Annotated in this window: 50 protein-coding genes, 1 pseudogene and 1 riboswitch (2 of these 52 cut by a window edge); of the genes and pseudogenes, 21 read left to right on the forward strand and 30 right to left on the reverse strand. The window is 42.4% G+C overall.

What is annotated here, in order from left to right; translation table 11 throughout:
- Positions 1-98, forward strand: the final stretch of a protein-coding gene (locus HWQ42_RS11155) for a hypothetical protein (protein WP_292811919.1). Its footprint begins 112 nt before the window's first position; 98 of the gene's 210 nt are visible here — the last part of the coding sequence; its start codon lies beyond the left edge, outside the window; the stop codon is at positions 96-98.
- A 59-nt stretch (positions 99-157) separates the two neighbouring features.
- Here the strand turns inward: HWQ42_RS11155 and HWQ42_RS11160 are convergent, their stop codons facing one another.
- The 7 genes from HWQ42_RS11160 to purC form a co-directional block, all read right to left on the reverse strand.
- Entirely contained in the window at positions 158-1,423 is a 1,266-nt protein-coding gene (locus tag HWQ42_RS11160) for a DNA cytosine methyltransferase (RefSeq protein ID WP_292811921.1), read from the reverse strand.
- On the reverse strand, positions 1,413-2,594 hold the full coding sequence (gene lpxB, locus HWQ42_RS11165; RefSeq protein ID WP_292811924.1) for a lipid-A-disaccharide synthase: 1,182 nt from the start codon (positions 2,592-2,594) through the stop codon (positions 1,413-1,415). Before lpxB ends, HWQ42_RS11160 begins: the two co-directional genes overlap by 11 nt.
- A 133-nt stretch (positions 2,595-2,727) precedes the next feature.
- A complete protein-coding gene (gene lpxA / locus HWQ42_RS11170) occupies positions 2,728-3,546 on the reverse strand; it encodes an acyl-ACP--UDP-N-acetylglucosamine O-acyltransferase (RefSeq protein WP_194046773.1) in 819 nt (272 codons plus the stop codon).
- A 311-nt stretch (positions 3,547-3,857) separates the two neighbouring features.
- Positions 3,858-4,388, reverse strand: a complete 531-nt coding sequence (fabZ, locus tag HWQ42_RS11175) for a 3-hydroxyacyl-ACP dehydratase FabZ (RefSeq protein ID WP_292811926.1) — start codon at positions 4,386-4,388, stop codon at positions 3,858-3,860.
- A gap of 91 nt (positions 4,389-4,479) precedes the next feature.
- Positions 4,480-5,328: a UDP-3-O-acyl-N-acetylglucosamine deacetylase gene (gene lpxC / locus HWQ42_RS11180; protein WP_292811928.1), complete on the reverse strand. Its 849-nt coding sequence runs from the start codon at positions 5,326-5,328 to the stop codon at positions 4,480-4,482.
- 217 nt (positions 5,329-5,545) lie between these two features.
- On the reverse strand, positions 5,546-8,086 hold the full coding sequence (locus HWQ42_RS11185; RefSeq protein ID WP_292811930.1) for a BamA/TamA family outer membrane protein: 2,541 nt from the start codon (positions 8,084-8,086) through the stop codon (positions 5,546-5,548).
- 176 nt (positions 8,087-8,262) lie between these two features.
- Positions 8,263-9,000, reverse strand: coding sequence for a phosphoribosylaminoimidazolesuccinocarboxamide synthase (purC, locus tag HWQ42_RS11190; RefSeq protein WP_292812008.1), 738 nt, complete (start codon positions 8,998-9,000; stop codon positions 8,263-8,265).
- Between the two features lie 643 nt (positions 9,001-9,643).
- Here purC and HWQ42_RS11195 point away from each other — a divergent pair.
- Complete coding sequence (locus tag HWQ42_RS11195) at positions 9,644-9,919, forward strand: hypothetical protein (RefSeq protein WP_292731577.1); 276 nt, start codon at positions 9,644-9,646, stop codon at positions 9,917-9,919.
- A 47-nt stretch (positions 9,920-9,966) separates the two neighbouring features.
- On the opposite strand, the gene HWQ42_RS11200 is transcribed toward HWQ42_RS11195, so the two are convergent.
- From HWQ42_RS11200 to HWQ42_RS11215, 4 genes are all read right to left on the reverse strand, one after another.
- Positions 9,967-12,567 (reverse strand): adenylate/guanylate cyclase domain-containing protein, encoded by a 2,601-nt coding sequence (locus HWQ42_RS11200; protein ID WP_292811932.1) that lies wholly within the window; start codon positions 12,565-12,567, stop codon positions 9,967-9,969.
- 193 nt (positions 12,568-12,760) lie between these two features.
- On the reverse strand, positions 12,761-13,897 hold the full coding sequence (locus HWQ42_RS11205; protein WP_292811934.1) for a glycosyltransferase family 1 protein: 1,137 nt from the start codon (positions 13,895-13,897) through the stop codon (positions 12,761-12,763).
- A gap of 234 nt (positions 13,898-14,131) precedes the next feature.
- Complete coding sequence (locus HWQ42_RS11210; protein WP_292731743.1) at positions 14,132-15,286, reverse strand: NAD-dependent epimerase/dehydratase family protein; 1,155 nt, start codon at positions 15,284-15,286, stop codon at positions 14,132-14,134.
- Positions 15,287-15,421: 135 nt separating this feature from the next.
- Complete coding sequence (locus HWQ42_RS11215) at positions 15,422-15,940, reverse strand: hypothetical protein (RefSeq protein ID WP_292811936.1); 519 nt, start codon at positions 15,938-15,940, stop codon at positions 15,422-15,424.
- 314 nt (positions 15,941-16,254) lie between these two features.
- Here HWQ42_RS11215 and HWQ42_RS11220 point away from each other — a divergent pair, with 314 nt between their 5' ends.
- From HWQ42_RS11220 to HWQ42_RS11245, 6 genes are all read left to right on the forward strand, one after another.
- Positions 16,255-16,608, forward strand: coding sequence for a hypothetical protein (locus tag HWQ42_RS11220; protein ID WP_292731569.1), 354 nt, complete (start codon positions 16,255-16,257; stop codon positions 16,606-16,608).
- Positions 16,609-16,686: 78 nt separating this feature from the next.
- Positions 16,687-18,198: an AAA family ATPase gene (locus HWQ42_RS11225; protein ID WP_104906609.1), complete on the forward strand. Its 1,512-nt coding sequence runs from the start codon at positions 16,687-16,689 to the stop codon at positions 18,196-18,198.
- 141 nt (positions 18,199-18,339) lie between these two features.
- Positions 18,340-18,690 (forward strand): DUF1257 domain-containing protein, encoded by a 351-nt coding sequence (locus HWQ42_RS11230; RefSeq protein WP_094350625.1) that lies wholly within the window; start codon positions 18,340-18,342, stop codon positions 18,688-18,690.
- A gap of 166 nt (positions 18,691-18,856) precedes the next feature.
- A complete protein-coding gene (locus HWQ42_RS11235; protein ID WP_292812011.1) occupies positions 18,857-20,134 on the forward strand; it encodes a DNA methyltransferase in 1,278 nt (425 codons plus the stop codon).
- A 3-nt stretch (positions 20,135-20,137) separates the two neighbouring features.
- Positions 20,138-21,016: a hypothetical protein gene (locus tag HWQ42_RS11240; protein ID WP_292811939.1), complete on the forward strand. Its 879-nt coding sequence runs from the start codon at positions 20,138-20,140 to the stop codon at positions 21,014-21,016.
- A 40-nt stretch (positions 21,017-21,056) separates the two neighbouring features.
- A complete protein-coding gene (locus HWQ42_RS11245) occupies positions 21,057-21,248 on the forward strand; it encodes a hypothetical protein (RefSeq protein ID WP_292811941.1) in 192 nt (63 codons plus the stop codon).
- Here HWQ42_RS11245 and HWQ42_RS11250 read toward each other — a convergent pair.
- On the reverse strand, positions 21,218-21,502 hold the full coding sequence (locus HWQ42_RS11250) for a DUF5678 domain-containing protein (RefSeq protein ID WP_292811943.1): 285 nt from the start codon (positions 21,500-21,502) through the stop codon (positions 21,218-21,220). The genes HWQ42_RS11245 and HWQ42_RS11250 overlap by 31 nt on opposite strands.
- A 221-nt stretch (positions 21,503-21,723) precedes the next feature.
- Here HWQ42_RS11250 and HWQ42_RS11255 point away from each other — a divergent pair, with 221 nt between their 5' ends.
- Entirely contained in the window at positions 21,724-22,908 is a 1,185-nt protein-coding gene (locus HWQ42_RS11255; protein WP_292811945.1) for an AbrB family transcriptional regulator, read from the forward strand.
- A 584-nt stretch (positions 22,909-23,492) separates the two neighbouring features.
- Positions 23,493-24,308 (forward strand): DUF1838 domain-containing protein, encoded by an 816-nt coding sequence (locus tag HWQ42_RS11260; RefSeq protein ID WP_292811948.1) that lies wholly within the window; start codon positions 23,493-23,495, stop codon positions 24,306-24,308.
- A 98-nt stretch (positions 24,309-24,406) separates the two neighbouring features.
- On the opposite strand, the gene glsA is transcribed toward HWQ42_RS11260, so the two are convergent.
- Positions 24,407-25,378: a glutaminase A gene (glsA, locus tag HWQ42_RS11265; RefSeq protein WP_292731557.1), complete on the reverse strand. Its 972-nt coding sequence runs from the start codon at positions 25,376-25,378 to the stop codon at positions 24,407-24,409.
- Between the two features lie 899 nt (positions 25,379-26,277).
- Between glsA and HWQ42_RS11270 the strand changes: the two genes are divergently transcribed.
- Positions 26,278-27,381: a septal ring lytic transglycosylase RlpA family protein gene (locus HWQ42_RS11270; RefSeq protein ID WP_292811950.1), complete on the forward strand. Its 1,104-nt coding sequence runs from the start codon at positions 26,278-26,280 to the stop codon at positions 27,379-27,381.
- Between the two features lie 171 nt (positions 27,382-27,552).
- Positions 27,553-29,157, forward strand: coding sequence for a bifunctional pantoate--beta-alanine ligase/(d)CMP kinase (locus HWQ42_RS11275; RefSeq protein WP_292811952.1), 1,605 nt, complete (start codon positions 27,553-27,555; stop codon positions 29,155-29,157).
- 431 nt (positions 29,158-29,588) lie between these two features.
- On the opposite strand, the gene HWQ42_RS11280 is transcribed toward HWQ42_RS11275, so the two are convergent.
- Positions 29,589-29,984, reverse strand: coding sequence for a hypothetical protein (locus HWQ42_RS11280; RefSeq protein ID WP_292811954.1), 396 nt, complete (start codon positions 29,982-29,984; stop codon positions 29,589-29,591).
- A 962-nt stretch (positions 29,985-30,946) separates the two neighbouring features.
- Between HWQ42_RS11280 and HWQ42_RS11285 the strand changes: the two genes are divergently transcribed.
- From HWQ42_RS11285 to HWQ42_RS11300, 4 genes are all read left to right on the forward strand, one after another.
- Entirely contained in the window at positions 30,947-31,549 is a 603-nt protein-coding gene (locus HWQ42_RS11285; RefSeq protein ID WP_292811956.1) for a superoxide dismutase, read from the forward strand.
- A gap of 302 nt (positions 31,550-31,851) precedes the next feature.
- Positions 31,852-32,058, forward strand: coding sequence for a hypothetical protein (locus tag HWQ42_RS11290; RefSeq protein ID WP_099099470.1), 207 nt, complete (start codon positions 31,852-31,854; stop codon positions 32,056-32,058).
- Positions 32,059-32,134: 76 nt separating this feature from the next.
- Entirely contained in the window at positions 32,135-33,271 is a 1,137-nt protein-coding gene (locus HWQ42_RS11295) for an AIR synthase related protein (protein ID WP_292811958.1), read from the forward strand.
- Between the two features lie 460 nt (positions 33,272-33,731).
- A complete protein-coding gene (locus HWQ42_RS11300; RefSeq protein ID WP_292811960.1) occupies positions 33,732-34,418 on the forward strand; it encodes a PHP domain-containing protein in 687 nt (228 codons plus the stop codon).
- Positions 34,419-34,490: 72 nt separating this feature from the next.
- Here the strand turns inward: HWQ42_RS11300 and arsH are convergent.
- From arsH to HWQ42_RS11350, 10 genes and pseudogenes are all read right to left on the reverse strand, one after another.
- Positions 34,491-35,159: pseudogene (gene arsH, locus HWQ42_RS11305) on the reverse strand (arsenical resistance protein ArsH).
- Positions 35,160-35,288: 129 nt separating this feature from the next.
- Positions 35,289-35,699, reverse strand: coding sequence for an arsenate reductase, glutathione/glutaredoxin type (gene arsC, locus HWQ42_RS11310; protein ID WP_292811962.1), 411 nt, complete (start codon positions 35,697-35,699; stop codon positions 35,289-35,291).
- A 31-nt stretch (positions 35,700-35,730) separates the two neighbouring features.
- Positions 35,731-36,795 carry an ACR3 family arsenite efflux transporter gene (arsB, locus tag HWQ42_RS11315; protein ID WP_292811964.1) on the reverse strand — a complete coding sequence of 355 codons (1,065 nt, stop codon included), beginning with the start codon at positions 36,793-36,795 and terminating at the stop codon, positions 35,731-35,733.
- A gap of 195 nt (positions 36,796-36,990) precedes the next feature.
- The gene (locus HWQ42_RS11320) at positions 36,991-37,317 is read right to left on the reverse strand and encodes a helix-turn-helix transcriptional regulator (RefSeq protein ID WP_292731538.1); all 327 of its coding nucleotides are present in this window, start codon (positions 37,315-37,317) and stop codon (positions 36,991-36,993) included.
- 315 nt (positions 37,318-37,632) lie between these two features.
- On the reverse strand, positions 37,633-38,337 hold the full coding sequence (locus HWQ42_RS11325) for a precorrin-2 C(20)-methyltransferase (RefSeq protein ID WP_292812013.1): 705 nt from the start codon (positions 38,335-38,337) through the stop codon (positions 37,633-37,635).
- 2 nt (positions 38,338-38,339) lie between these two features.
- Positions 38,340-38,966 (reverse strand): precorrin-8X methylmutase, encoded by a 627-nt coding sequence (locus HWQ42_RS11330; protein ID WP_292811967.1) that lies wholly within the window; start codon positions 38,964-38,966, stop codon positions 38,340-38,342.
- Between the two features lie 138 nt (positions 38,967-39,104).
- A complete protein-coding gene (gene cobG / locus HWQ42_RS11335; RefSeq protein ID WP_292812015.1) occupies positions 39,105-40,727 on the reverse strand; it encodes a precorrin-3B synthase in 1,623 nt (540 codons plus the stop codon).
- Positions 40,701-40,810: riboswitch (cobalamin riboswitch) on the reverse strand. It overlaps the preceding gene by 27 nt.
- Before the next feature lie 270 nt (positions 40,811-41,080).
- Positions 41,081-42,100 carry a tRNA-dihydrouridine synthase family protein gene (locus tag HWQ42_RS11340; RefSeq protein WP_292811969.1) on the reverse strand — a complete coding sequence of 340 codons (1,020 nt, stop codon included), beginning with the start codon at positions 42,098-42,100 and terminating at the stop codon, positions 41,081-41,083.
- 334 nt (positions 42,101-42,434) lie between these two features.
- Positions 42,435-43,787 (reverse strand): serine/threonine-protein kinase, encoded by a 1,353-nt coding sequence (locus HWQ42_RS11345; RefSeq protein WP_292811971.1) that lies wholly within the window; start codon positions 43,785-43,787, stop codon positions 42,435-42,437.
- Between the two features lie 237 nt (positions 43,788-44,024).
- Positions 44,025-44,615 (reverse strand): flavodoxin family protein, encoded by a 591-nt coding sequence (locus HWQ42_RS11350; RefSeq protein ID WP_292731529.1) that lies wholly within the window; start codon positions 44,613-44,615, stop codon positions 44,025-44,027.
- Between the two features lie 158 nt (positions 44,616-44,773).
- Between HWQ42_RS11350 and HWQ42_RS11355 the strand changes: the two genes are divergently transcribed.
- Both HWQ42_RS11355 and HWQ42_RS11360 read left to right on the forward strand, forming a co-directional pair.
- Positions 44,774-45,271, forward strand: coding sequence for a GNAT family N-acetyltransferase (locus tag HWQ42_RS11355; RefSeq protein ID WP_292811973.1), 498 nt, complete (start codon positions 44,774-44,776; stop codon positions 45,269-45,271).
- Positions 45,272-45,476: 205 nt separating this feature from the next.
- A complete protein-coding gene (locus tag HWQ42_RS11360; protein WP_292811975.1) occupies positions 45,477-46,211 on the forward strand; it encodes a chromophore lyase CpcT/CpeT in 735 nt (244 codons plus the stop codon).
- A gap of 56 nt (positions 46,212-46,267) precedes the next feature.
- Here the strand turns inward: HWQ42_RS11360 and HWQ42_RS11365 are convergent, their stop codons facing one another.
- The 3 genes from HWQ42_RS11365 to HWQ42_RS11375 form a co-directional block, all read right to left on the reverse strand.
- Positions 46,268-46,828 (reverse strand): hypothetical protein, encoded by a 561-nt coding sequence (locus HWQ42_RS11365; RefSeq protein ID WP_292811977.1) that lies wholly within the window; start codon positions 46,826-46,828, stop codon positions 46,268-46,270.
- Positions 46,829-47,084: 256 nt separating this feature from the next.
- On the reverse strand, positions 47,085-48,434 hold the full coding sequence (locus HWQ42_RS11370; RefSeq protein ID WP_292811980.1) for a cytochrome P450: 1,350 nt from the start codon (positions 48,432-48,434) through the stop codon (positions 47,085-47,087).
- Positions 48,435-48,478: 44 nt separating this feature from the next.
- The gene (locus HWQ42_RS11375; protein WP_292811982.1) at positions 48,479-50,371 is read right to left on the reverse strand and encodes a lipoxygenase family protein; all 1,893 of its coding nucleotides are present in this window, start codon (positions 50,369-50,371) and stop codon (positions 48,479-48,481) included.
- Positions 50,372-51,008: 637 nt separating this feature from the next.
- Between HWQ42_RS11375 and HWQ42_RS11380 the strand changes: the two genes are divergently transcribed.
- The 3 genes from HWQ42_RS11380 (at position 51,009) to recR (ending at position 52,833) form a co-directional block, all read left to right on the forward strand.
- Positions 51,009-52,046: an aldo/keto reductase gene (locus HWQ42_RS11380; protein ID WP_099100979.1), complete on the forward strand. Its 1,038-nt coding sequence runs from the start codon at positions 51,009-51,011 to the stop codon at positions 52,044-52,046.
- A 31-nt stretch (positions 52,047-52,077) separates the two neighbouring features.
- Complete coding sequence (locus HWQ42_RS11385; protein WP_292811986.1) at positions 52,078-52,206, forward strand: hypothetical protein; 129 nt, start codon at positions 52,078-52,080, stop codon at positions 52,204-52,206.
- A 69-nt stretch (positions 52,207-52,275) separates the two neighbouring features.
- Positions 52,276-52,833, forward strand: coding sequence for a recombination mediator RecR (gene recR / locus HWQ42_RS11390; RefSeq protein WP_262984297.1), 558 nt, complete (start codon positions 52,276-52,278; stop codon positions 52,831-52,833).
- 35 nt (positions 52,834-52,868) lie between these two features.
- On the opposite strand, the gene HWQ42_RS11395 is transcribed toward recR, so the two are convergent.
- From HWQ42_RS11395 to HWQ42_RS11405, 3 genes are all read right to left on the reverse strand, one after another.
- Positions 52,869-53,441 carry a 2OG-Fe(II) oxygenase gene (locus HWQ42_RS11395; RefSeq protein ID WP_292811989.1) on the reverse strand — a complete coding sequence of 191 codons (573 nt, stop codon included), beginning with the start codon at positions 53,439-53,441 and terminating at the stop codon, positions 52,869-52,871.
- Positions 53,442-53,538: 97 nt separating this feature from the next.
- Positions 53,539-56,781: a PAS domain-containing protein gene (locus HWQ42_RS11400; protein WP_292811992.1), complete on the reverse strand. Its 3,243-nt coding sequence runs from the start codon at positions 56,779-56,781 to the stop codon at positions 53,539-53,541.
- A gap of 257 nt (positions 56,782-57,038) precedes the next feature.
- Positions 57,039-57,671: the 3' end of an amino acid transporter gene (locus HWQ42_RS11405; protein WP_292811994.1), read on the reverse strand. The gene runs 1,314 nt beyond the window's last position; the window shows 633 of its 1,947 coding nt (coding positions 1,315-1,947); the start codon falls outside the window, past its right edge — the gene reads right to left on this strand; its stop codon occupies positions 57,039-57,041.

Consider the following 57,671-nt stretch of genomic DNA (forward strand, 5'->3'; position numbering starts at 1 on the left):
ATAGTCCAACATATCCATTCCCTGAGACTAAGGAGGATTTGAGGGCAATGGAAGAGATACTCAAGAAAAAACTGGGTAGTAGTGGAGAGGCTGTTTAATTAGTTGAAAGGTTTAACGATGGGTTTAGATAGTGAAATCTTGCAGATATTACAACTTACTAATCACACTGATAATATTGTGCCGCTTGCGACATATTAAATTGTAATAGCTTCTCCTCTGGCAACTTGTATCCCAAACTTGGTTTAAAAGGCGAAATATTCAAACTGCGAATAATTTCTGACGCCACAGCCTTTGCTAGTAACGGTGGTACAGAGTTACCAACTTGTCGAAATCCATGCCATTTGGTTACATGAAATCTAAACCAATCGGGGTAAGAATGCAATCTTGCTGCTTCCCTGACAGTGATACAGCGCGGTGTAGATGGATGAATCGGTCTAGGAGATGTGAAAGAACCCCTGTACTTATCCGTTCCGGCTCTTAAAGTATTACAGACACCAGCAGGATGTAGCTTATGAAAACGACTAATTTTTTCTCTCTCGCCTTGTTGAGTCTCCTGAAAACGTTTAATAGTTTCCGCAGAATGTTTGGTTCTTAAACTTGAAGAAAGTATTCGCAAATCATATTCTCGTTTGTAAGAATAATCATCATCTAGGCACTTCATACCGCGAAGTACAAGAGCATAGTTACTAGGCTTTTCGTATTCTGCAACAACCCAATCTCTTGTTAGTAATTCTGGATATTTTTCTATTTCAGGTAAATCTCCAATTGCATCCCATACTGTAGGACTCGATGGAATGCCAGCTATTTTTTTAGAATTTAAATTATTTAGTAAAGCTTGTTTCGTAATCGGCTGAGGATATTTCGGTAACTTTATATCCTCCCTTGCACCTATCAGAAATAATCTCTCACGGGACTGTGGTACTCCATAATTTGCCGCGTTGAGAATTTTATAGTCTTCTTCTACTTTATAGCCGTGAATTCTAAACTCACTAATTAATGTTTGGAGGATTTGTTTATGTTCACCAACTGTAATCCCCCGGACGTTTTCCATCACAAAAAATTTTGGTTTTAGCTCAAAAACCAGTCGATGAAAGTGAAACACCAAAGAGTTTCGGGGATCGTTAACAGCCCGTTTACCAATTAAGGAAAATCCTTGACATGGTGAGCCACAAATAACCACATCAATTTCGCGATCGCCAATCTCAGACCGATTCCTAATTTCTTCCCCGGTTGTATCCACAACACTTTTACATAACACTGAGCAATAAGGGAAGTTAAACTCATGTATTGCACAATGGATCGGGTCGATTTCCACAGACGCTAGCACATCAAAACCAGCTTGCTCAAAGCCAAGAGTCATACCGCCCGCGCCAGCGAATAAGTCAACTGCGATCGCTCTTTGTTTTTTCATCTCATAAGCCATGACACCTCAATATATTTGGTCGCATTTGCAAAATTTCTTGAGCAGCGCGATCGCAAACCCCAACTTCTCCTAAACTTTGCCGCATTTCTTCATAATCTAGCAAAGTTTGCTCTCTGCGACTGGGATTGAGTAGCAGTTCCATCGCTGCTTGGGTAATATTTTCTACTGTGGCTTGCTCTTGTAAAAATTCTGGCACAATCGGCTTCATCACGACTAAATTAGGTGGCGAAGCGAAGGTTATTGAACCTTTAAGGATTTTACGAGCTATCCACGCAGTCAAACGACTGAGGCGATAAACTACAACCTGTGGCACATTTAACAGAGCAAGTTCTAAATTGACAGTACCAGATTTACTAATAGCTAAATCAGCCGCAGCAAAAACTTCTATTTGTTGACCTGATATAACTGTCGCCCGCAAACCGTAACGCTCAATAGCCTCCTCAATTGGCTGTCTATAAACTTCCAGCGACAGGGGAATCCAGAAACTAACTTCAGGTAATTTCGCTTGAATAGTTTGGGCAGCTTGAAAAATTACTGGTAAAAGATATTTTAGTTCTTGGCGGCGAGAGGCGGGGAGGAGTGCGATCGCAATTTCTTCTGGAGCAATTCCCAGTGTTGCACGAGCTGCTTCCCTACTAGGAGCATCTTGCATTCGGTCAACCAAAGGATGTCCTACCCAACTAACATTTGCGCCTTTCTCGCGAAAGTAACGGGCTTCTTGGGGGAAGATTGCCAACAGCTTATCTGTAAAACCAACAATCCGGTTAGTTCTACGCAAACTTATTGACCAAGCCCACTCTTGGGGAGCAATGTAATACACCACAGGTACATCTGGTAGATACTGTTTCATATAAGTCCCAATTTCCAGATTGGGAGTCATATAATCGATCAGCACTACCAAGTCAGGTGGATTTTGCTTTAAGGAAGCGATCGCCTGACGTTGCACCTGAAGAGTCGGTAAAATATAAGGCAGCCCTTCTAGAATACCCATTGAGCCAATACTACTGGTATTTCCCAACAGAATTGCCCCAGCCTCTACCATTTTGTCGCCACCCAGCGCCACAATCTCTAATTGCAACCCAATCGCCACAGCTTGACGCTTCAGCGCTGAAATTAGTAGCGACCCTTGTAAATCGCCAGATACTTCGCCAGTGCTGATAAATATCCGCATTTGATAATTAAAGTTAGGAGTTAGGAATTAAAAGTGAGGAATTAAAAGTGAAGAGTTAGGAATGAGGAGTGAAGAGTTAAAAAATGTAATTTATCAACTCATAACTCATAACTCCTAACTCCTAACTCCTAACTCACGATTCATCACTTGCGCCTTTTTTCCCTTTACTGGGAATCAAGCCACGTCTTCCAGGCATCTGAGAAAGTAGAAGGAAGCGTCGCAGATGCTGCAATTCTTCGCTATCCCCTAACAATTCCAACTGTTCCAAAGCATCCTTAAAAGACAAATCAGAACGGTAGAGAATGCGGAAGGCTTTTTTCAGCATTTGTAAATCTGCTGAGTCCATACCAGACCGTTTGAGTCCCACAAGATTGAGAGTTCGTACCCGTGCTGGATTTCCCTCCACCAGCATATATGGGGCCACATCCCGGTCAATACGTGCCATACCTCCCACCATTGCCTGTCTACCAATATGCACAAATTGATGGACACCTAAAACTCCACTGAGCCTAGCGCGTGACTCTATATGGACATGACCAGCCAACGCCACAGAGTTAGCAATCACTACTTGGTCTTCAATGACGCAGTTATGAGCCACATGGACATAAGCCATTAACAGATTACCATCACCAATCACTGTCGCTTCACCGGCACCGGTAGCGCGGTTAATGGTAACGTACTCACGAATCAAGTTGTTATCACCAATTTTGACCCAGGTTGGTTCTCCTACAAACTTCAGATCCTGGGGTTCCATGCCGATGGCTGCACCTGTAAAAATCTGATTTTGCGCCCCAATTTCACAAGGCCCCTCTAGCACTGCATGAGCACCGATTATTGTTTCAGGGCCCACTTTGACATGCGCTCCAATCACAGCATAGGCACCGACTTGCACTGTATGGTGGAGTTCCGATTTCGGATGAATTACAGCAGTTGGATGAATTAGCGTTTTCAAGGGTGAATCTCCAGAACTGTCTTAATAATCCAGCGCCAGGCGGGGTTTTTGAGGCAGCGCGTTACTCTGATTAAGAGAGTTGTACCGACTACCGCCCCATTGAGGCGACTGGCGTTGTTGAGTGTGAAATATTTCAGTGAACGAAAGTGTCGGGCAAAGCAAGTTAAGTGTGTTTGTGAGTGCGTCTCGTAGAGAGGGCGGCGAAAATCAAGAAATTATTCAGATGCTGTTGTGGATTTTTTTACTGTTATCCTGAAACAGGATTCAGTAGGGGCATTTCACGGCTATACCCATACCACGAAAGCAAACTTTTAGCTAACTAAAGAAAACATTAATTCCCCTTCACAAGCAAGTTGACCATCAACTTCGGCACGACCTTGCATCTTACCGAAACGACGTTGTTTTACCCATAACAGTTCCACCGTCATGACTAGTTGATCCCCCGGCACGACCTGGCGACGAAAGCGAACTTTATCGATACCAGCGAAGACGAACAGCCCGCCTTCTACCGAAGACATTTGAGTTAGCACAATGCCTCCAACTTGTGCCATTGATTCAACAATTAGCACCCCTGGCATCAGTGGACGTTCAGGGAAATGTCCTTGAAAATGGGGTTCGTTGATAGTGACATTTTTAACCCCAACAGCTTTTTTACCTGGCACGTAGTCAATTATTTTGTCTACAAGTAAAAATGGGTAGCGATGGGGTAGCAATTTTTGAATTTCTTCAGATGTGAAAGTTGTTTTAATCTCAGAACTAATTGTAATCTCATTTATACCCTGTGGTTCGGTAGATGTAGGTGTAGTCGTATCGATGCTATTCACTTCAGTGAGGATTGACATTGGCCGTGTAGTTGATTTTTTATCTAAAAGTTGAGTAGGCAGGCGTATATCCAAAGCCTTAATAATCTTGGATGGAAACTTTAGATCGAATCTAAAATCCAAAATCTAAAATTTTCTGAGCCAGTTGAATGTGTAAATTATGACTGGCTTTATACGCTAAAAAATGAGCACGAGGAAAAGTTCCTAGTAAACTCAAATCTCCTACTAAATCCAAGATTTTATGACGGACTGGCTCATTTGCAAATCTCAACGGTGGATTTAGCCAGCCTTCTGGGCCACAAACGAGTGCATTGTCCAAACTGCCACCTTTAATTAACCCTGTTTTTTGTAAGTGTTCAATTTGATGCAGTAACCCAAAAGTACGCGCAGGAGCAATTTCCGTAGCAAAGCTAGCAGAAGCTTTTCCTTGTTCAGCGGTTAGTGACCAACTATACCATTGATTACCAATGGCGGGTAGGTCAAAATCAATACCGTAACTAAAGCGGGTTTCTGGTGCTGGCAGGGCACATACAAAGGCATCCCCTTGATAGACCCATATTGGTTCTGTAATAGCCAAGGGAACTTGGTTGTTAACGGGTTGTGAGACTAAGCCAACTTGGGAAATATTGGCTGTCCACACACTTGCTGAACCATCTAAAAGTGGGACTTCTGGGCCATCAATTTCAATCCGGGCATTATCCACGCCCATACTCGAAAGTGCTGCCAACAAATGCTCTACCGTGCGAACATATACCTCACCCTTACCCAACTGAGTTGAGAGAACAGTGTGATTCACTGCTGCAACTTGGGCTGGAATGATCGGCAAATCCGGTAAATCCACTCGCACAAAGTAGCGTCCACTACCAGCCTCGGCTGGTAATATCCGCACCTGGGTATTCACACCGCTATGCAGTCCCACCCCTATTTGGGTGATTTGGGCAGCTAGAGTGTGCTGTCGCATAGCCGAAAAGTCAATATATTTCCTTTAGTATTGTTCATCGTCTGTTTTGGTAAAACCCTGATATTCCCTGAAAAATGTCATTAATCCCTTTATCGGAACAGTATTGAGGTAAATGTAACAATTAGCAAGCTAATCCAGAAAAGTTAATTGTCATTTGTCCTTTGTCAGTTGTCCTTCGTGATTCACTAATGACCAATGACCAATGACTAATGACAAATTAAAATCTTTCGCCAATCCCGAAATTAATCCGGCTATCACCATCATCGTTGATACCGTAATCAATCCGAATTGGCCCCAGTGGAGACTGGACGCGAACGCCAAGACCATAACCATAGCCACTGCCATTTTTGTTCAACACTTCAGCAGCCCTAGTACTAGTTCCCAGGTCGCTGCCGAGATCAAAAAATAGTGCGCCGCTGACTACTGAAAAAACTGGAAACCGATACTCAACTGATGCTTGCACATAAGAGCGTCCACTACCTAATGCTCCTTCTTCATAACCCCGAACGGAGTTGCTACCCCCAAGAGTAAAAGCTTCGTAGGGAGGCAAGTCACCGAGGATTGTTCCTGCTTGCAAGTTAAATGCTAAAGTTTGTGCCCCTTTGCTGAGGCTAATCAGCTTAATGGGTAAATATTGGCTGTAGCTACCCCGAAATCTGGTGAGAAGAATGTTTCCTAGTCCCACAGGTACTGATTGATCGACTCCAAAGCGGAGATAAGAACCACTAGTGGGTTGCAGGGGGTTATTACGGAGATCGCGCTGTGCCCCCACTTGCAACAGTAGTAAATCGTCTTGCCCGTTGCTAGAGAGGGTCAGCGGAATTTCATCACTGAGGCGGTTTCCAGTATCATCATCAAATACCGCTCCTGTTTTTCTCAGATTGCCATCACTATCACGGGCGGAAACTCGTTGATACTGTAAACCCGCTGAGGCAGTCCAGACAGAAGTTTTATAAGGATTGGCAGACAAGGGACGGGTAAAGGTGACACCGCCACCTAGACGGAGAATCCGGGGGCGATCCTGAGAATCGACATCAGTGGGATTACCTGGATTAAACGTCCTAATGTCTTCATCTTGACCATCGAAAATCAACGAAATAGAACTGCGACGGAAAATATTGGTTGTGTAGGAAGTCCGGTAAGGATCTCCTGCGATCCAGGGGTCAGTATACCGCACGTCAAACAGCAGTTCCCGTTCTCCTACCTGTATTTCTGTTCCCAGTTTTTGGTTCCTACCGTTCAGGTTTTGTTGTTGATAGCTAACTGTTCCAAAAAGTCCGCTAGCAGAACTAATCCCTGCCCCAGCCGCAATAGAACCGCTGCTGCGTTCAGCTACATTCACTACTACATCCACCTTGCTGGGGTCAGTACCAGGGTCAAGGGACACATTCACATCTTCAAACAGTCCCAGTCCATACACGCGCTGTAGGTCTTTTTGCACTGTGTTGCGATTGAATACTTGTCCTGGCTTCAACTCCACTTCTCGGGTAATGATGTACTCCTGTGTCCGTCCGCGAATTGGTTGTCCCTTTTCGTCTGTTTCCTGACCATCTTTATTGCGGAACCGGACTCTAATGTTTTCTACTACTCCTTCTGCTACTTGTAAGGTAACAACTCCGCTTTCAGAGACTTGTGGCGCTCCAATCACGTTGGCTAGGACGTAACCTTGGTCTTGATACCGCTTGTTTAACTGCTTGATACCCTCTTGCAAGTCACGCAAATTGAGAATTTTGCCATACTGCTCCCGAAAGACTTCATCCACAGTGTTAGCTGGTAGTACAGAAGCGACACCAGTGCCAGGATTGGCTTGCACTTCTACTTTACTGAGGACGGGGTTAGGCTGGACAACAAAGCTCACCCGCACTCCCAAGGGGGTATCTTCTGGCGCTGCTTGGACGTTGGAGAAAAAGCCAGTACCAAAGATGGCGTTAATATCTTCTTGCAGTTGGCTGCGGGTGGTTGTTTGTCCTGGTTGGGTACGAATTACTCTGTAAACTTGGCTTTCCAGTTCTGGTGATAGTTGGCCTCCCTGGGATCTAACTACTACTTCCGATACCAGTACGCGGGGATCATTGGCTTCTGGGGCTGTGTTGGGTTGAGTATTGCCCGGAGTTGTCGGTGGGTTAACATTCTGGGGGCTGGGAGTAGTGCCTGGGAGCGGATTAACATTTTGGGGGCTGGGAGTAGTGCCTGGGAATGGCGCAGGTGTTCTTTGTTGATTAGCTGGGAGAGGAATGTCTGGAGCGGTTGATGGTTCTGGAGTTGTGGGTAATAAAGGTTCCGTTGTCGGTGGATTAACATTTTCTGGAACTGGAGTGGTCTCAGGAGTTGGAGAAGGCGTTGGTTGTTGAATTTCTGGCGGTGGAATATCTGGAGCCGGAGATGGCTGTTGAGTAGGGCTGGGATTGATTTCAGGGGTTTGTGCAGTTATTGGCGTTGTGGAGGTTGGCACAATTACCTTTGGGGTCGCGTAGGCGTAGCCCGCCGCAGGCATCGCTGCTGGGTTGGCAGGGTAAATTGCGACGACGCGGGATTGGGGATGCTCCGCCTCTATAACTCCTGTGGATTTAGGTCGAGATTCTAGACTTTTACTAGAGTGAACCTGACCAGTGTCCTTTTCTGGCTGCTGATTTGTTTCTAGTGTCAAAACTTCTGTTGTCTGTTTTGAACTGTTGGCGGTTTCTGCATTTGCACTCAATGAACCACCCAACGGGGCTGCAATTGCTACTGCTGCCAGCAATACGGGAGATAAACGCATTTTACTTATATTCCTCTTCACGACCACACACACACCATCACAAGGCAATAATGCCCTTATGCCAAAGGTAAAACTCAAAACATAATTTTTTTTCTTTTGCTTTTTTACTTTACAAGGCAAAAGGCAAAAGGCAAAAGTTAAATATAATTCCTTCTGACCTTTTGGTTTTTACCTGGTTAACTTATAGTTTCTACTGCTTTTAGCACTCTTTGTAAGACCTCCTGGTAGGCATCCTCTACATTTCCTAAGTCTCGGCGAAAGCGATCTTTGTCCATTACCCGGCGGTTTGAGTCCTTTTCTGCGGTATCCCACAAACGGCAGGTGTCGGGGCTAATTTCATCTGCCAAGAGCAACTGCTGTTGTGAGTCCAAACCAAACTCTAGTTTGAAGTCTACTAGGGTAATGCCACACCGCTGCCAAAAGTTATTGAGAAATTCATTGATTTTCAATGCTAGATGTGTAATTGCGTCTACTTGTTCCGCAGTCGCTAGTTCTAGGAGGTACAGGCGATCGCGTGTAAGCAAAGGATCTCCTAATTGATCGTTTTTGTAATAAAACTCAACCAAAGGCTGTTTCAGAATTGTACCCACTGGTAAACCTGTTTGCTGACACAAACTGCCAGCAGCAATATTTCTGATCACTACTTCTAAGGGTAAAATCTTTACTGCCCTCACCCGCATTTGATTCGGGGCAGGACTATCGAGAAAGTGAGTCTTTATACCATAAGCCTCCAACTGTTTAAAAAGCTGGCTGGAAATGCTACAATTAATTTCTCCTTTACCTTCGATGCTGCCACGCTTTTGGGCGTTAAACGCCGTGGCATCGTCCTTAAAATCAGCCAACAAGACTTCTGGATCGTCTGTTGTATAAAGAATTTTTGCTTTGCCTTCGTATAACTTGGAATTAACAGACATGGTGGCAGGTAATGTTTTAGGCGATGGACAAAAGTTGTTTGTCCTTGGAGGCTTCACCATTTTATCTTTAGTTATTAACTATTAGCCATTGGTGACTATTTAAGAGGAAGCTGGGGCAGGGTAAAATAATTAATTACCAATGTCCAGACCAATTTTCTCTGCGCGATCGCTGGTTAATAGCCAGTTACCAAATATTTAGAACTAAATCTCTAACTTTTAACAGAGGGCAATTTGCTTTCGTATCTATTACCCTCACCTAAGTAGTTTTACTATCAGGATTTTAATTAGTTTTGAGAAAATAAGTTACCAAGACATACTGGTATGTCATAATAATTTGTATCTAAAGGTTTCAACTGAAGCTAATTACAATTTTAACTTCATAAATTAAGATGAGATAAATTGACAACTGTGAGGAAAATCAAATATTCTCTCTAGTTACGTTAGTGGAAATTTTTTTGTAATATTTACAACACCAAATATTGCAAGCTTTATTTTCTAGTCTCAAAATCTGAATCAACCAATTCCTATATCAACAATTGGAAAACCAGTTGGATGATCTCATTTACCCCAATCTGACAAAAGTAAAGATTAAGCTAGCTAGTGATTCAGCTTTATAAACCCAAACATAAGGTGAATTGAATAAATGGAGAAAAAGATAGTGAACAAGGATGATTTTCTCTTCCCTCGTGGTCGCTACTACGGTCAAGTTAAGCCAGAAAACTTAGTTTTTAATGCAAATCTCCAGGAATTTGCTCAACGGGTAAGTTACATTTGCAACTTAGAAACAGGTGGAAAAGTGCCTCCAGGTGCAGCTTACGAACAAATAAAGGATCTGTGGAAACAGTTGAAACGCTCAAAAAAAGAGCTAGGAATTGGCGAAGATCCATTTCAAGATGACCAGGGAGAGACTAAAGATTGAATGGGCCATTGGATATGAGGAACTGACAAATGACAAATAACCAATGACTACTTAGTAACCATTGTCCAAATACCATCCCAGGACTCTGGAGGCGGCGTTTGTTGGTAATTACGCGCACGCTCTAGGTGGATATCAACAGCTCGGTCTTGGGGTTGGATAGATTTGGCGGACTCAAAACAAGCGATCGCTTGTGAGAAGTTGCGCGATAAATAAGCAGCGCGTCCAGTATCATAATGAAATAAAAACTCTTGAGTGTTGGCATCTAACTCAGTAGTGCGATCGCCAATTAACTCGTAGATATTAACTGCCTGGTGTTTCCCTTTGACTCGAATTTTATCTAACTGGCGCACCCAAATGCGATCGCTGCACAATTGGTAAGTAAATTCACTTAAAAGAATATCACAACCATAATCTTTAGTTACAGCTTCTAAGCGCGAACTTAAATTTACACCATCTCCAATGACGGTGTAATCCATCCGTTTGCGGGAACCAATATTACCCGAAACCACATCCCCTGAACTAATCCCAATGCCAATACGAATTTGTGGTTGCGCCTGGATAATTCGCCGTTGGTTAAATTCCTCTAAGCGGCGTCTCATATCTAACGCTGACTGCACAGCCCTCCAAGCATGATTTTCTGTCAATGGTAGCGGCGCACCAAATACCGCCATTAAGGCATCACCAATAAATTTATCAAGAGTGCCTTCGTGGTTAAAAACCGCCTCCACCATCGTTTCAAAATACTGATTGAGCAGCAATACCACCTCAGCTGCACCGAGATTTTCCGTAAGTGTTGTGTAGCCTCGGATATCAGAAAATAAGATAGTTACTTCCTTCCGTTCGCCGACCATTAAAGCATCTTCCCCTAGTGCCATAACTTGTTCAGCAACATGGGGCGTCAGGTAGCGGGACATGGTAGTTTTCATCCGTTTTTCCTGAGTAATGTCTTCTAAGACCACCAAACCACCGCGTACACTGCCTTCTGGGTTAGTCAGGGGATTAACAGTAAGATTGATATTGCGTTCTAATGTTTGTACCTCATTAGAAGTGAGAAACTCAGATTGGGGAGTCAGAGGTTGATTCCAGGGAATAAAAATATCGGGGTTAGTGCGATCGCGCAGTGCTAAAATTGGGTGCTGATTCCTAAGTCCTGTTAGCGGATAGCTAGGGTTTAGCTCGTCCTGATTTTCACTTAGCGCTTGATAAAGTCCCAGCATCAAACTTTGCTCTGGCACATAATGTTTAGCTCCAGTTTTGAGACTATCTTCTAGTCGCATTTGGAGATTTTCAATTGGCACAACTTCCCAAACTAGGCGACCAATCAAATTTTGTTCCCACAAAATCTTGTTGTTTTTACTATTAGCGTCTCCTATCGGACAACCCAGCAACTCTAGGGCTGCATCATTAATCGTGACAATTTGTCCTGCCATATCTGTAGATATCACAGCATCTGACAGACTTTGTAAAATATCTTTTTGATACTGTTTTTCTAACAGCACATTTTCAAACAGCCGAGCATTTTCTAAGGCAATTCCTGCCTGATTATTAAAAGCCCGCATAAACTCTTCATCAGAAGCAGTAAAACTGTTTTGTTGCTTATTAATTAATTGTGTAACACCAATCAATTCATTTGCAGAATTAAATACTGGTAAACATAGGATATTGCGAGTTATATAACCAGTTTTTTTATCTATAGTTGGGTCAAAGCGGGGGTCTTTATAAGCATCAGAAATATTTAAGGCTTCACCAGTGGAAGCTACATAGCCAGCAATGCCACGGTTAGCGGGAATGCGAATTTCTATCAAGTTTGTGCCATCTGCTGCCACTGCAACTTTCGTCGAGAGTTCGTTTAGCTCTTTACGATATAAAAACAGTGTGCTGCGGTCTGCTTGCATTAAAATTCGAGCTTGTTCCATGACTATCTGCAAAGTAGCTTCTAAATCTAAACTTTGCCCCAGTGTCTGAGTTGCCCGCAACAAAGCCGTTGCGCCTCTTTGATTACGAGCCGCTACATAAAAAGATTGACAGCTTTCCAGGATAATCCCAATTGAAGCCGCAAAGTCTCGAAAACGTTCTTCATCATCATGATTAAACGGAACATTCCCGGTTTTATTAGCTAGTTGCACTACCGCTACAGTCTGGTTTTTGCTACTGATAACGGGCATACATAAAATATTACGGATTTTATAGCCCATTTGTTTTTCAAGTTCTGGGCTAAATAGGGGATGGGTATAAGTTTCAGATATATTCAGGTATTGACCTGTACTAGCAACATGACCAGGGATACCCACTGTAATGGGAGTACGAATTTCTAAGAATTTTTGGGTATTATCTTGAGGAACTTTTGACCACAGTTGACCTTTGTCATAGTCAACTAAAAAAATGGCTGTATGTTCTGCTTGGAGAATTTGACCAATTTTGAGGGTGATAGCTTCTAATACTTTCTCCAACATAGTTTCTAGAGCTTCATTATTGATCAGTTCAATAGCTCTCAGAAATTGCTGGAACTCAGCAGTTATAAAGTCGAGTAAGCAAACAAATTCATTAACAGATAAGTCTTTGACGCGACGCAGTAGGGCGTGAGCACGATTAACTTGAGTCAGTTCAGTTAATGTAGCCAAGACGCTGCCAGAGTTGGGGAGTGTCACGTCGCTTCGCTCCGAATTAAAAATTCAAAATTCAAAATTAATAATCCCCATAAATAAATGGGCTTGTATCATGAGTCTGTTTCGGTCATAGGAATTTTGGATTTTGGGCATAGGGCATAGGGCATGGTTATTAATTCTTCTTCCCCTGCTCCCCCTGCCTCCCCTGCTACCTCATTTCCCCACCCCCTACCTCTTATTTTGCCAACTGTTCAGAAAAAGAAAATATCACCTTTTGATAGTAATCTTGTAGCTGCCTGGTGGCAGCTGCCCAACCCCAACTTTCTGCTTCTTGGCGGGCATTTTGACGGATGATGTCTCGTTGTTGTTTTTGTTCTAAGAGTCGAATAGTAGCAGCTAACGCTCCTTGAACATCTGCTGTTGGCTCAAAAAGATATCCATTTACTCCATCTGTGACAATATCAGGAATTCCCCCGGAACGGGCTGCTACCACGGGACAGCCAGCAGCCATCGCTTCTAGTAGTACTAAGCCCAGTGTTTCTGTACGAGAAGGAAAGATAAAGGCATCAGCACTCGCAAAGGCAGAACCTAACTCTTGCCCCATGAGATACCCAACAAAATAAGTATTTGTGCCAGCAAAGTGTTTTTGCAATGCTTGACGGTGCGGCCCGTCTCCAACCAATGCCAACCGCGCTTGGGGAATTGCTTGTAAAATTGGTTTGATGCGCTCAATTTCTTTTTCAGCGGAAAGCCGCCCAACGTAAAGTAGCAATGGGCTTTCTGGATGATTTTGTGATAGACGCGATCGCATCTCTACACTAGCTAAATCGGGGTGAAATAATTCTGTATCTACCCCACGCTGCCATAAATCTACACGTTCAATACCGTGTGCTGTCAGTTCCTCTATCATTGCTGTGGAGGTACACAGATTTAAAGCTGCTTGATTATGAGCGCCTTTGAGCAGTTCCCAAAGAAAACCTTCCAACATCCCCAAGCCGTAATGCTGGAGATATTGGGGTAAATGGGTATGATAAGAGGCCACCAAGGGGATTTTGAGGATTTTGCTATAAAATATACCAGACAAACCCAAAACGGCTGGATTCACGACATGAATAATATCTGGCTTAAACTCTTCTAAGATGTAACCAATGGCTGGGCGGGGTAATGCCATTTTCAATTCTGGATACAATGGCAGAGGAAAGCCACTAACGCCGTAAACTTTAGCGCCTTTGTGTTCTGTGATGCCTCCATCAGGGGCAATCACCAACACCTGATTACCACTGCGCTGGAGATGATCGACAGTATGGCGCAGGCGCGTTACAATGCCGTCAACCTTGGGTAAAAAGGTTTCGGTAAATAGGGCAATTCTCATAAAAAACTATTCAGTCCAGGCAGATAATCTCAGCTTAAGAGTGCATTTTGCTATTAAACACAGAGTAAACTGTCTCGCGTCCTGTAATCAATTCTGCACAATCAAAATAACTGTAGTAAACAGTAAATTTAGTAGTAGCTGGAAGATACACCTGATAAATAATAAATAGTTGGTCGTCATATTGTGCTAAAATACGACGACCATTTTTAGACCCACGATTTACTGGGGTTTATTTTAATTTCTGTGCCAAGAGACTTTAGGCAGAATTTGTTTGTGATCTACTCGCGTCTGATACTTGATGGCAAAATTTAACAGAGAATCGAGGAGAGAATCAGAGAGTAAGTGAGGCTGTAAACCTAAATCGAGCAATTTTGTGTTTTTCGCGTTGAAGTAATGTTCTTCTTTTTCAACTCTGGGATTATCTAAGTGATTGATTTCTACGTTCAATCCGATAGCGTTACCAGCTTTTTTCACCATCAATGCCAAGTCACCGACGCTGAATTGTTCGGTAAATTGGTTAAATACGCGGAATTCACCAGCTTCGGCAGGATTAGCGATCGCTAATTCCACACATCTGACTGTATCCCGAATATCCAAAAATCCGCGAGTTTGTCCACCTTTACCGTAGACAGTTAACGGATGTCCAATCGCTGCTTGAATACAAAAGCGGTTTAGTGCAGTACCAAACACACCATCGTAATCCAGCCGATTAATCAATAGTTCGTCTATCCCCGTTTCTTCGGTTAAAACGCCATAAACTACACCTTGATTTAAATCCGTTGCCCGCAATCCCCAAATCCGGCAAGCAAAGTGGATGTTATGACTATCATGGACTTTGCTTAAGTGGTACATCGAACCGGGCTGCTTGGGATAAGGTAGGGTATCCTTGCGTCCATTGTGTTCAATGGTGATATACCCTTCTTCGATGTCGATGTTGGGTGTACCGTATTCGCCCATCGTCCCCAGCTTCACCAAATGACAGTCGGGGAAATCTTCCCGCATGGCGTACAGCAAGTTCAACGTCCCAACTACATTATTGACCTGGGTAACAACTGCATGTTCTCGGTCAATCATGGAAAATGGGGCCGAACGCTGTTCACCAAAATGCACCAGGGCATTTGGCTGAAATTGCTGTAATGTTTTATGGAGAAACTCGTAATTCGTAATATCGCCGATGAACAAGTCGATCGATTTACCCGTCAAATCTTGCCAGCGCTGGAGACGTTGTTGAATTAGTGCGATCGGAGTGAGAGTTTCGACACCAAGTTCATTATCCCAATGCCGCCGCACCAAACTATCTAAAATTCCAACTTCATAACCTCGATTGGAAAGGTAAAGAGCAGTTGCCCAACCGCAATATCCATCACCACCAATAACCAGGACTTTCATCTTCACCAGTTTTTACTCGCTGATAGCTAAATCTATCAGGTTTCTGTCCCCTCTCAATCATCATTCTGAGAGAGATGTGGATTTAGAGAGCAGCGAACAAGGGAAAATGGGGAAAATGCAGGGAATTCTCCTGACTCAGGATTTCGGAATGCGATACTGCTGGGCAATGTAATAAAAAAAACGATAGTAATCTTGAAAATCTTGGCTCTTGCTTTGTCCCTGCCAATAGTAGTTCACTGGACTCTGAGTTACTGTAAGTCTCATTGAACCTCCTCGTTGATCTACTTCTACAACCAGCACCCCAGATACTCCTTGGGCGGTCTGAAAGTTGGATTTAATCTTTTTCACTGACTCTCGATCGTTTGGTAGCTGCTGACTTGCCCACCCCCGAATTTGCACGGAGTTATTTTGTGGTGAAATAAACGCAATTCCATCACCATTTTCTGAGGCTGCTAAAGAAGTCCAGTTACTCGGATATGGAAATTCAAAGCCATAACGGGAGTTGCTATAAGTTTTCCAGGCGATCGCTCCGGCGTTAAAATCATTTGCAGTACAACCCCACAGCATGATTAACAGGGCAATGACTCCGCTAACGCTGGCGGCAAACCGATAAATTCTTCGCCCCAAACTACAGATTTTATTAGCAGTAGCCATTTACATCACACATTTCGCCAAAGTTACTGATTTTATAGAAATACCAGAAACTCTGATATTGCACTATTCTCAATCAGCTAACTAGTAGTCTGCCACATCAATTTTAAGAGATTTGTAGTGAGCGATTTATCGCTCAATTTCAAGGGCTAGAGCCACTAATGATCAAGTACAACCCATCAAATGTGATGATGCCAGCAAACCAAAATGTAAACAAATGTAACGAAATAGACGTTAAAACGTTTTACTGTCTTGACAACCAATAAAAGAACAGATAACTTGATATACATACCCGGGTAAGACCGTTAAAGAGTTATATGCAAACGCAAACTAAGCAAAAGGTCACTTTGTATTTATCGCCAGAGTTGCACAGAAAACTGAAAATTCGTTCAGCAGTTGATTCCGAGCCAATGTCAGAACTTGCCGAACGTGCCCTTGGTTTTTACCTATCTAATCAAGAGTTAGTTGACGAGTTAGAAGATTCTACTTATGGGCGGACTCATAGAGTTTATTCATGCCCAACTTGTGATAGCTCGCTAGTCTTACGTGATGGGGAACTGGTTACTTTAGGCAATCAACCAGGAGTGGTTGGTCAAGAGCATCTTTCTCTAGATGAGATGGATGAAAATGAAACCAATCCCAAGGGTGAGGAAGAGTTAGTTCCTTGCTAAATAGATATTTATGATTCGGTTTTCTTTACCAGAAGCAATGTCTCTACTGTCTCTATAAGGTCTCAAGTAGGTCGAAGTATGAACGAAGAGCTCAAGATCCTAATTCAAGCTCAATACCCTTTAATCTACCTTGTGACCTCCGAGGAAGAGCGGGCCGAGCAAGCAATTTCCACAATCGCCCAGTTATTAAAGCCCCAGCGTCGAGTATTTGTTTGGACAGTAACACACGGGATTGTTGAGTATGGTCAACCCCGGAATGTCACCCAACATAATACCGTGTCTCCAGAGGCGGCGATTGAGTGGATCATCCGGCAGAAAGAACCAAGTATATTTATTCTTAAAGATTTACACCCCTTTATAGATGCGCCTGCAACTAACCGATCATTGCGTGATGCGATCGCTAGTTTCAAAGGTATGCAAAAGAACATCATTTTGATGTCTCCGATGCAGCAAGTACCTATAGAACTGGAAAAAGAAGTTGTTGTTCTCGACTTTACATTGCCAGATATGGCTGAGTTGAATAAAGTCTTAACTCACCATATAGAGCAAAATCGTGGTCGGCGACTGACAACAGAAGCCAGAGAAAAACTTCTCAGAGCTGCTTTGGGTCTAACTAAAGACGAAGCTGAGAAAGTCTACCGTAAGGCACAGGTAACTAAAGAGCGTTTGACGGAAGATGAAGTAGACATCGTTTTATCTGAGAAAAAGCAACTAATTCGGCGCAATGGCATCTTAGAATACATTGAAGAAGATGAAACTATTGATGCTGTAGGTGGCTTAGAAGAGTTAAAAAGATGGCTCAAGCAGCGCTCTAACGCTTTTACAGAAAGAGCGAGAGAGTATGGTTTGCCTCAACCAAAGGGAATGTTAATTTTAGGAGTTCCCGGTTGCGGTAAGTCATTAATTGCCAAAACTACTTCCCGACTGTGGGGTTTACCACTGTTGCGGTTAGATATGGGGCGAGTCTACGACGGCTCAATGGTGGGACGAAGTGAAGCAAACTTGCGAAACGCCCTGAAAACAGCAGAATCTATTTCTCCAGCGATATTGTTTATCGATGAATTAGATAAATCCTTTGCTGGTAGTGGAGGTTCATCTGATTCTGATGGGGGGACTTCAAGTAGAATCTTCGGCTCTTTCCTCACTTGGATGCAAGATAAGAAATCACCAGTGTTCGTGATGGCAACCGCCAACCGAGTAGAACGTTTACCTGGCGAATTCTTGAGGAAAGGACGCTTTGATGAAATTTTCTTTGTCGATCTGCCAACACCGGAAGAACGGCAGGATATTTTCAATATTCATCTCACGAAACGCCGTGAAGACATCTCTCGATTCGATCTTGAGCAATTAGCCAAGATGTCTGATGGCTTTTCTGGAGCAGAAGTTGAGCAAGCGATCGTTGCGGCAATGTATGAAGCTTTTGCCCAAGATCGGGAGTTCACCCAACTAGATATTATTGCTGCACTGAAGGCAACATTGCCGCTGTCTCGAACGATGCAAGAACAAGTAACGGCTCTGAGAGATTGGGCCAGACAGCGCGCACGCCCCGCAGCATCCTCCGTAGCTGAATATCAGCGAATGGAGTTTTAAAAGCTTTCCTCTGCCATCCCAGGGGGAAAGGCTAGCTGAAAATGCTAGCAGTTATAAAAAAAGCCGCATCCTGTTAAGCGCGGCTTCGCCCAAAACAAACCGTTGTCGTTTTTCTCAATCTTCTCATTGGAGGAAACCCAAATGTCTCACTTTAGCACCCTGCGTACCAAAATCACCGATGCCGAAATCCTCAAGGCTTCCTTGCGCGACCTCGGTATCAGCGTAAAGACTGAAGCTGATGTCCGTGGTTATAACGGTCAGCGTGTCCGTTCTGACATCGTTGCCGTGTTGGAAGGCGAATATGACCTCGGCTGGTCTCGCAATGGCGATGGTTCTTTTGACCTAATCGCTGACTTGTGGGGCGTTGCTAAGAAGCACAACCAAACCGAGTTGATCAACTCAATCAACCAAAAGTATGCCGTTAACAAAACTTTGGCTGAAGTGAAACAGCGCGGTCTGCAAAACGCCAATGTGAAGTTGGTATTGCAATAACAATTTCTCTGCGCGTTCCCAAAGCTGCACGGGTTAACCATATAAATAGCGGTTAGCCCGCTTTTTTATCGGGATTGAGATTTATTTCTCAGTCCCGATTTTTGATGAGTCTAGTCAATACTAATTTAAAATAAGTAAGCCCTATTAACTTCAGCTTTTAAATTTGATGCCTGAACTTCGCAATGATTTTCAATCAAGAGCTATTACAGAAAGAACAGGCACATTTACTGACAATATGAAATTACCTATTCATAGATGGTTTAGGTATTCTGCTGGATTTTCAGCAACTTGGGTTGAAGGAGTAATCGCAGAACTGAAACCGAAAATTGTTCTCGATCCATTTGCAGGATCGGGCACTGTTTGTATTGCTGCTGATAAACTTGGTGTGAATTCCTACGGCATTGAAGCGCATCCTTTTGTTTATCGGCTTGCACAAGGAAAGCTCTCATGGGAGATAAATATCTATGAGTTTTTGGAAGCAATCACTGAGATTAAAAATCTTGCTGCTAGTCTTCAGCCAAAGTTTCCAGACCAAATGCCAGTGTTACTAAATAAATGCTACACCGAGGATGTATTAATATATCTCTTCAAAATCAAGCAAGCCTATTTAGAGCTAGCCCCGGCCCTATCAGAAGAGTTACAGTATCTTACTTTTCTAGCAATCTCTGCTACTTTACGATTGTCAAGCTATGTAGGCACAGCGCAGTGGCAATATATTCTTCCAAACAAACGAAAAGCCAAGATTTCTAAACCGCTTAATGCACTAGATACTCAAGTCGCTTTGATGTTAGAAGATATGCGTTGTATGCAGTGCCTTAGAGCAGCAAGCCAAGCTACTTTTCTTAGAGAAGATGCAAGGATTTTAGAAAGTATTCCCGATAAGTCAATAGATTTAGTAATAACCTCTCCACCGTATGCAAATAACTATGATTATGCTGATGCCATGCGTCTCGAAATGACCTTTTGGGGTGAGGTTAACTCTTGGGGGGATTTACATGATACAGTTCGCAAGTTTCTGATTCGTTCAAGTTCGCAACATGTGTCAAAGGATCGATTGAAATTGGATAATTTGATAGCAGATCCTATCCTTGAGCCAATTCGAGATGAGCTAATCCCTGTTTGTAAAGAGCTAGAAAAAGTCCGAGAAACTAAAGCTGGCAACAAAGCTTATCACACAATGATCGCCGCATACTTTATTGATATGGGGTCTGTATTTCATGCCCTTCGTCGAGTTACAACATCTGATTGCAAGATTTGCTTTGTAGTTGGAGATTCCGCTCCCTATGGGGTGTATGTTCCAGTTGAGCAGTGGTTGGGAAAATTAGCAAATGAGGCGGGGTTTTGCTTATGGTCTTTTGAGAAAATTAGAGAACGTAATGTCAAGTGGAAAAACAGAAAACATAATATTCCTTTACATGAAGGAAGGCTTTGGATAGAAAGTTAGATTATGGCGCAGTCACCATCACACAAGTTTGGTCAGCAACTAGGCAAACTTCTTGAAGATATCGTACTTTACGATATTCTTAAACCTCGACTAGAGCAATTCGCTCAAGTCAAAAACTACTATCTTGACTGGCAGCGATCGCGTCCTGCTAGAAGTGGTAAGAAGGTTACTTGGGAGGATAAGTATGGAAATAAGCACGATCTAGATTTTGTGATTGAAGTCGATGGCACGGATAACAAGCTTGGCAGACCTGTTGCATTTATTGAATCTGCGTGGCGTAGATATACGAAACACTCAAAGAATAAAGCTCAGGAAATTCAAGGCGCGATATTACCAATTATTGAGCTTCATCATCTATCTGCACCCTTTTATGGGGTAGTATTAGCTGGAGATTTCACAAAGCCAGCGCTAGAACAACTAAAAAATAATGGCTTTGCAGTTATTTATATCCCGTATAAGGGTGTAGTATCAGCATTTAAAGTAATTGGTTTTGATGTTGCTTTTGATGAAGATACTCCTGATGAAAGTTATACTACAGCATTTAGACAACTTGATAGTCTTACTAGTTCAGATAAAGAAAAACTGCGACAGGCTTTGATGCGAGTTTGTCAAGAAGAAGTAGATAGGTTTATGGAAACGCTTAGAAATTGTCTTGAGCGTTACATTAGTAATATAGTTTTAATTCCACTTTTCGGAAAGAGATACGAATTTAATAGTATTGATGATGCAATTAGTGGGCTAGATACACTTAATATTGACAGCCCAGTTGGAGAATTTGAAAAATTTGAAGTTATCGTTGATTACAATAATAGCGATACAATTCGAGCTACTTTTCAAAATAAAAATTTATTGACAGACTTTTTAAGAAAATTGGAACATTGAGGTCAGCTTAATAATGAATTTATTACGTACAAAAGAATAAATGGGACTTCCTAAAAAAGGAACACGGACAATCTCTGTAGATGAAACAACTTATAAGTGGGTTGTTTCACCTGATAGTGGCTACATGTGGCTAATCGTTGAGCAAAAGGATACTCAAGGACAGCGACTGATTGCCGGATTCAAATACCATAATACTTACGTTCATGATGAAGCTGGAAATTGGCGATCATGACGAGCGACGCTGCAGAAGCGAATTGGTAAAATTTCTATAGAAGCGGTGCGACGCGGAACTAAGTAAATTAAAAAAGGCTGTTTTGCAGCATTAGCTAATGCTAAAACTTCGCGTAAGTTTTCGCTGTGAGCAATTATTCCATTCGCATTGTAAGCGATATATTGATTTTTATATAAATCTAATAACATCTGGCGGTTACGATTCAACCACTTGAGTATTTCATCTCTTTCTCTTTTAGAGGGAGTGGTGTTCATATATTTAATTTTATCTGTGAATATAGAATATCTCTGGCACTATTTTAATTGTTTGGTGCAATAGGTGAGCTACCAAACCTGACTTAAATCTAAAAGAAACTCACCACTAGAACTAAACCCTATACCTGTATCATTTTGCTTGTTTCTGGTAATGTGCGATCGCATCACCGAAGATCCACTTTTGCACCTATAGCTTAGACTTAAAAAAAAGCTTAGTATCGATGAATCAAAGTGTAAGTGGTACTCCCAGCCTAGAAGAACACACTCATCAAAACCCTGTTGTCACCAAACAACAGCTATTTGGGAAGCAACTAATTGTCCTTGTTTTGGAAATGCTTCTGGCATTACCTCTGGGTTTACTCCTCGCAAAGTTCCAAATTGGCAGGATTGCCTGGATATTTGGCGGGATTGCCGCGGGTACAGTGGTTCTGCAAGGGTGTCGAATTTTTTATCAATATTCTCCCCAACCTAACCGCACTGCTAGAAAAGTGGGAATGGCACTTGTCGGCTTAACTGTCGGCGCTTCCAATGCCCACGCTAATCTAGCTAGTGTTGCTTCTGGTATTCCCATATTTATTTTTCTTACCTTGTTTTTGCTGCTGAGTGGAGGCTGTATCGGTTACATTTACTCTCGCGTCAGCAAAACCAATTTATTTACAGCAATGCTGGCTACAGTTCCTGGTGGTGTAGGAATTATGGCAGCGATCGCAGCCGATTACAATAAAAATGTTAGCTTGGTTGCCCTAGTACAGGCGATTCGCGTCACCTCTGTAGTTGTTCTAATTCCCTTCATCGCTAGGACATCATCTGGTAATTACTATCCGCAAACAGTCCCAATCAACGCTGCTTGGCTCAATCTCGATCCATCTCAACTAGAATTACTCTTGTTAGTACTCCTAATCACTGCATTAGTAGTTTATCCAGCTATATTATTTAAAATTCCCGCCGGCGATTTCTTTGGTGCATTGTTGATTGGTATCGGGTTTAATCCTTTGCTACATTGGCTGCCTTTTGTAGGTGATATTAGCTTTAGTCCGCCGCCAATAATAAACTTATTGGGCCAAATGCTCCTGGGAATTACTATTGGTGAATATTGGGGAGATAAACCCAACTTTAAAAAGCGGACTGTCGCCTATGCCTTGATGTCTGTGGGTATGACTCTCGTAGCCGGAGCGATCGCTGCTATACTTGCAATGCAATTAACCTCTTGGGACTGGTTAACCTGTCTCTTAGTCACAGCACCAGGTGGATCAGCAGAAATGATTCTGGTTTCCCTGACTTTGAATCATAATGTTGAAATTGTCACAACTGGTCATTTAGTGCGACTAATTGCGATTAATAGTTCTCTGCCTCTTTGGGTATTTCTGTTTCGCCGTCTGGATGAGCAGGTTTCTGAACCAGTTTAATTGATAAAGGCATGGGAGATTGGGCAAAAGAGTAGAGTTTTTATGCTTGTTCACGAGTATCAAAGACTCATTAATGGAGTTTAAAGACTCGTCGGCGAGTATCAAAGACTCATTAATGGAGTTTAAAGACTCGTCGGCGAGTATCAAAGACTCATTCACGAGTATCAAAGACTCATTAATGGAGTTCAAATACTCATTAATGGAGTTCAAAGACTCATCAGCGAGTATCAAAGCACTCATTCACGAGTATTAAAGACTCATCAGCGAGTATCAAAGACTCATTAATGGAGTTTAAAGACTCGTCAGCGAGTATCAAAGACTCATTCACGAGTATTAAAGACTCATCAGCGAGTATCAAGGGACTTGCAAAAATAAATTATCCCAAATTATTTCTAAATTAGTAGGGGCACAAGGCCTTGCGCCCCTACGATGGGGTATTTTTTTAACTGGAAGTCCCCAAAGACTCATTATTGTATTCCAAAATATATTTCTTTTATCCCTCCCCTACCTTTTAACTTCTAAAGATGCAACTTGAATGCTGGTTAGCTTATCCTTTTGTTATCCAAATACTAAGGATGCTTTAGATGGTTGCCCAAATTCAAGAACTTGAAGCGCAGCACTGGGTTAAAACTCGTTCTTCCCTTGACCCTACTGAATCCACTTTCCTGATTTGGAAAGGTAAAATTTACGCCTTTATCCCCGGTGAGAAAAGACAACTCTTGTTTAAGATGCTGGGATTAAGCGTTAGCCGATGTATTCCCACAGCAGAAGGTAGTTGGGATTTTACTTCTAGGGAACTAACTTACTACCTCAACCCAAAAACAGATGAGGTTTTACCCAAATGGGAGAATCCTTGGACAGGCGAGACAGTTCCGGTGATTCACGTTGCCAATAATCCTGTACAGGGAAAGTTTGAGGGAAATTTCCCCGCACAAGTAGACGGTGACAGCACAACCTTCGTTTTTGATATATTTCCTTATTACCCCAATCCCCTAGCAGACGATCGCAAATTTGCTGAATACAGCCCAAATCCAATTTATCAGGCAGCGGAATTGTTTAAATTAACTGTGCCAACCGCAGATTTATTCAACCCAGCACTTCCCTCTGTTTCTGAACTCAAACTAAGTTGGGATCGGATTGGTCAATGGCTTCCCTGGATGAAAATGGGCGATCGCCCTGGTCAACTGATCTACAGTGCTGTTGGTAGCAAAGTCAATGGTTTAACAGAACTGCCCCCCGTGCTACAAGACGAAATTAATAACCGTATTCCTCTATATAAACAAGCCCCAAAAGCATTGATAGATGGGGAAGATATGACTTCCTGGTTGTATTTCCAAAAGCACTTTCAAGCTTATTTAGCTGGTGAAATCTTCCCACTTCCGCAAGCAGAAGAGTTCTGAGTGATGAGTGCTGTTAGCGGATAGCTAGGGTTTAGCCCGTGCTGAGTTGGGAGTTGGGAGACAGTATTTATTCTCCCCTCTACCCAATACCTTCCAATTCACTCTTGACCTGAACAATCAAATAGATGTAAACCTAACCGTTGGGAAAGTTCTTCACAAACCTTTACCCCCCGCACACTATTACCACGCATATCCAACAACGGTGAAAAAACTCCAATGCCCATTTTATTGGGTACAACGGCGATAATCCCACCACAAATCCCACTTTTCGCCGGAATCCCAATTTTATAAGCCCACTCACCTGCAAAGTTGTACATTCCACAGGTATACATAACACTTAAAATATCTTTGATGTAACGCTTATCTACCGCCCGTTCTTTGGTGATGGGGTTAATACCTCTGTTCGCAAGGGTAGCCGCCATCACTGCTAAGTCTTGACAATTCACCATCACAGCACACTGCTGAAAATAAAGATCCAGCGCCTCTTCGATGTTTCGGTCAATCATGCCAAAGTTAAGCATCAAATGCGCCATTGCGCGGTTACGATGCCCTGTACTGCGTTCTGAGGTAAAAACTGAAATGTCAACGAATACGTCGCGGCCAATATATCGGCGAAACATATCTAGCATCCGATTGAGGCGTTCAGTTGGGCCGGAACCTTTGATTAAGCTAGTGGTGGCGATCGCTCCAGCGTTTACCATTGGATTATAAGGTCGCTTCGATTGCTCATCCAAAACAATCGCATTGAATGCATCTCCCGTCGGTTCAACGCCAACTCTAGTTAAAACATAATCCAGTCCATGATCTTCTAAGGCAAGTCCATAAGCAAACACCTTGGAAATTGACTGAATGGTAAAAAGTTGCTCGTAGTCTCCAACTTTATAAACCTGACCATCTACTGTCACAATGCAAATGCTGAACAAATCTGGGTTTGCCTTTGCCAGTTCGGGAATGTATTTCGCTACTGCACCCTCTTGCAAAGACTTGTACTGGGAATGCAACTCGTTGAGAAAAGCTTTTAATGGCGATGGTTCTATTTCTAAATCTCCTGAATGTATTTGGTTTGTCATTAGGCTGATAGCATTTCCCAAAATACCTACTATATATAGAAGAGGTGCAGGTGTACATCCCTACTGTTACAAAGATTTTGTCAAAAATAGCTTGATATAAAAGATCATACTTGAGCAATTACTGAGGATAGACAATATAGGCTGTCATTTTTAGTACACGCAACATCTGTTATCCGTGCGAGCGCAAAGTTTTCTTAATTTTTAAGTCATTAATCCTGAAAAATATTAATTTGAGTATTGTCCTTTTTTTTATACTCAGCAATACGGTGATAATTAGTGATATTTATCACCAACATCAGTTTAGTTATGGAGAACAAAAGTAATGATTGATGTAAGTAGAAAAAACTTTGAAAAAAGATATTAAATTCAAACTAATTTGCATAATTATTTAAGATGTAACTCATATCACCACTTGTTCATAGTTAAATCTAAATATTTCATTAAATAAATGATTTTAAGCATTTATGCCGATGCTATTTAATTAAAGTTATATTAATTTCTTATAGGGAATAACCCAATTAGATGTGACATAGAATACACGGGTAGTAGCGAGCCTTTAGAACTGATGTAAATAGGGTATCGCCACTTTAATGTGAAATAAGCGTAAAGTTTTTTGAAGAAATTTTTGACTTACGGAAAAAAGCGTTACACAGCTAAAGTCCGCTTTTGAGAAAGGTTTCGCCCTTTAAATTGGAATTGGAATTTGAGAAAGTGGCAGATAGTTACGCTAAAACCCTGATCCCCAAGCCAAAAGGTTCGTGCTAGTCTGTTGCAGTTATAAAGAACAAAGTGAAAACGGAACAAGTTCGAGTTTTTCAAAAGGGAAATCACTTTCATTAGTGGTAAATCCCGCGAGTTATAAAACTTTAAGTTCTACAGTCGCTTTCAAAAACGGACGCATGAATCAAAGACATTTGTGGACTATTGTTGCCCTGTTTCTGACTGTTTTGGGAATACCCTCAGTCGGTTGCACTCAAACCACCAAGGGAAATGCGCTAGCATCCCAAAAATCACCTGCCCCTGACGTGGTTAAGGTGGGAGAGTACCAATCCAGAGCAGGGAAACAAACCTTGGATGCTGTGATTACAGAAATTCATCCTCACAACATTAGAGGACGTAAGGCGGCAACCCTTTTTATCAAAAATATACCTGTTCTCACCTTTTTGAGTTCTGTATCAAATACGAATCTTGAGACTAAAAAAGTTGGTGCAATTGGCAATACTGGGGGCGTACAAGGGTACGCCCTTATTGCTAGCAATTCATCAAATGCATTAAATACTGGCAACATAACAGATGCGAGTAACCAGATTAGCTCCGCTGACAATGACCCGGTTCAGATAGCTGGTGTAATCGCAGCTAAGATCAACCAGTTGAATCGGGAAAACGTGGACGGGAGTAAGATTACCGTTAGTTGGAAAGCAGGGGAAAAATCTACTGCCAATCAAGCAGAAAACAAAAGTGTTCCTGTCCAACAAAATGGCGATCGCTATGTAATTAAAATTAATGGCGAAGAGTTGGTCGAAATCAGCGAAGGTACGCGATTAGCAGGTAGTACCAACGATCTAGCGCAAGATGCATTGCAAGCAACCAATCGCTTGCGGAGGCTACTAGGTAATGCATCTCCCCTAAAAGAGATTGCGAATTTACCAGTCCGTCAACCAGTCTCAATACCAAAGCTGCCTCAACAAGTTGCCGTCGGAGTAGTGCAAGCCACTTTGAGAGGTATGGCTTCTTTTTACGGCTATGACGGTTCTGGTACTAAGACTGCAAGCGGTCAGAGATTCAACCCAGAAGCAATGACTGCTGCTCATCGCAGCCTACCCTTTGGTACGCAAGTGCGTGTAACCAATACCCGCAACGGTCGTTCTGTAGTGCTGCGAATTAATGACCGAGGCCCATACATTCGGGGTCGAGTCATTGACGTATCTGCCGGCGCAGCTCGAATTTTGGGAATGATGGGCAGTGGTGTTGCACCAGTACATATTGAAGTCTTAGGGAAATAATTATTAGGGAATAGGGAATAGGGGTTTTTCCAATGCCCAATCCCCAATCCCCAATGCCCAATCCCCAATCCAAGTTCCGTATCACTTAATTCCCCTAGTTCAATCAACTCTTCCCTCTATTTCGGATATAAACTAACGGGGGAGGGATCGATAAGAATTAGGGGTATTTTTGTGCGCCTGCTGACAACAGTCGCAGCTTTACGCTGCTATTTAACTAAACGCTGCTCAGAAAACAAGCTAATTGCGGTTACTGAGGATCTGAGACTAGATGAGATGACTGGCTGGTATCAGACGGCAGTCGGTCTGGTGCCAACGATGGGAAATTTGCATCAAGGTCATTTAAGCTTAATCCAACGGGCGCGGCACGAAAATTCGACGGTGATTGTGAGTATTTTCGTCAATCCCCTGCAATTTGCTCCTAATGAGGATTATCAACGCTATCCCCGCACTTTAGAGCAAGACCAACAACTTTGCGAACAAGCTGGGGTAGATGCAATTTTTGCACCGAGTCCTGAAGAGATGGCAGTTCCCCAGAAGAGTATACAAGAATCAAAGGTTACACAAGTTATCCCCCCATCTGCTATGATGACAGGCTTGTGTGGTCGTTCTCGGCTGGGTCACTTTCAGGGTGTCGCTACGATTGTTACCAAACTTTTCAACTTGGTACAGCCTGACCGTGCCTACTTTGGTCAAAAGGATGGTCAGCAACTAGCAATTATTAAACGCTTAGTAGCTGACTTAAATTTGCCAGTAGAAATTGTTGCTTGTCCAACAGTACGGGAAGCGTCGGGTCTGGCCTTCAGTTCTCGCAATCAATATTTGACTGCAACGGCAAAAGAGCAAGTAGCGGTGTTATATCGGGGTTTGCGACGAGCTGAAGCTGCATTCAAAGCAGGTGATCGCAATAGTAACAAGTTGATAGCAGTGGTACAGCAAGAAGTGGCAATGGTCAGCACGGTCTCAGTGGAATATATTGAATTGGTTGAACCGACTACGTTGATGTCTTTAGAAAAAGTTGAGGAGGAAGGAATGTTGGCGATCGCAGCTCGTCTTGGTGCTACACGTTTGATTGACAATATTATATTGCGCGATCGTCAACCCATTATCGCCATTGATGGCCCAGCTGGGGCTGGAAAATCTACAGTGGCGCGGCAAGTGGCAGCAAACCTGAATTTAGTGTATTTAGATACAGGAGCAATGTACCGTGCTGTCACTTGGTTAGTACTGCAAAAGGGGATTGCGATTGACGATGAGTGTGCGATCGCCCAATTAACTAATCAGTGTAAAATTGAACTTACTCCCACCCAGGATTTACAATCATCTGTGCGGGTTTGGATTGACGGTACTGATGTTACCCAGGTAATTCGCACCATTGAGGTAACATCTCAAGTATCTGCGATCGCGGCACAAAGCGCTGTCCGTCAAGCACTGGTTAAACAACAACAAAGCTGGGGTAAAAAAGGTGGTTTAGTCGCTGAAGGTCGGGATATTGGTACTCACGTATTTCCTGATGCCGAAGTGAAAATTTTCTTAACCGCTTCTGTAAGTGAACGCGCCCGTCGCCGCCAGCAAGACTTTAACACCCAAGGTCAACCTGAAGTGAGTCTAGAGCAGCTGGAACACGACATTGCCGAACGTGACTGGAAAGATAGTACACGCAAAGTTTCTCCTTTGCAAAAAGCAGTAGATGCGATCGAACTTCAAACTGATGGTTTAGCCGTGTCTGAAGTGACGGCAAAAATAGTTAACTACTACCAGCAACGTCTATCTGAGTAGTGTCATCGAAGAGAGCAAGGAGACAAGGGAACAACCATTTAATCAATCTCTGCTACTGTCACCTTGTCTCCCACTTTTGTTGTACTCTTCTGGTTACTAATAAAGAAAATACCTGTAAAGGACTTCCAAATAAAAAAATAATCAATCGCTTTGGCAAGCAGGGGGAGCAGAGGAAGCAGAGGAGGCAGAGGAGTAAGAATACAATTATGGTCTTCGCTCTGAAAAATGGATAATTTAATTTTTGCATGTCCCTAATCAGGATTATTGCCCAATACAGTTCAGTTAAGCATTTCTTCTCTTCTCTTGCGTCTTTCTCTACGAGACGCTGCACGAACGCGTCCTTAGTGATAGCCTGCGGCAAGCCGCTTTGCGTCTACGTTAAAAAAATTGACTTTAGCAAAGAATTTTAGCCTTAACTGAACCGTATTGGATTATTGCCGATTTTGGCTTCTAATTAAGAGTTGTTCTGTACTTGTCAGGATGAGCAGTGGCGCGACAGATACTCTGGCAATCACCTCTATTGCCCAGTTGTGATTCACCAAGTCAGGGATCGCTGTAAAAAGCGTAAATCCAATGATGAGTGAAAGTAAGATCATGAAAAAATTCCGATCCCAAGCAGGTTTATCGCGCAGTCTCTCTTGGCGGTGTATTAAGCGTTGTCGCCAAAATTGAAAGGTACTAAGCACAGTGACAAGGTATAACAGTCCAGCATTAATTAGCAGGGTTATTTTATCGTTTGGAGTGATGTCAGGATGCCCAAGTGCGATCGCCGTTAAGCAAACTCCTGCTACTAGATACAGAAAAGTAAACAGGGTAAAGTGTTTCATTAGTTTCTTTTTGTGCTTTGTAAAGAGGGCAGACTCTCAATACTTGTCGAGTTTTGGGGAATGGGGTTGCGGGAAAGGGGAAACAAAAAACCTTTAACCTTTACCCTTTAACCTTTTCCCAAAATCCAATTCCGAGTTAAAAATGCATAACCCGAGCAGTATTGGGCAGACTCTAAGGCAAACGCATCCAAATTGTACTTTTTTCTCGTAACCAGGTTAAGAATCAACGAAAAAAACAGCATTTACTGTTTGATTTAATTGTCTAAGCCTCAAGACAATCTCTAAAATCTTTGTCAATAAGCAGATATTAATCAGATGGTTTTGGAGTTTATTGATAATGAAATAATCTTATTGACATGATGCGGCTGCACTGCCCTGCCTTCCTAACTCTAGATTTCCTGCACCCAGAGACAGTGCCAAAATCTAGACAGATATTAGATAGTTTTTCTTTTTGATTATTTTATTTAAATAAATTTAGGTCGATTATTTTAATTAACAACTTATTTTAAAATTAAGTCATCCAGCTTTAGACTGATTATTTAAATAGCAATTAATCTTACTAAAGATAGAAGTTCCAAAGCTTTAATTGCTGCTTTTAATTAATTAATACCAATTGTCATAGCACTCCTGAATGATTTCTGAACTAAGAAGTCTGCCATTTATAAGAAAATTCCAAAATATAAGCTTTGCAATTGATGTGTTTCAAATCAGATTGTAATACATGTCTTTATGTATGAAATATTAGCCATTTTTATTTATAGTGATTGCATACAAGCGATTTAACTTATTTTACTTATTAGAGAAAGACTTTGTTTTTCGTTTCACTTTGGTAGTAGAATGACGATGTTAAGTTTTATGTTCCACGATCAAAGACGTAAAACTCCTGAAAATAAAAGCTATTAATGTCTCAAGCTTCTGCAATAGCTTAGAACTGGAAACCGATAAAGAGAGGATTTGACACAATGGCATTTGTACAGCCCCCACTACCCTTTGAAAAGGATGCTCTCGAGCCTTTTGGTATGAAAGCGGAAACTTTCGAGTATCACTATGGCAAGCATCACAAAGCTTATGTAGACAACCTCAACAAGCTCACTGAAGGTACAGAACTTGCTGATAAGTCCCTGGAAGAAGTGATCAAAATTTCCTTCCAAGACTCCTCTAAGGTGGGAATCTTCAACAACGCTGCCCAAGTTTGGAACCACACTTTCTTCTGGAATTCTTTGAAACCACAAGGTGGTGGCGCACCTACAGGTGAACTCGCAGCCAAAATCGATAAAGATTTTGGTAGCTTTGACAAATTCAAGGAAGAGTTCTCTAACGCGGCTGCAACTCAATTCGGCAGTGGGTGGTCTTGGCTGATCGATGATGGTGGTACGCTAAAGGTGATCAAAACACCAAATGCAGAAAATCCCCTAGCTCATGGTAAGAAGGCACTCTTAACCTTGGATGTTTGGGAACACGCCTACTACATTGACTATAAAAACGCCCGTCCAGCGTTCATCAAGAATTTCTTAGAAAACTTGGTCAACTGGGACTTTGCTGGTGAAAACTTGGCTAAAGCTTAATTACTTGGCAGTTTTGAACTGGCTGCAATGTGTTTTAGCCAGCTGCTTTGCGGCTACGTAGATTGTGCCAGATATTTAAAGTAGAAATAATTCAGTTAACACCCTTGTCAGCAGTCACGACAGTAGTCAGTCAAGTTTAAATTGATGGGTAAACGAGTTCGTAGTAGGGACTTTAGTCCTTATTTTCTAAGCACTGAAGTGCTTACTACAAACCCTGAAAACTAGCTTGGACATTGTACTAGTATCGTGACTGTTTTTGGTTAGGCATTGAGGGGATGGTGGGAAATCAAAATATAAAATATATGGATAGCAAAGAACTAGCGCAATACATCGAAGCAACAAATAGTATCTCTAAACCTTGGGTATTGGTACAACTTCGCCTCAAAAAATTGCAAGAGCGTCGAGCCACACTGACAAATGATGTCTACACCAAAGAATTAGAAGATATTTACCAAGACTTGATGAAATTGGGTGAATGGTGGCGTGGTATTGAAGATGAGGTATTTTAAAGTGAGGAGTTATGAGTTATGAGTTTTCCTAACTTTTAACTCCTAACTCCTAACTCCTAACTTAAAACGCAACCTGATGGCTCAAGCTCTCGATCAAGTCGATTACGATACTCTCGATGCTGCAAAACGACGCTTCATCGATGCCGCAAAACGCACACTTGGCTTTGCAAGCGCTTATGGCATCGTCCCCGCATCGGGTCTTGGAGCAAGTGCTAACGCTTTCAGCTTCAACCTCGCTCCGTTTCTAGAGGCTGGGGCTAGAGAACTTTCGATGACACTTGTGCCCGAAGGACTGGGCACCGCAGACGATACCCGCCCTGACGATCTTTCCGAAGAAGAACTTAGACGATTCTGGTGGAATATTGGTATTAAGATCATCTCGTGTCTGACGAACGATGCCGCAACTTCAGGTATGCAGACTATACTTCTCGGTCTTTATCTGCCGTCGAGTACTCCTGAAACAATTTTTACCCCCGCTTTCCTTGATGGGTTTCTTGATGGAGTAGTTGAGGGGTGCAAACGAGTCGGGTGTGTCTATCTCTCAGGGGAAACTCCTCAACTAAAAACCAAGATGATTCCAGGGCGGCTCGACATCGCCGGCTCGGTTTTTGGGGTTATGCCGGCTGGTGTCGCTCCTATTGATAGTTCGCGTCTGGATGCCGGAAATACCATTGTTCTGGTCGAAAGTTCAGGCCCCCATGAGAACGGCTTTACCCCACTGCGAAAGCTTGCCGAGTCGCTTCCTGATGGCTATAGAACAAAACTTCCCAGTGGGCAGGAGTTCTGGGAAGCGATGAATGCTGCATCATATCTTTACACGCCGCTTGTACAGGCGGTGCTTGGCGAAGGAATTCGTCCCACAGCGATGGAAAATATCACTGGTCATGGCTGGCAAAAGCTGATGCGGTCGGTAAAGCCGCTTCGATATGTCATTGAAACGATGCTCCCAGTACCTGAGATATTTACATTTGTTGAAAGTCATCTTGAGGGCGGGGCCGAGACGATGCTTTCAGTGTTCAATTACGGTGCAGGATTCGCATTCTATACAGAGTCAGAGCAGGATGCAGAGCGAATTGTCCTGCTTGCAAGAGAACATCAACTTTCGGCTGTGATTGCCGGAAGAGTTGAAGCGTCCCTTTCCCGTCAGGTGGTGGTAGAACCCCTTGGAGTCACCTTAAAGGGAGATTCTTTTGGAATTGCGCGAGGGGTATAATGCAGCCCAAGCGTAGGCATAGCCCGTCGTAGACATCGCCAGTTTTCTCAAAGCTATTTTAGACTCACTTATGCGGTAGCTAAAGTCATTATTGGTTAGAAAAAAGCTATAATTACTGAGATAAATAATATTTTTGACACACAAAATCAATTTGCATTTCAGGCTGATTAGAAATAATTACTCTACTAAACCTTTATTTTATAAGTCATTTAACACAGATGTTATAGGCGCATTTATGAAAATTTAGGTGTAATATTTACTACTACTAGATATAAAAGTAGTGCAAATTACCCATGACTACTGAGATTAAGATTTGCTAACGTAGTCTTAACATATTGAAAAATTTGCTGAGAAAGCTGAGAAAGTAGCAGCCGATACTAATTTTTAGTGTTGGTTCTTTCTCATCCAGAGATGTACATTTTGGTGTGTTAAGGATATATATTTTTCTTCAGAGGGGGTTATGGCTGTAAATTTGGCCCGTACTACAACTTCGGCAGAACTTTTAAAGCAAGTATTCCGTAACATTGATGCACATAGTTGTCCAAGGTTATTCAACTTTCACATGCACACTGTCTACTCGGATGGTAGATTGCAGCCTAGTGCATTGATGGAGCAGGCGATCGCTATTGGGCTAAAAGGGTTAGCCATCACCGATCATCATGGTATTATCGGCTATCAAGCAGGCCTTGCTTGGTTAGAAGATTGGAAGTGGAATAATCCTCATGCAACAACTCCTCACCTGTGGAGTGGCGTGGAAATCAATGCCAACCTTTTGAATATAGAAGTTCACATTTTGGCTTACGCTTTTGCCATAGAACACCCTAGTATGAAACCCTATCTGCAAAGAAGGCCGACTACAGGGCAAGAATATCAGGCAAGTAACGTGATTGCCGCTATTCATGAGGCTGGGGGATTGGCAGTTCTGGCTCATCCAGCTCGTTATAAGCGATCGCTTTTTGACTTAATTCCAGCTGCATCCGAAAAGGGCATTGATGGCGTGGAAACTTTCTACGCCTACAATAACCCTAACCCTTGGAAACCCAGCGTATTGGAATCAGAACAAGTGCAAAAGTTGGCTGATGAATACTTTCTTTTCAATACCTGTGGTACTGATAGCCACGGTTTGAGTCTGCTACAACGCTTGTAAAGATGAATCAATTTTTTTAAATCTCCTGGTTCAATCTGCCAGGAGGTTATCTTTTTTTTTGATACTCAATAGTCAATTTGTTTTATTAGAGTTAATTTCAAGAGATTGAGAAGCTATCTTGATTGTCTCTTTGGCAGCTTTTTCCTTACGTTCGCTATAGCGGTCTGTAAGATAATCAACTTTGTCACGCAATAGCAAGGTAAATTTGTAAAGTTCTTCCATCACATCGACAACGCGATCGCGGTAGGGCGAATCCTTCATAGTCCCGTCTTCGTTAAACTCTTGATATGCTTTAGCCACTGACGATTGATTGGGGATCGTGAACATCCGCATCCAGCGTCCAAGAATTCTTAATGTGTTGACAGCGTTAAAAGACTGAGATCCGCCGCTTACTTGCATGACAGCTAAAGTTCTCCCTTGAGTCGGGCGAACGGCTCCAATACTAAGCGGAATCCAATCAATTTGATTTTTCATAATACCAGCAATCTGACCGTGTAGTTCTGGGCTAGACCAGACTTGGCCTTCTGACCACAAGCTTAATTGGCGCAACTCCTGCACCTTCGGGTGGGTGTCAAGTACGCTGCCGTAGATTGGCAGTTCGCGGGGATCGAAAAACTTTACCTCTGCCCCAAATTCTTCAATGATGCGTGCGGCTTCCTCTGCCTAGAGGCGGCTATAGGAACGCTCACGCAGGGAGCCATACAAAAATAAAATTCTGGGGGGATGGTCAAATGTTGTCATGGTAATTGCTTATTCTTTTCCAACTCTCGCAAAAATCACCCACCAGAGGTTCTCTGAAATTGGTTGAATTGTTTCTTGCTCCATTGTGTTCGAGCCTTAGTTTCATCCCAGTACTACAAGTAATATTTATCAAGCAGTTGTAAATTCTTTATTTACAGACTCAATTAATTGAGTGACCCGTTCTTTAATCTCATCGCGGACTCTCGGAAAAATTTCTGGTTGTTCTGCTGGATCGTCTAACTGCCAGTCTTCAAACACTTCCCGCACAACCCATTCAGGCGGTAAATTCACCCCACAGCCACACAAAGAAATCACTACATCAAAGTCTTGTGCTTGGAAATCATTGAGGGGTTTGGAGTGTTGATCGGTAATGTCGATACCAATTTCTTTCATAGTTGCGATCGCTTCTGGTCTAACCTGACTTGCTTCTAACCCAGAGCTAATCACTGCAATCTTTCCTTTACCAAGAGTTTTAGCAAAACCTTCCGCCATTTGGGAACGGGCAGAATTCTTTTTGCAGACAAACATCACACGTTTCATGGTTCAAATCCTCCGAATAATTTGACTCAATTTAAAAGATTCTCGATTCAGATGGCGAAAAATAACGTTTTTCAAACCAGAAAGCCACATTAACCAGACCAATCAATACAGGCACTTCCACCAGGGGGCCGACAACAGCTGCAAAAGCAACACCCGAATTAATGCCAAATACTGCGATCGCAACTGCGATCGCTAATTCAAAATTATTTCCTGCCGATGTAAACGCGACACTTGCGGCTCTAGAATAGTCTGTTTTAACGCGCCAAGCCATGTAAAAGCTGACCAAAAACATGATGATGAAGTAGACGATCAACGGAATTGCAATCTTCACCACATCGAAGGGGATCTGAACAATCAAATTCCCTTTCAAGCTGAACATAACGACGATTGTAAATAATAAAGCAATAAGTGTAATGGGGCTGATTTTAGGCACAAATTCCTCGTGATACCACTGCTTACTTTTCACTTTTACTAAGAAGTAACGTGTGAAAAATCCAGCTAAAAAGGGAATACCAAGATAGATAAACACACTTTTGGCAATCTCGGCAATACTGACATTCACAACACTACCTTGTAAGCCAAACAGTGGCGGCAGTACAGTGATGAAAAACCAGGCATAAGGACTATAAAAGATAACTTGAAATATGCTGTTGAAGGCAACCAATCCAGCCGTGTACTCTGTATTACCTCGTGCCAAGTCACTCCACACCACTACCATTGCAATACACCGAGCTAATCCAATCAAAATCAATCCCGTCATGTATTCTGGGTAATTATGTAAGAAGATAGCTGCCAGAGCAAACATCAAAATTGGCCCAATGATCCAATTCTGAATTAGTGAAACACCAAGAATTTTTCCGTTGCGAAATACATCCCCTAATTCTTCATACCGCACCTTGGCTAAGGGCGGATACATCATCAAAATTAACCCAATGGCGATCGGTATATTGGTTGCTCCCACCTGAAACTGGTTGATAAAGGCTTCTACTCCAGGAAAGAAATAGCCTAGACCAACACCGATAGACATTGCTAAAAAAATCCACAAGGTTAGGAAGCGGTCAATAAAGGAGAGGCGTTTTGAAGTTTTTTTGTTCATTACAATTAACCCCATACATGAATGCAGGAGCTTTGAGCAGGAATTTCAGATTATTCAATCCAACATCCAAAATTGAAAATCTAAAATTCGTGAGTTATATCAAGAGTATATATCTATCATTTCAAAAAAAGTTGATTTGTAAATGCCGATAAAACTAAAATTAAACAAAATATTACAAAAAAAATTGATGAATATTTAAGGCTCGCAGGGGGGACGAATAGGTAATATGGGGCTAAAACGGCGGAATTCTGCTAGATACTGCTCTAGAGCAACAAATTGGGGCAAATTGAGGCTGTAGTAAATCCAGCGCCCTTCTTGACGAGCGCGAACTAAACCCGCTTCTTTCAGGGTTTTGAGGTGAAAAGACAGTTTAGATTGCGTGGTTCCCAGGTGGTCACACAGGTCACAGACGCATAGCTCTTGAGAGCGTAGCAGTTCTAATACCTGAATCCGTAGGGGGTCAGACAGGGCATGAAAGCCAGCAGCGATCGTATCAGGAGTGAAGGTGCTATTAGAAGCCATCAATTTTTTTTGAAGTATTTATGGTAAAGTCTAAATCATCGCAAAGCAATTGGCATCATTCACGATGCAATGATGCCTACTTGTTGGTCATTATGCGAACGCGGTTTTCGGCATTTACGCCAATTAATATTGTTTGCAGAATGGGAATGCGACCGTTTTTTTTGATCCCCCTTGTAGAGACGCGATTCATCGCGTCTTGTATTTATCAGTTTTGTACGTATTATAAATTTATCCAAATCCAGCAAATCCGATCGCTAAAATTAAAAAAAAGAAGATAACGAAGAAATGCTTAACTCAACTGTATTGATTTTTGGTTTATAGTCGATTCTTAGTTGGGATCACAATCATTGAGAAATAGGGGACTTTATCTGGATCGACTTCATCTAAGGGTATAATGCGTTGCTGTGATGTTGATGCCCGCTCAATATATCTTGCCCGTGATGCTAACCCTAATTTATGCAGGATATCTCGTACTTTGGTAAAGTGACGACCTAGTTTCATAATTGCTGCTGCATCAGTCATTAACAAATGTGTAGTCAGTTCTTCTGCTGGCAATGGAGCGGGTAAGACTGTGAGAATATCCGTGTAGTAAGTGAAAGGTACACCCAAGGCTACCGGACAAGCCATTAGCGAGGAAACTCCGGGGACAACTTCTGTTTCGTATTGGTCACATAACCGTGTGAACAGATACATGAAGGAACCATAGAAAAATGGATCGCCCTCACATAGCACTACAACATCTCGACCTGCTGCTAAATGGTCGGCGATTGGTTCAATTTCCTGGTCATAAATAGACTTTGCTTTTTCTGGTTCCAAAGCGCGTGGGAGATGAAATAGCACCTCGATTTGATTGCCAGGAAGATACTGCGCCACGATCGCTCTAGCGATACTTTCTTTATCTGTGGCTGATTGATAAGCTACCACAGGAGCCGCACGTAATAGCCGCAGCGCTTTCAGAGTCAATAATTCGGGATCGCCCGGGCCGACACCAATTCCATAGAGACGACCTTTGGGTTGCATATTCATTCTTCCTCCGTTGCCAGGGCGTTAACTGCTGCTGCCGCGATCGCACTTCCACCGCGCCGACCGTGTAAGGTTAAAAATGGTACATTCCTGCTATCTGCTGCCAGTGCGGCTTTCGATTCCGCTGCACCGACAAACCCCACTGGAAAGCCCAAGATAATCGCGGGTTTGGGCGCTCCTTCATCGAGCATTTCTAACAGTCGGAATAGTGCTGTGGGCGCATTGCCAATTGCAATTACCGATCCTTCCAGGTGCGATCGCCATAATTCTAGAGCTGCCGCCGACCTTGTAGTACCCATACGCTGGGCAAGTTCTGGCACTTCTGGTTCGTTAAGGGTACAGATAACTTGATTGTTTGCAGACAACCGCCGCCTGGTAACGCCATCGGCAACCATTCGGCAATCACACAGAATTGGCGCTCCTGCTGCCAGTGCTGCCCTTGCGGATTGTACTGCTGTTAGTGAATATCCCAAGTCAGTGACAATATCCGTCATCCCACAGGCATGAATTAGACGCACAGCAACTTTTGCTACATCTGGTGGCAACACATCTAAGTTCGCTTCTGACCGGATAATTGCAAAAGAATTACGGTAAATTTCGTTGGCATCTCGGATATAGTCGGACATTCAATTTTGGATTTTAGATTTTAAATTTTGGATTGATTTGTTAGTTACTATAGATACTTCTTTTTTAATAGAAAAATACCTAATTTAACTAACCACAGAGACGCAGAGAACGCAGAGTCAGAGAAAGCGAGGAATCAATCATCTGTATTTATCTGTGGTTCTATTTTCTAAGTGTTTATTAAATAACTGCTGTAATTGTGCTATTGGATATCCATTAGCAAATTCTCCAAAGGACTCATCAGAATTTAAGCGTTGAATTTTATATACATATAGCATCCGCTCTATTAATACAGGTAGTTCGGCAAAAGTTACATATTGATATAGTTCACGTCCGAATTTCTGATTGGTGTCACCAACATAAATGTGATAGCCTTCCACAGTTCGATTGTCAGCCTCAATGCTGACGCCGAGGAGAGTAATATCACTTTTGCTATGCTGGGCACAAGATTTTTCGCAGCCAGTGAAGTGGATATTAACTGGGTAATCGAGAGTAACGCGAGTTTCAAGATACTCTGCCAATGCCAACGCATGACTTTTAGTGTCAGTGGCAGAAGCGGCGCAACCCTTTTTTCCAGAACAGGCAACCAATCCACCCTTGATGTTGGTTGCAGAGGAATCTAATTCTAATAAAGCAATTTCACTTTGGACATCAGCAACCCATTGCTGAGGAATATCTGTAAGGAGCAAATTTTGCCAAGGGGTTAGCCTGAGAGTTCCACTACCGTATTTTGCTGCTAAATCTGCTAAACCCCGCATCTGTCTACTCTCCAATCGGCCAAGGGGCAAGACGACACCAATGTAAAATAAGCCTTGCTGACGTTGGGGATGGATGCCAATATGCTGATATTTCGCATTTGACCGCTCCCCCAACCCCTCTCCTACAAGGAGAGGGGAGAATTTCTCCCCCTTCCCTGCAAGGGAAGCGGGTTGGGGGGTTAGGTCTTTTCTGATTTCACTGTACAAAAGAGAAAAAGGTAGACGCTGCTCAACTTCCTGGAGATAATTTTCACAACCCAAAGTATTCAATAACTCTCTCAAACGTAGCCGCCGCTTACTCGTAGTATGACTATAAGCTAGATAGACATCCGTCAAAGCTGCTAAGACGGGCAAACAGTCCTCTGGTGGTAACAAAATTCCCGTATCGCTGGGCGGTTGACCCTTCTTGCCGACACTGAGATAGAGGCGAAAATAAACATTATCGTTAAGTAAGACAGCTACAAAGGCGATATCATTCAAGCGATCGCACACCTGAATTATCCCACCACCATCAAAGCAAACGCTAAATTTGGCCGACAGTCCCGAAAGCGCCGGATGTGCAGCAATATAATCATCCCAACCTTGGACAAAGGGGCGAGTGTCGATTAATTCTTGGGGATCGATACCAGCAGTTGGACTGGTCATAATATTGCGGATTTGGTCTACAACAGTATTGTCAGAACCCAATCCCATATTTTGTAGGTACTTCAGAACCTCAGCATTTATCCCTGTGCGGATTTCACGAACTTGCAGGTTAGCTCGGTTAGTCACATCTAGATAGCCGCCACCGTGCTGTTCTGCTATATCTGCGATCGCACGGCACTGCTGACTACTAATAATTCCACCTGGTATTCTAACGCGAGACAATATCCCATCTGCGGCGGGAGTAGCATAAAACAAGCCAGGACAAGTGGCAAATCTAGAAACCAAATTTAGAACTCCTTCCCCGTGCAACGCAGGGAGTAGACGGTGAGTGTGTCTTGAGAACATCCTGAGAGTTGGCATTCTGACTTGGGTCATCCCATCACAGCTGCGGCACAGTCCCGGAATTTCACCGGAGTTTCCCAACTCTCAGCCTTGAGTAATTTAGATTTTGTTTAGGTTATAGATTTCAACCACACATCATCCAGATAATTATTTTACATTACTATTGCCAGAAATTTTGTAACTGCCTAGCTAGTAGTACTTTAGAAAAAAAACAGAGACATTACCAAGATTTTTGCTCAATTTCCTCCAAGGCTTTGAGTTCTCGAAGCCTTGGAGCGACACAAGGCGTGATTGACCCCTTCGAGTTAGATAATAGGGATTCCAGTGGTTGTGAACTACTACAATCACAGCCAAATCTACAACGCCCGATATTACACGCTCAAGGAGGGTGCTAGAGCTAAAGTTTTCGTCAAATCAGTCAGGAGAACGCGATCACAGAGGTTAAACAGTTCTGCCTCAGTAGAAGTATGTCGCATCAACCGTAAAAAATGACCTTCAGTGTCAACACTCAGAGCAATGTAGTTGAGGAACATTTTCAGGTAGCCTACGCGCGATCGCTCTGGCATAGTTGCTGCTGTGGGAGTTTGCCATAAACGATCGATATAGTTGCGTACCTCCGCCAAAGGAACGGGTGCGATCGGTTCTCTTCGCAAAGCTTGGCGAATTTGATTAAAAAGCCAAGGATTCCCGATCGCCCAGCGTCCCACCATAACACCCGCCGCGCCCGTTTGAGAAAGCACTTCAACAGCAGTTGTTGCCGAGTTAATATTGCCATTAGCAAGCACTGGACAATGGACTCGTCTGACTGCTTCAGCGATTAAATCATATTTCACTGCCCCGTGGTACATATCTTTCACCGTGCGACCATGCAAACTTAGCAAATCAATGCTGTGGCGATCGATGATATCTAGAATTTTGTAAAAATTATCTGTATTTTCAAAGCCTACGCGCATCTTGACAGTCAAAGGTCGATCGCTAACTGCTTGCCGTAGTTCTCCCAAAATCCGATCCACTTTTTCCGGCAACAGCAGCAATCCACCCCCAACATTTTTGCGATAGATTCTGGGTGCTGGACAGCCCATGTTCAAGTCAACTCCAGCGATATTATAGTTGCAGAGTTCCTTTGCTGTTCTTACTAAATCTGGAATGCTTTCGCCAATCATTTGCGCAAAAACGGGACGACCAGTGTCGTTTTCGGTGATTGCTGCCAGAATGCTACGATTGAGCCGTGAAGTATCATTGACGCGGAAATATTCGGTAAAAAAGTAGTCAGGGCTGCCATAGTGGGCAATCACCTTCATAAACCAGAGGTTGGTCACATCCTGCATGGGCGCAAGAGCGGTGAGGGGTAGGTGTGGATAGAACGATTGGGGGAGCGATACCTGGGGCATAAAGATGAAGAGCGATCGACAAAGCTCACTGTTAAGTTATAAGTAGCTAGACGTAAATCAATTAAAGTTTGTAGTGTACCCCTTCGGGGAAGCAAGCTACGCATAGCGTCTCGTAGAGAGGACTTTAGTCCTAATTATCGTTGCTTTGAGCGATGAATCGCTCACTACAAACTAGGAGTTTATTAGTCAATACGCTTGGGTTAAGCATTTTTTTCTTCTCTCTGTTCCCTCTGCGCCTCTGCGGTTCGTTAAAAATTTTACTTTTATAAAGAGTTTTAGCCTTAACTGAACCGTTGGTTTATTAGTAATTTATTCAACAATTTTTTGATCAAAACTAACTAATACCACAAGCTGCTAATTTTACAGCTAAAGCATCAGGGTAGCGCCACGGTTGAGAACCACCAATCCAAATACGTGAGGGTAAATGACCGATTGGTGCTTTAAGACTAAAATCGAATTCTGAATTTGCATAACTATAATTGTATATATGCCAACCAACTTGATTACAAAAAACTCCATAGTCTCCATTAACGTTTTTGTAAATAAGTGTCTGTATGCTAAAACCAAAGCGTTTATGACTGTAATTCACCCATAAAAGGTCAATAGTTTGCAAATCTTCACAGGGAAGTTTCTCAAGCTCGCTACTAAATATATAGCTACCTCTAGGCTTTGCTAGTGCTTGACACATTAGTTCCCAAGTTTCTCGATCTGCTAATTCCCATTTTCCTTTTGCTAATAAATCACGCAAATGTGTATAATCAATAGTATTTACTGTACGATAATTAAAAATATTTAGCAATTTCTTTGGTTGTTGCTCCAGTATCTGTAAAACTTCTGTTGCCGATTGAAAGCGTTGCGAAACAGCATTTTGTAAAAGTTTATCTAAGATTTCACCAAGGTGAACGCTAACAGTATTGTTTGCTGGTAAATATTCTTGCCATACCCAGCGATCGTTAGCAATATCGAACAAATCAAAGGGAGAAACATTGGTAAGTAAGTAAATACATGTTACACCTAAGCTGTAAAGATCGCTGGCTGGTAATGCCTTTCCTCGCATTTGTTCGGGAGCGATATATTCTGGGCTACCTACTATGGTGCCTGTACGAAGTTGCTTCATGTTATTGGCTAATTTAGCAACTCCGAAATCGATTAAAACCAGGTCTCCTCGACCCGAACGGCGTATAATATTTTCCGGTTTAATATCTCGGTGGATTACTTGTCGGGAATGGATAAATTGCAATGTGAGCAATAAACTTTTTAATATTTCCCAAATTTGCGGTTCTTGAAAAATGCCTTTTTTTTGTAATTCCTGCGCGAGTGTTTGTCCATCGACTAATTCTTCAACGATATAAAACTTTTGATTTTGTTCAAAGTGCGCTAGTAATTTGGGTATTTGAGAGTGTTCTAGTTCATTGAGACGAAGCGCTTCTTGATGAAATAAATTGACTGCTTTATGCCAAATTTCAGTATTTTCCTTTTGAAAACATAGTTGTTTGACCGCACATTTTGGTTGATCTGGAAGATGTTCATCAATAGCTAAAAATGTTCTCCCAAAGCCACCGCTTCCAATGACGGCGAGTGGACGATATCGCTGTTTAAGTAATAATTCCTGACCACAACTATTGCAAAAACGAGAAGTGTTAGAATTTTGGGGACGTAGGCAATCAATATTGGTACAGTAGCTCATACTACAGGAGTTCTATTTGTTGGAATTACTATATATAAAGTATTCCCATTAGAAAAGCACTCTTACTAGTAGAAAAAACAGCGATGCCTACGGTGGGCTACGGCTACGCATTCTGGAAGTTTTAGCATAGTAGCAGTGTACTGCCTGTTGCAAGCGATCGCTACTTTAGTACAACTTTGACTCTTTGAATTTTCTATCAAATACAAGGATGCTATAACCAAATACAAGTGTCAAAAACTACTTAACCCAACGTTTAGTTGCCTCTGCAATGCGTTCCCCAAAGCGTAGTGAAGTCAGATAATCGCCCGAATCTAGCACTGGTTCTTTGCCACTCATGTCGAGTTGACTTTGACCCATTACACCTAGAAATCCTCCTAATCGATTTACCCCATCATCTTTACCAGATAAAAAGCTTTGTAAGTCTCCCACGTTTACCCAAATCATGCCATGTTGGGCTGCATTGGTAGCTAAATAGAGGAGTGTACCTTGTTTATCGCCACTGGGAGAGCTGGAATGGGTAAAACCCCCAGCGATTTTATCTTTCCATCCGTGTCGGAACCAAACTTCGCTAGCAGCATCAATAAATGCCTTGAACTGAGCCGCAACACCACCCATGTAGGTAGGAGAGCCAAAAACAATTGCATCAGCTTGATTGAGAGTTGCTATTACCTCATCATTCTTCCAACGACCATTGACTATCTGCTCTCCAGTAATCCGTAGCAGTTCAACAGTGGTGTCTTTAACTTTACTTGCACCTTCAGCAATAGCTTGGGCCATAAGATGAGTATGACCTGCACCAGAAAAATAGATAATCGCAACGGTGGGCATAGGAGGTTTAGTTAAAATTTTGACTGAAACTGAACGAGAAATATCATAAAGACTACTGGCTTATAAAGTAAAGTAGTCAATCTTAAAGTCATTTCTGTTATTCTTCTAAAAGAAAATTCTTTTGATCCAAGTCTTTCTCCTATTTATATTAACCAGGTATGTGTCTCAATGATGTAGTGATTGACCGTGCCAGCCCCAGTGATGTTACTGGAATCGTCAAGTTGGCCCAAGCCAATGACGCAGAACATGGTGGTATGTTGTTAGGTCATCTTGAGCCAGAGGCTGTGATGATGACTATCTCGCAAATGCCGAGCGTTGTAGCCCGAAAAAATGATCAAGTTGTAGGATTCTTACTCAGTTGGTCAAAGACAACTGCTAATCTACCGATTATAAAGGTGATGTTACAAGTCTATCCTGGTACAAAAGATGCTTACTTGTATGGCCCCATTTGTGTTGATGAAACTATGCGTGGGCAAGGTATTGCTGCGGTAATGTTTGCTAAGTTGAAAGATTTTCTACCAAAGCGGGAAGGAATACTGTTTATCAAGGCAAACAACAAAGCATCACTTCAAGCACATCAAAAGATGGGTATGCGCAAAATGGCAGAGTTCATCTATAAAGGCACTGAGTTTTTGATATTCGCGTATAATAGTTAACTACTTTATAGGTTCTCTTTAAAATTAAACTGAGTGGCTAATCTGGAATAATTTCAGTTATTTACTACTTGCTTAATCTGAAAAGTTACACAAAAGTTATTAGCCAACAGCTAAGAAATTTATTTCATGACGGAAAATGGGGCTTAATGGTGTAAATTATTTGTCCATAAGTCTATAATCTGCTCTTGTTAGAATCCGAACCTCTATGCATTTAGTCAAAGTATCAATTTTGACATTCTTTGTCACTACATTTTCATTTGTTCAACAAAGCCATGCTGATACCAGTGCGCCACCAATTAAGACACAGGTTCAGCAAGTAGCACAGTGGTTCACTGGTTTTTTTGATAATGCTCAACAGGTTGCTAATAGCCCCTCTGTGCCATTAATTACTATATCAAGTTGTAATGTACAACTTGATGGTACTAATCCTCTGGCTGAAACACAGAATGTTTATCTAGAGCAAGAAAGCCCAGGTTTTGAGCGGCTACGCCTTTATTCTTTTAATCAAGGAATTTCGGCTGTGAATCTAAGTATTAGCAGCTTTTTAAATGAAAATACTGTACGCGGGTTATGCAATCATTCTCAGTCTAGGCCACAGCTTAGTATTAACAATGTTGAGAAGAACACCTGTAATCTGCAATTATTTTGGGAGCAGAACAGCTACATTGGGAATAACGCTCCCAATGGCTGTATAACAAATAATGGCTTCAAAGTAGTTTCTGATATAACTATTGAGCAAAGTAGCATCGACTCCTTAGACAAAATTTTTGACAAGAAAGGCAATTTACTTGTGGCCACACCCATTGAATTCCGTCGAGTTAATTCTGTTCCAGAACCCTCTGTCATATTCGGGTTGCTGGCTTTGGGAATTTTGAGTACAAAAAATGCAATTTCAGATCGGCAAAAACAGAAATCAAAAAAGAATAAAATCTCTGTTTAAAGTTAGCGATGGAGGGCTGTAAGGCTCTAAGCTTTAGCTGACTAACCTGAGCCGAATCAATTTGAGTGGCGTCCAATAACTAAACATTGGTTTTGTACTCTGGTAAGCATATCGTTAAAAGCAGGAGTATAACAACCATCTTTATCAACAACCCTACGGAGAGTATACTCACCAGCCCGAAAAAGTCCGCCAAACCAAACGTTATTTCTGTGCCAAATATCTCCATTGAGAGAATTTTTGTCTTGGGACATTGTGAAACTGACAATCGATTTTGGAACTGATATTCCTAGAAAAACAGGTGTGACTTGAGCTTGTTGCAAAGTTTCATCTTCAAACTGAATTTTGTAACTTACTCTAAACCATTGAATTGAACGTAGTAATATCCAGCCAGCAATCGAGTCATGAAAAGTCCACTGTAACGGGGCAAATATCGGTAAAAGCAAAGCTTTATTCTGTATATCCCATTCTAAATTGTACATAGTAATGCAAGTATCTGGCAGTGGATTGCCATCCATAAAAAATACACCTTTAAGGACAGATGGTAAGTTTGTTTCTTTGATTTGAATCATCCAGGTTGCAATATTATTCAGTTGCTTTTTCTCAATTAATTCAGCCATATAATTTGTAATTACTTCCTTTGAGCTAAAAAAATACCTAAATTTTTAACGAATCGAGTCAGAGAAAAGATGAGTAAAAACACGTTTGCCCTAGCGAATGGAATTCGCGGCTATACAAACAAAACCCACCTCCGTGGGTTTCAAATCCTTTGAGTCCGCGTAGGCGGACTTCGTTTGTGTAGCCGCGATTTCTAATCGCCTGGTATATTTGCAAAGGTGAGATGCTCCCTGTGCGCCCCTACTTGAAGTCTCTTACTCACAGTCGTTGAGCAAAACCTTGTAGTACCAAATTATTAGGAGTAACGGCAGTCACTTTTTCAAAATCCCACTTGACTTCTGTAATTGAGTCCCATTGATAGTTGTGAAACAGATGTAAACAGAAAATTTTGATAAAGCCAATTGATAAGGATGTACCAGGACAGGCTCGCTCATGCCCTTCGCTGTTCCAAGATAAGATATCTGAAAAATCCCGTGTTAGATCAAAATCATCTGGATTTTGGTATCTATTGGTATCCCGATTAGCTGTAAGAATAGAGCCAAGCAAGCGAGTACCTTTTTGGAATGGACATTTTTGTTCTCCAATCTCGACTTCACCGGCTTCAGTGGTCAGTTGGCTAACAAATCGCACAGGTGGATAGAGACGAGCTGTTTCTAGAATCACTTGATTGAGAAGTGTTGACCGTTCTAGAGCGTCTGAGTCTAAAGTTTTCTTACCATTCCAGACTGCATTCACTTCTGACATTACATCATTTCTGAGAGTATTATCTAAGCAAAGAACACCAATAACTGATCCTAAAAGCGCACTCGTGCCGGCAGTACCAGCGATATGAATCATATCAAAAAGGGTATTAGCGATTTGGTGTTCGTTCAACTGATACTGAGCGCCTGTTTCAAAGTAAGATGCCCATTTAGCTGATTGTTTATATCGGTTAGTTAAATATTGACGATGCCGAATTTTTGGCGCTGTTAATATTGCCAGCAGATACTTGCTGATAAAATTAGGCAAGGATGCAAGAGCCAAGCCTTTAATGTAACTATTGGATGCTGTGATTTCTTCCTCAGATAAAGATATCTGAAAAACTAGTTGGTGCAAAATCGACAGCATAATCTTTGGCAAATCGTTGCCGATGTGTAATTTGCCTTGTTTAGCAGTTTCTAACAGGCTTTGCTCTACTAAATCCCCTAAAAAGTCTATCTGCCCTGACGGTTCTGGTAAGGCTTGTAAAATTACAGTACGTAGTCCTGTGTGTTCGTTACCGTTTGTTCCCAAGCTCAGAGGATTATCCAACAGATAGCTAGGAGCTAATATTCTGATGATGCCTAAATCATTTCCTCGCAGTTGTGGTTGGGTTTGCATTAATTCTCTCACCTGCGAGTGAGAGGAATGCATAATTGCTTGGTCTACTGCAAAATACTTGTCTCCAATATTGTCTTTACGGATGTAGAGAAAGTCTCGCCATGCGTTGAGCATGATTGACGCATCCATGTAATAAAAAATCAAGCGGAGAAACTTGCCGATCGCAGTGTCGTAACCTACTTTAGCTAGTATAGGTGCAAGCCAAAGCTGGCGATCGTGACCTTTGAGGACTTTATCTTTAAGTGTCATAGTATTTATTTTGAGTCATTGGTCATTTGTTATTTGTCTCTAATTCAAATATTGATGCTCTGAGGGATTTTAGAAGGAAGTAGATATTCATAGGGTGGACGGTGGAAATTACGTTGCTTGATGGTATCTTCTACCTGCTGAAGATTACTCTGGAATGCTTGTAGCAATGGTTTTACTTTTTGGTCTGTAAAGTATCCTTGCTGATAATCACCCAGCTTGTTGTAATACACAGACCCCAACAAGCTGAGTAGGTTGTATTGCCGTTGCGCCTGATCTAAGGGAGGGAGCAAATTAAGGTAGTCTTGCTCAGTAACTTCTCTTTTGAGAGTTGAGGCTGGTAAATAACCTGCCATTGGAATCGCTGCGGCGTAGCCCATAAAATCTTTTTGCGGAAAGTTAACCGCAGCGTGTTGGGCGCTGGCAGTGAAAATAATCAGCGTAGTGGCATCAATTAGATAATTGCGCGTTTTGATGCTCCCATCTTCGCCAAAATCGGGGATGCGGCCACCATCGTAAGCTGAGATTTCAGCTGCCCACGCTTGCAATGCTCTGTCTTTTTGAATGTCTTCATCCTTGGTGTAGTAAAGGTTTAGGTAGTCTGAAACCCATTGATGAATGGCATCCCAGACTAATAGTGCATCATCCCGGTAAGGATAAACAGGCAATAGATTGGGATCGTCCACACCGCGCTGTTGGAATTGCTTAGGTAAAATGGCACTGTTAAAACCATAGCTTTGCAACCCTAGCACTGCTAAAACGCGAGAGTTGTCGATTGATGATGAGAGTAATCTATCGACACCACCGCCTGGAGCTATGAGAATCCGTTGAGCAGCATCGTTAATTGCTAAAGTGCTGTCAAAATGCGGGTGCAGTAGAATTCTTAGAGGATGGGTGAGTGGCAGTTGTCTTGCGGTGGCGATCGCAAAAACACCAACCAAGAGGTGAGTTCTTGCTAGATGAGTAACAGGTTCGTGGTAGTTGGCATCTGCTATTTGGACTATTGTTTTGGCAAAAAGCCAAGAGTATTTACTGGAGTTAGGGGTAACAATTGGATAATCTGGGACTGGGGTTTGACCGCATTGAATGGCTATGGGACGCAATAAACGGGTGGGGTCTGAGCCTTTGGGTAAGGCAAACAGTGCTAGGGGAGCATAGAGATATTTTTGCTCGTGTGGGAATGTACCGTTGACCGCACCATCTAAAATTTTATAGTCAGCTAAGTAGAGCCTGCCTTCAAGTCCGGCTGCTGCTAATGAATCGTCAGTCCCCATTACGCCTTGGTAATGTTCGTTTGTGACTGGGAAGCGATCGCCTGGAGTATTTACTCGCTCGATCATGACGGGATTGTAGCCAGCCACTCGCATGTAGGCAAATACTTCATCTTCTTGGTAAGTTTTAGCGATCGCTGGTACACCAATCACTGGAAACAAATTTTCGTAGTCCTTGAGACTAGTTGCATGTCCTGTCGGCTGTCCTTTGTATAGAAGGTTAATTATCCTATTTAGGGCATCTCTGAGAATTACAAGTCCGTTTTCTTTCAGAATAGAATAAAAAAGATCGTCGAGTTCTCTAACATCCTGAGATATGCTTTTGAGCAAAAACTGAGGGATAATTTGCAGGATTCTTGCCAGAATACTGATTTTTACTGGTACTGCTCCCTTGAGAAAGGCTTCTAAAATAAACCTTTCGACATCATCACGAATCGATTTAGAACCTTGATTGCCTCTGTTGACAATCAAGGTATTGATAAACACAACTCGTAACTGCTGGGCTAATAAAAAATACCAGTTAGTAGCGAACTCTTCGGCAATAGAAAGCCGATCTAGCATCGCAATAGATGGAATATGGGTGTAGTTATATTGATACTCTTGCCTAGCTATATCTAAAGTATGAGTACTTGATGAGCTAATTGAATTTTCTGGTGATGAAGCAGTCATTGACTCTACTCATGTTTAATACGGGGAACTTTAATAACGCGATGTGCAACTTATTCTTGAAACCCCACTTCCATTCCTCTCCCCGAAAGGTCGAGAGGCTTTGATTCTTGCTCCCCTTCCCTTGTAGGGAAGGGGTTGGGGGTTAGGTCTGAGAGAAAGTCTGCACACGGCGTTTAATAGTTTAGGATAAACAGATTTGAGTTACCTAAACGTATTATTGCAATCAAGTTTAAAATTACGATTTTTCTAAAGGAATTTTCTGGATTCTATCAACTCCTGAACCACGCACTAAATGTTTAGAAATCTTGCAAGGAATATTTAGCAATACAAATAATATTTGCCAACATTTAGAAACAATTCTCAAAGAAAACTTTCGGACTAAGGTATTGTGTTTGAGTTGACATTTCAACCACTGAAACAATATCAGGAAATGCTATATCAGATTCTTCCTCTGCTGCCGATGTCTCCAATGCTTCTTCTGCTTACACAGCGATGGAATATTTTTCTATTACCTTCGCTCTATCAAAAATCTATCTCTATCTCACTGCTTTTATCCTTCAACAGTTAGAAGCAGCGAACTTTGCTCCATGCAAAGCTATGAAGGCAAGTTCTCATACTGTGGCAAAAGGATAAAATTGTGGATATTAGCAGACGAAATTTACTGAAGGTAGTTTCTGCTTCTGGTTTAGGTGGAGCTGGGGTATTTGCCTTACAAGGTTTAACCAAACAGGTTTTAGCACAAAATCAGTCTACCCCACTCCAGATTAAAAAAGGGGAAATGCTCTACAGGCAACTAGGACGCACCAAAGAACAAATATCTGTAATTGGTTTAGGTGGTCATCATATTGGTAGACCAAAAGATGAACAAGAGGGTATTAATCTGATCCGTACTGCTCTCGATCGCGGGATTAATTTTATGGACAATAGCTGGGATTACCATAATGGAGGTAGCGAAATTCGCATGGGTAAAGCTCTGCAAAATGGTTATCGTCAAAAAGCTTTTCTGATGACTAAAATCGACGGTCGCACAAAGGCGGCTGCTGCTAAACAAATTGATGAATCTTTAAAACGTTTACAAACAGACCACATTGATTTGTTGCAGCATCATGAAGTCATTCGTATGGAAGACCCAGACCGGATTTTTGCTCCTGGTGGTGCGATGGAAGCAGTTGTGGAAGCACAAAAAGCTGGCAAGATTCGCTACATAGGCTTTACTGGACACAAAGACCCTTTAGTACACCTGAGAATGTTGGAAGTTGCCAATCAAAACAACTTCCGTTTTGATGCAGTGCAGATGCCGTTAAATGTTATGGATGCCCATTTCCGCAGTTTTGAACGGCAAGTCTTACCCAGACTGGTTCAAGACGGAATTGCTGTACTGGGGATGAAATCAATGGGCGACCAAAACATTCTCAAAAGCAATGTGGTCAAACCGATCGAATGTCTGCATTATGCGATGAATCTGCCAACTTCAACGGTGATTACAGGTATTGAAAGTATGCCCATCTTAAACCAGGCTTTCGAGGCAGTACGTACTTTTAAACCCATGAGTCAGGAACAAGTTAGAGCATTACTGAATCGGACTCGCCAAGCTGCTCTCAAAGGTCAGTATGAACTGTTTAAAACTACTAACCAATTTGATAGTACAGCCAAAAATCCTGAATGGTTAGGATAAATTTTAGCTAGGGCGTGTTTGAAAACTAAGGATGAAAGCGATTTGGGTAGTTCACAGCAAAGGGCACAAAACTGGTAGAGTTGCTGCAAAATCCAGAACTGAGCGATCGCGAGTTGGAAGTGTTGCGCCTGATGGAAGTACTCAAAAAATGTCATCATAGTTAAAGTGAAAACATTCTGGAGACAAGACAACGGTTTACGCACGCCCTTTAGCACGGTTAATTGAACAATTGCAACGCCTACCGGGAGTTGGCCCCAAAAGTGCCCAACGACTGGCTTTGCATATTTTGAAGCGACCAGAAGCAGAAGTAGAAGCTTTGGCGCAAGCTTTAGTTGAGGCAAAAAAACAGATAGGCTTGTGTTCTGTTTGCTTTCACTTGTCTGCTGAACCTGTTTGTGAAATTTGCCGCAATGCCAACCGTGACAATAACACTATCTGTGTTGTTGCAGATCCTCGCGATGTGATTGCGCTGGAAAAAACCCGCGAATACAAAGGCAAGTATCACGTTTTGGGCGGGGTGATTTCGCCAATTGATGGAATTGGTCCAGATCAGTTGACTATACTAGCTTTGCAGCGCCGGGTAAGTCAGCAAAAACCTCAAGAAGTAATTCTGGCAATTAGTCCGAGTGTGGAAGGGGAGACAACAACCCTGTATATCGGTCAGCTATTGAAACCATTTACCAAAGTGACACGGATTGCTTTTGGTTTACCTGTAGGTGGCGATTTGGAGTACGCAGATGAAGTTACTTTGGCGAGGGCGTTGGAAGGCCGTCGGGAGTTAGATTAAATTTTGTTGATTTTGCTGGTTAATCACTTTCTCAACTATTGACTGTACATAACATCCGATCGCAAGACGTACTTTCGCCCTTGGATAATAGTAGCGCCCTCATGTACTAGTTCGTGGACAAAACACAAAGCCATACCTGTTACCGGAAGCACAGCTAGATTAGATAAATCTTGGTAGTATTCAGGAAGATAAAAGCGGGTTTCGCCGCCTTCAAACCCTTCATTCAGATAAATCATGAAAGTCAATAAACTTTCCTCACCGTTAGTTCGTCGATAAGGACCATCATGATGAGGTGCAAACCTCTGACCTGGATCGTAGCGATAGAAACGAAAACGCTCATTCAGCCCAACTGGATGCCAGCTACCAATGGTCTTGGGGATATAATTTGACACACGCTGCCATAAATCAAAAGCACGCTCCCGGTCATCTAGCATAACGCGCTGATTATTGCGGATGTCGGGACGCATTTTAAAACCTCGGTGGGTAGTAATAGGAGCATCTGTATAGCCGATGTTTTCTGTTAAAGTAATATACTCAGCGCATTCTGCTGGCGAAAGAATATTTTCCAGCGTGAAAATTTGGTTGCGAAGCAAATCTTTCTTGGTCATGGTTAAGCTAATTGAGATTTAAGCCTGATGATAGTGTATTCCTTATAACTCAATACGGTTCAGTTGAGCCTAAAATCTAATGAGCAGAAATAGAGTTTTAGCCATGATTTTGCCTTAGTAAATCTGCAATTGAGGTGAGTAATTCAGTTGGTTGTACTGGTTTGGCAATGTGTTTCTGAAAACCAGCTGCTAAAACTCGATCGCGATCGCTTTCTCCAGCATAGGCGGTAAGAGCGATCGCCGGAATTTCGCCGCCCTCCTCTTTAGGCATGGCTCTGAGCATCTTAATCAAGCTGTAGCCATCCATTTCTGGCATTCCTAAATCACTGATTAATAAATTAGGTACAGCCTGTGATATAATATTTAACGCCTCATTTACCGATGCTGCGGCAGTTATCAACGCCCCATTATGTTGTAGCAAGAAGTGCAGAAACTCTCGTGTGTCAACATCATCATCGACAATTAATACCCGTAGTCCACGCAGAACTGACGAGTTAAATTTCTCCCCTGCTCCTCCTGCTTCCCCTGCACTGTCACTGTCCTTCATCACGGGCAGTCTGACACTAAAAACTGCTCCCTGTCCAATTCCTGGACTGGCTGCTCTTACAGTACCGCCATGCAACTCTACTAAGTGACGAACTATTGCCAATCCCAGCCCCAGTCCGCCAAATTTCCTGGTTGTGCTGCTATCGGCTTGACGGAAATATTCAAATACGTGGGGTAAAAATTCAGGGGAAATACCTTGACCGGTATCTTTAACTTGAATTATTGCTGAGTGGGAAGTTAATTCACCACTCAATGATAAGCTGACTTCGACTGAACCACGAGAGGGAGTAAACTTAACTGCGTTCGAGAGTAAATTCCCTACAATTTGCTGTAAACGATTATAATCGCCTAACACTTTACCAACATTGGGGTCAACCTGTACTTTAATCTGGATAGATTTGGTTTCGGCAATTAACCGGACTGTTTCTAATGCGGCATCAATTACAGCTACTAGGTTAACAGTGGCAAAAGTCAGGTTCAACTTACCGCGAATAATTCGGGAGACATCCAGCAACTCATCAATTAATTGAATCTGCAATTGAGCATTTCTTTCGATGGTTTCTAAAGCACGATTTGTAGTCACTTCATCAAATTTGCGGCTTTTGAGTAGCGATGACCACCCTAAAATCGGGTTGAGGGGCGATCGCAATTCGTGGGAGAGAATAGCGAGAAACTCATCTTTATTCCGGTTTGCCTGTTTGAGTTCCTCTGCTTGTTGCCTGAGTGCTTTTTCTAATTGCTTTCTGGGGGTTAGGTCTAGAATAAAACAGATCCAAGACGCTGGATCTCGCTCCACCAAAGCACCACCAATTAGTATGGGAATACGGGAACCATCCTTACGAATGTATTCTTTTTCAAAGGGAGTAAATAGCCCAACCGTTAAAAGTTGCTCTATCCCTTGCCGATCGAGAGCGTGATATTCAGGTGGGGTGATATGTTTTCTGCGTATCTTACCCGCTAAAAGTTCCTCTCGTGTATAACCTACCATTTCTAAAAAAGCTTCGTTGGCCTCAGTAATGTAATCAGGAGTGGCGAACATAATACCAATAATATTGGAATCAACTAACCGCCTTAATTGAGTTTCGCGCTGGCGCAAATCATTTTCTACCTGTTTGCGCTGGGTAATATCTTGAGTAGTACCCATCATCCGTACTGCCTGCCCCTCGGCATCATAAAAGACGCGACCTTTAGCAGAAATCCAATGAATACTACCATCAGACCAAAGGATGCGGTATTCAATATCACAGTCAACCTTTTCCTCAATAGAGCGGGCGATCGCTTCATGAATACATTGGCGGTCTTCTGCATATACACAGTTGAGGAAAATCTCAAAGTCGATTTCGACTTCTAGGGACACTCCAAACAGCTGCCGACATTTGTCTGTCCAAATTACCTCGTTAGTGGTGATATTCCAAAACCACATACCCAGTTCAGCAGCATTAGTGGCCAACCGAATCCGTTCTTCACTCTCGCGCAGATTTGTTTCAATTTTTTGACGTTCCCATAGGGCAGCTTGCTGTTCGGTAATATCAGTACTAGCACCAACTACCCTAATTACCTGACCATTTGTATCCTGAACTGCAAACCCCTGGTCTTTCACCCACAAATAGCGACCATCTTTGTGACGCACTCGATACTCGATGCCATAACGGTTTCCATTGGCCATACTAGCCATGAATTGGTCATTAACTCTTTGTTGGTCATCGGGGTGGATGCGTTCTTGCCACCACTGGAAAGTAGGTTCCGTTTCTTGTTGTGTGTAGCCAAAAACCTGGGTTAGACCCTGAGTTCTTTCCACAGTATTTCTCGCCATCTCCCAGTCATAGATTAGGCAATTAACCGCCGCCGCTGCTAGCTCAAACCTTTCATTACTTTGCCGCAGGGAAATTTCTATGTGTCGTCGCTCTGTAATATCAAAAGCGATTCCCAAAAGATATTGCGGCAATCCATCAGCAGTTCTGCTGTGTACAGTGTCATAGCTACAAAACCAGCGCCACTCTCCATTGGCGTGTCGAATTCGGTATTCAAAGCTGAGAACTTCGCCCTGATAAGTAGAATTAAATTTTTCAAAATAGCTAGGGATTCGAGCCAAATCTTCAGGGTGTAGAAGTTGAGTAAATAACTCCTTTCCCATCGCCTGGATTTCTGCTGGTGTGTAGCCCCAACCTTGAGCAATTTCGTAATTAACGTAAGCATTTCGCTGCTCAATTAGGTCATAAATGTAGATTATCCCCGGAAGAGTCCCAGCAATTTGTTGAAACAGACGTTGACTATCCCACAATGCCTGAAATTCATCTGCATCAACTTGTTGAGTATCTTGTTCACAACTACAGTCATCCTCGATCTGGGCGTGCTTAGATGCCGTAATATCCGAAAAAGTTGTCATGATCGCATACAGATTACTTGCTTCAGTTTGAAACAGAGGTTGCGCGGACAACAAGAGCCAGACTAACTCACCATTTGGCTTATAAAAGCCACACACCACATTTAAGCAAGGTTTACCTGTATTTTGGGCAACGATCGCAGGGTGAGTTTCACTGAGTAAAGGAGAGCCATCTTCATGAATAAATTGCCACTTGGGATCGAGGAAATTTTGCCCCACAAGCTGTTCTGCGGTCAGTCCCAAAATGCGATCGCTAGCGGTATTGCAAGCCTGGATAGTGCCATCAGCCAACTGAAGCACCATTCCTTCTTCTCCACTGGCGACTAGCGAAGATTTTGCCTTTTTACTAACTTGCCGATGCAGCAGCTTGTGATTAGCCAGCTGGTTGTGGAACTTTTCCGCGTCTGGCATTCTAAAAAGCTAAATAATTTTAAAGTTAATCTCAGATTGAGCGACTCATATTTACATAAATTTTAAGACAATTTCTTCAAACTTGAGGTAAAACCTGCGATCGCTACTTCTATTACAGATTTATTTGCCGCACCTTTATAAGACAAGGGAACAAGGAGAAAAAAGAACTCTGTTAATGAAACAGTGCTGAGTGATTTTAATTTACTCAGCACTCAGCACGGGCTAAACGCCCCGCTACCGCTAACAGCACTCCTCAATCAACCCCCAACATGAATACCAGGTCGCATCTCGGGATTCTTTTCAGCTCGCCGCAGTACTTCACGGGTAACTACAGCTATGTCACCTTCGCCAAACAAGATAAAACGCAATAGGTATTGTATGGGATTTCCCTCAACCCAGCCGAAGTAAGCATGGGGAATCTTACCTGTTTGGTCACGAATGTAAAGTAGTAAAGCGGCGATCGCATTCGGTACTGCTGCACTTTCAGCCCGGAGGATGCGATAGTCACCAACTTGTACCCCTTTTACTACGATCACATCCGCAAATTCCGAAGCATCGGATACATGAATTTCTAGAAACAGAATTGGATCGTTGAGTGGAATATGATTGTCTTCGCGTACCTCTTTCTCTTTCATAAAATACTCTAGGACATCGCCCGTATTCAACCGATTTGCAATCAGTCGTATTGTTCCCTGGCTATCTTCAGCAAAGAATTGGCTAGCAAGTTCGTCAACTTCAATTCGCTCTGCTCGCAGTTCAGTTGAACGCCAAACACGAGAAACCAGCGAGGTAAAAATGATCGCACCGATGAAAAACCCAGCAATCCTAATCCCTTCTGGTCTTTCGATGATATTAACAATGGTGGTATATAAAAATAACAGTGTAATGAT

This window comes from Nostoc sp. JL23, from assembly GCF_017115065.1.
Classification (GTDB): Bacteria; Cyanobacteriota; Cyanobacteriia; order Cyanobacteriales; family Nostocaceae; genus Nostoc; species Nostoc punctiforme_A.

Coding starts and splice junctions, on each gene's coding strand:
- HWQ42_RS11160 (WP_292811921.1), bottom strand. CDS start 1,423: ATGGCTTATGAGATGAAAAAACAAAGAGCGATCGCAGTTGACTTATTC.
- lpxB (WP_292811924.1), bottom strand. CDS start 2,594: ATGCGGATATTTATCAGCACTGGCGAAGTATCTGGCGATTTACAAGGG.
- fabZ (WP_292811926.1), bottom strand. CDS start 4,388: ATGTCAATCCTCACTGAAGTGAATAGCATCGATACGACTACACCTACA.
- lpxC (WP_292811928.1), bottom strand. CDS start 5,328: ATGCGACAGCACACTCTAGCTGCCCAAATCACCCAAATAGGGGTGGGA.
- HWQ42_RS11185 (WP_292811930.1), bottom strand. CDS start 8,086: ATGCGTTTATCTCCCGTATTGCTGGCAGCAGTAGCAATTGCAGCCCCG.
- purC (WP_292812008.1), bottom strand. CDS start 9,000: ATGTCTGTTAATTCCAAGTTATACGAAGGCAAAGCAAAAATTCTTTAT.
- HWQ42_RS11195 (WP_292731577.1), top strand. CDS start 9,644: ATGGAGAAAAAGATAGTGAACAAGGATGATTTTCTCTTCCCTCGTGGT.
- HWQ42_RS11205 (WP_292811934.1), bottom strand. CDS start 13,897: ATGAGAATTGCCCTATTTACCGAAACCTTTTTACCCAAGGTTGACGGC.
- HWQ42_RS11210 (WP_292731743.1), bottom strand. CDS start 15,286: ATGAAAGTCCTGGTTATTGGTGGTGATGGATATTGCGGTTGGGCAACT.
- HWQ42_RS11215 (WP_292811936.1), bottom strand. CDS start 15,940: ATGGCTACTGCTAATAAAATCTGTAGTTTGGGGCGAAGAATTTATCGG.
- HWQ42_RS11220 (WP_292731569.1), top strand. CDS start 16,255: ATGCAAACGCAAACTAAGCAAAAGGTCACTTTGTATTTATCGCCAGAG.
- HWQ42_RS11225 (WP_104906609.1), top strand. CDS start 16,687: ATGAACGAAGAGCTCAAGATCCTAATTCAAGCTCAATACCCTTTAATC.
- HWQ42_RS11230 (WP_094350625.1), top strand. CDS start 18,340: ATGTCTCACTTTAGCACCCTGCGTACCAAAATCACCGATGCCGAAATC.
- HWQ42_RS11235 (WP_292812011.1), top strand. CDS start 18,857: ATGCCTGAACTTCGCAATGATTTTCAATCAAGAGCTATTACAGAAAGA.
- HWQ42_RS11240 (WP_292811939.1), top strand. CDS start 20,138: ATGGCGCAGTCACCATCACACAAGTTTGGTCAGCAACTAGGCAAACTT.
- HWQ42_RS11245 (WP_292811941.1), top strand. CDS start 21,057: ATGGGACTTCCTAAAAAAGGAACACGGACAATCTCTGTAGATGAAACA.
- HWQ42_RS11250 (WP_292811943.1), bottom strand. CDS start 21,502: ATGAACACCACTCCCTCTAAAAGAGAAAGAGATGAAATACTCAAGTGG.
- HWQ42_RS11255 (WP_292811945.1), top strand. CDS start 21,724: ATGAATCAAAGTGTAAGTGGTACTCCCAGCCTAGAAGAACACACTCAT.
- HWQ42_RS11260 (WP_292811948.1), top strand. CDS start 23,493: ATGGTTGCCCAAATTCAAGAACTTGAAGCGCAGCACTGGGTTAAAACT.
- glsA (WP_292731557.1), bottom strand. CDS start 25,378: ATGACAAACCAAATACATTCAGGAGATTTAGAAATAGAACCATCGCCA.
- HWQ42_RS11270 (WP_292811950.1), top strand. CDS start 26,278: ATGAATCAAAGACATTTGTGGACTATTGTTGCCCTGTTTCTGACTGTT.
- HWQ42_RS11280 (WP_292811954.1), bottom strand. CDS start 29,984: ATGAAACACTTTACCCTGTTTACTTTTCTGTATCTAGTAGCAGGAGTT.
- HWQ42_RS11285 (WP_292811956.1), top strand. CDS start 30,947: ATGGCATTTGTACAGCCCCCACTACCCTTTGAAAAGGATGCTCTCGAG.
- HWQ42_RS11290 (WP_099099470.1), top strand. CDS start 31,852: ATGGATAGCAAAGAACTAGCGCAATACATCGAAGCAACAAATAGTATC.
- HWQ42_RS11295 (WP_292811958.1), top strand. CDS start 32,135: ATGGCTCAAGCTCTCGATCAAGTCGATTACGATACTCTCGATGCTGCA.
- HWQ42_RS11300 (WP_292811960.1), top strand. CDS start 33,732: ATGGCTGTAAATTTGGCCCGTACTACAACTTCGGCAGAACTTTTAAAG.
- arsC (WP_292811962.1), bottom strand. CDS start 35,699: ATGAAACGTGTGATGTTTGTCTGCAAAAAGAATTCTGCCCGTTCCCAA.
- arsB (WP_292811964.1), bottom strand. CDS start 36,795: ATGAACAAAAAAACTTCAAAACGCCTCTCCTTTATTGACCGCTTCCTA.
- HWQ42_RS11320 (WP_292731538.1), bottom strand. CDS start 37,317: ATGGCTTCTAATAGCACCTTCACTCCTGATACGATCGCTGCTGGCTTT.
- HWQ42_RS11325 (WP_292812013.1), bottom strand. CDS start 38,337: ATGCAACCCAAAGGTCGTCTCTATGGAATTGGTGTCGGCCCGGGCGAT.
- HWQ42_RS11330 (WP_292811967.1), bottom strand. CDS start 38,966: ATGTCCGACTATATCCGAGATGCCAACGAAATTTACCGTAATTCTTTT.
- cobG (WP_292812015.1), bottom strand. CDS start 40,727: ATGCCAACTCTCAGGATGTTCTCAAGACACACTCACCGTCTACTCCCT.
- HWQ42_RS11340 (WP_292811969.1), bottom strand. CDS start 42,100: ATGCCCCAGGTATCGCTCCCCCAATCGTTCTATCCACACCTACCCCTC.
- HWQ42_RS11345 (WP_292811971.1), bottom strand. CDS start 43,787: ATGAGCTACTGTACCAATATTGATTGCCTACGTCCCCAAAATTCTAAC.
- HWQ42_RS11350 (WP_292731529.1), bottom strand. CDS start 44,615: ATGCCCACCGTTGCGATTATCTATTTTTCTGGTGCAGGTCATACTCAT.
- HWQ42_RS11355 (WP_292811973.1), top strand. CDS start 44,774: ATGTGTCTCAATGATGTAGTGATTGACCGTGCCAGCCCCAGTGATGTT.
- HWQ42_RS11360 (WP_292811975.1), top strand. CDS start 45,477: ATGCATTTAGTCAAAGTATCAATTTTGACATTCTTTGTCACTACATTT.
- HWQ42_RS11365 (WP_292811977.1), bottom strand. CDS start 46,828: ATGGCTGAATTAATTGAGAAAAAGCAACTGAATAATATTGCAACCTGG.
- HWQ42_RS11370 (WP_292811980.1), bottom strand. CDS start 48,434: ATGACACTTAAAGATAAAGTCCTCAAAGGTCACGATCGCCAGCTTTGG.
- HWQ42_RS11375 (WP_292811982.1), bottom strand. CDS start 50,371: ATGACTGCTTCATCACCAGAAAATTCAATTAGCTCATCAAGTACTCAT.
- HWQ42_RS11385 (WP_292811986.1), top strand. CDS start 52,078: ATGAAAGCGATTTGGGTAGTTCACAGCAAAGGGCACAAAACTGGTAGA.
- HWQ42_RS11395 (WP_292811989.1), bottom strand. CDS start 53,441: ATGACCAAGAAAGATTTGCTTCGCAACCAAATTTTCACGCTGGAAAAT.
- HWQ42_RS11400 (WP_292811992.1), bottom strand. CDS start 56,781: ATGCCAGACGCGGAAAAGTTCCACAACCAGCTGGCTAATCACAAGCTG.